21 protein-coding genes are annotated in these 42869 nt (G+C 40.0%); 20 read left to right on the forward strand and 1 reads right to left on the reverse strand.

The genetic code is table 11. The features are described 5' to 3' along the window. Positions 1–361 precede the first annotated feature (361 nt). The 4 genes from PHV30_03515 (at position 362) to PHV30_03530 (ending at position 3668) form a co-directional block, all read left to right on the forward strand. Complete coding sequence (locus PHV30_03515) at positions 362–562, forward strand: hypothetical protein (protein MDD5456080.1); 201 nt, start codon at positions 362–364, stop codon at positions 560–562. Between the two features lie 49 nt (positions 563–611). Next, positions 612–2315, forward strand: coding sequence for a DNA polymerase III subunit gamma/tau (gene dnaX / locus PHV30_03520; GenBank protein MDD5456081.1), 1704 nt, complete (start codon positions 612–614; stop codon positions 2313–2315). Continuing rightward, positions 2312–2779 carry a phosphohistidine phosphatase SixA gene (gene sixA, locus PHV30_03525; GenBank protein MDD5456082.1) on the forward strand — a complete coding sequence of 156 codons (468 nt, stop codon included), beginning with the start codon at positions 2312–2314 and terminating at the stop codon, positions 2777–2779. Before dnaX ends, sixA begins: the two co-directional genes overlap by 4 nt. Before the next feature lie 139 nt (positions 2780–2918). After that, entirely contained in the window at positions 2919–3668 is a 750-nt protein-coding gene (locus tag PHV30_03530) for a metal ABC transporter substrate-binding protein (GenBank protein ID MDD5456083.1), read from the forward strand. Positions 3669–3766: 98 nt separating this feature from the next. On the opposite strand, the gene PHV30_03535 is transcribed toward PHV30_03530, so the two are convergent. Beyond that, complete coding sequence (locus PHV30_03535) at positions 3767–4657, reverse strand: ARMT1-like domain-containing protein (GenBank protein MDD5456084.1); 891 nt, start codon at positions 4655–4657, stop codon at positions 3767–3769. A 144-nt stretch (positions 4658–4801) separates the two neighbouring features. Here PHV30_03535 and PHV30_03540 point away from each other — a divergent pair, with 144 nt between their 5' ends. From PHV30_03540 to PHV30_03615, 16 genes are all read left to right on the forward strand, one after another. Further along, on the forward strand, positions 4802–6640 hold the full coding sequence (locus PHV30_03540; protein MDD5456085.1) for a hypothetical protein: 1839 nt from the start codon (positions 4802–4804) through the stop codon (positions 6638–6640). 95 nt (positions 6641–6735) lie between these two features. Then, complete coding sequence (locus PHV30_03545; protein MDD5456086.1) at positions 6736–8142, forward strand: hypothetical protein; 1407 nt, start codon at positions 6736–6738, stop codon at positions 8140–8142. A gap of 192 nt (positions 8143–8334) precedes the next feature. Further along, positions 8335–10971, forward strand: a complete 2637-nt coding sequence (locus PHV30_03550; GenBank protein MDD5456087.1) for a hypothetical protein — start codon at positions 8335–8337, stop codon at positions 10969–10971. A 38-nt stretch (positions 10972–11009) separates the two neighbouring features. After that, positions 11010–17345, forward strand: a complete 6336-nt coding sequence (locus PHV30_03555; GenBank protein ID MDD5456088.1) for a hypothetical protein — start codon at positions 11010–11012, stop codon at positions 17343–17345. 86 nt (positions 17346–17431) lie between these two features. Next, entirely contained in the window at positions 17432–21607 is a 4176-nt protein-coding gene (locus PHV30_03560) for a peptidase G2 autoproteolytic cleavage domain-containing protein (GenBank protein ID MDD5456089.1), read from the forward strand. A 277-nt stretch (positions 21608–21884) separates the two neighbouring features. Then, a complete protein-coding gene (ppdK, locus tag PHV30_03565; GenBank protein MDD5456090.1) occupies positions 21885–24671 on the forward strand; it encodes a pyruvate, phosphate dikinase in 2787 nt (928 codons plus the stop codon). 101 nt (positions 24672–24772) lie between these two features. Next, complete coding sequence (gene dnaG, locus PHV30_03570; GenBank protein ID MDD5456091.1) at positions 24773–26506, forward strand: DNA primase; 1734 nt, start codon at positions 24773–24775, stop codon at positions 26504–26506. Beyond that, positions 26503–27528: a sigma-70 family RNA polymerase sigma factor gene (locus PHV30_03575; protein MDD5456092.1), complete on the forward strand. Its 1026-nt coding sequence runs from the start codon at positions 26503–26505 to the stop codon at positions 27526–27528. Before dnaG ends, PHV30_03575 begins: the two co-directional genes overlap by 4 nt. Before the next feature lie 372 nt (positions 27529–27900). Continuing rightward, a complete protein-coding gene (locus tag PHV30_03580) occupies positions 27901–29682 on the forward strand; it encodes a hypothetical protein (protein MDD5456093.1) in 1782 nt (593 codons plus the stop codon). 129 nt (positions 29683–29811) lie between these two features. Beyond that, a complete protein-coding gene (locus PHV30_03585; protein ID MDD5456094.1) occupies positions 29812–31200 on the forward strand; it encodes a sugar ABC transporter substrate-binding protein in 1389 nt (462 codons plus the stop codon). Between the two features lie 22 nt (positions 31201–31222). Then, positions 31223–32464 (forward strand): sugar ABC transporter permease, encoded by a 1242-nt coding sequence (locus tag PHV30_03590; GenBank protein MDD5456095.1) that lies wholly within the window; start codon positions 31223–31225, stop codon positions 32462–32464. Beyond that, positions 32464–34275, forward strand: a complete 1812-nt coding sequence (locus PHV30_03595; protein ID MDD5456096.1) for an ABC transporter permease subunit — start codon at positions 32464–32466, stop codon at positions 34273–34275. Before PHV30_03590 ends, PHV30_03595 begins: the two co-directional genes overlap by 1 nt. Positions 34276–34298: 23 nt before the next feature. Further along, on the forward strand, positions 34299–40406 hold the full coding sequence (locus tag PHV30_03600; protein ID MDD5456097.1) for a glycosyl hydrolase family 8: 6108 nt from the start codon (positions 34299–34301) through the stop codon (positions 40404–40406). Between the two features lie 15 nt (positions 40407–40421). Next, positions 40422–41204, forward strand: coding sequence for a hypothetical protein (locus tag PHV30_03605; GenBank protein ID MDD5456098.1), 783 nt, complete (start codon positions 40422–40424; stop codon positions 41202–41204). Between the two features lie 12 nt (positions 41205–41216). Next, the gene (locus PHV30_03610) at positions 41217–42014 is read left to right on the forward strand and encodes an MBL fold metallo-hydrolase (GenBank protein ID MDD5456099.1); all 798 of its coding nucleotides are present in this window, start codon (positions 41217–41219) and stop codon (positions 42012–42014) included. 68 nt (positions 42015–42082) lie between these two features. Further along, positions 42083–42869 (forward strand): replicative DNA helicase (locus PHV30_03615; protein ID MDD5456100.1); only part of this gene is annotated, 787 nt, incomplete at its 3' end.

Consider the following 42869-nt stretch of genomic DNA (forward strand, 5'->3'; position numbering starts at 1 on the left):
AAATTTTTTTGTTGCCAAAAGACATGTTCTACAACAGTACGAAAAAATTCAGCAGGATGTCCCTGTAAGAGACCTTTATAATGCGCAATAAGTTCTTTGTTATCCTTAACCGCTATTATTTTATTTAACATGTCATTTCCTTTCCTTAATTATTGGATTCAATAGTTGTATTCAAATTCATTAATATCTCGAAATAAAACTGGAAGGGATTCAATTATTTTTTGCATAGCAACAAAACCCTGAGAATTGTAAGGCTAGCTAACGGGTTAATAACAGTTTTGACCTGACAGCTTCCTGGGATGGGAGTCAGGCTTTAGAAGATTTGTATCCGGGTATAGCCCCGAACAAGGTTTTGATTTCAATGCTTCCGGATTTTGTAATTATCTATGATGTAGATAAAGGTATTGCAAACAGAAAGACAATGTTTTCTTATGAAAGAAACATACCAAAAGATGAACTTATCGGTATACTGGAAAGATCCGCGGCATATTATGGTGAAAATGGATTTAAAGCTGAAGAAAGTCAATTGCAAAAATTAATTTCAAAAATCGGCAAATATTAGCACCGTTTCATCTTCTCCCATACTCTTAAACTATGATATAATTTCCCCCATGTCCTACCTGTCTCTTTACCGTAAATACCGTTCACAGACATTTTCAGAAATTATTGAACAGCAGGCTGTAGTGCAGGTTTTACAAAACGCTATTAAATTCAACCGTATTGCCCATGCTTATATTTTTTCCGGGCCCAGAGGTACAGGGAAGACTTCGCTAGCCCGTATTTACGCCAAGACCATCAATTGTAAAAATTTAAAACCGGAGATGCCCGAGCCTTGTAATACCTGTGAAAATTGTCTGGCTATAACCCGGGGGGAGCATATGGACGTCATAGAGATTGACGCTGCCAGCAATACCGGCGTAGAAAATGTGCGTGAGCTTATAGAAAAAGTCAATTTTTTGCCGGCACTGGCACCTTTCAAAATATATATTATCGATGAAACTCACATGCTCAGTAATGCGGCTTTTAACGCTCTTTTAAAAACTCTGGAAGAGCCGCCGGCACATGTTATTTTCATTCTGGCTACTACCGACCCTCAAAAAATTCCGGTAACCATTCAGTCACGTTGCCAGAGACTTGATTTTTTAAAAATATCACAAAAATCTGTAGAAGAACATCTGCGAACTATTTTAAAAAAAGAAAAGATCAACATTTCCGAAGACGCAATTCGCACAATAGCCAAATACAGCGGCGGACATTTACGCGATGCGCTTTCCATCAGTGACCAGGTTATTGCTTTTAATACCGGAAATGTGGAAATGCAAAATGTCCTGGATGTTCTGGGCGCACCAAATAGTGAAGAATATTTGCAATTAATACAGCTTATTATCAATAAGAACCTGGCTGAGTTTTTTCAAAATCTGGAAAATTTGTTTTATCGAGGACTGGATTCTGTAAGGTTTGTGCAGGATATTATAGAAATTTTTCGTATGCTTTTACTGTTGAAACTGAATTTGAAAGACCTGATTATTGCAAACGAAGAATTTGTCAAAAAATTAAAGGATATGGATAAATATTATAACCAGCAGAATATCATTGAGATTATAAAACGGCTGTCACAGGCCGTACAGGAAATTCGCTATATGGAAGACAGCAGGGTGTATATAGAGGCATTACTCTATGAGGTTCTTGAACCGCAAGTTATCGGCTCAACTTCTCAAACTGAAAAAACAGCAAAAAGCGAGGAACCGAAGTCAGAAAAATTTCACAGACCTTTATCTCCGGCAAGAGAGACAGCAAAGGTCGAGGCGAATGCTGAGCCTGATCTTCCCAAGAAAACACTGCAAATAAAAGTAGAAGAAAAAATAAACGAAACCGAAGAAACAAGTGCTGCCCCTGAGGAAAAAAGTTTGGAAAATATCGATATTATTTCTATCAAGCATAATTGGCCGGATATTATCGCCTTGCTCAAGAAAAACAAAATGATCCGTCTGGCAGCTTATTTGATGGAAGCAATTCCTTTGCGTTTGGAAGACAATGTGATTGTTGTCGGTTTCAAAGCAGAACATAAATTCCATTTTGAGAATATTCGGGAAGAAAAAAATCTCAGAAATATCTGTGAGTTTGCCTCTAAAGTAATAAAAAAACCCGTAACCATGAAATGTATTGTTATGGATAATGAAGAATTACCGATTAATATGCAAACCGATGTAATGGTGGCCAGCAAATTGTTCGCGGACGAGAGTATTCCTGGTCATATTAAAAGTATCGCCCAGTCTTTTGAAGGAGAAATAATCAAACCCGGAGGTGGTGCATGAAAGCTTTTTTATTACGTCACGGTATTGCGGAGGATGGAGCTGATGATTTTAACCGGAATTTAAGTCTGGAAGGCAGACAGGAAATAAAAAAATTAGCCAGATTTGTAAATCATCATTTTAAACTGACTGTAGTGGAAATAATACACAGCGGGCTGATCAGGGCCAAACAGACCGCTGATATTTTTGCGGAAGAAATAAAGCCTGTTAAAGGGGTATATGAAGGCAGAGCTCTGGACCCTATGGCCGACCCGAATGTCTGGGCAAAGAAATTATCCGGCAGCGGCCATGATATTATGCTCGTGGGACATAATCCCCATCTCACCAGGCTGGCAGCAATTTTGACAAGTAAAAACGACGAGCAGGAAATAATCAAAATAAAAAAAGGTTCATTAATCTGTCTGCAGCCGAATAATGATGACGGTTGGTCAATATTATGGACATTATATCCCGGATTGATAAAGTAAGATGCGACGTATACTCATAATTTTTTTAATTTTAGTTCTATTGGGCGTTATTTGTGCTGTATTGATTCAATCCTTCAATCATAATTTTATTTACAGGACACAACCAAAAGTTCGAGAGGGTCGCGGTAAGCTGCAAATAATGGCCACGATTTATCCCTATTATCTGATGGCGAAAGAAATTACCGCAGGCCATGCCCAGGTTGACTTGCTATATCCTTCTCAGGTTTCCCCGCATTTTTACAAGCTAAAACCGGCGGATATTTCTCGTCTGGACAAGGGGCAGCTGATAATTGCCAACGGGCTTGGTCTTGATAACAAGGTGCTGAAAAATTTACATTACAACTCATCCAGGTTAATTATAGCTGCGGATTTTGTTGACATAAAAAGTGGTAATCCTCATATCTGGCTGGATCCAGTATTTTTGAAGGATATTGTCAAAGGTCTGGCTGAAAAACTCGGCAGTCTTGATACCGAGAATGAAAAGATTTACTTTGATAATGCCCAAAAAATAATTACGGAATTAGTTGAGCTTGATAAACAAATAACCAAGGAAAGAGCACAATATAACTACGTTACTGCCATTACTTTGCATGACGCTTTTTATTATTTTGCCAGACGTTATAACTTGCATATTATTCCTATGGAAGCTTTCCCGGGTAAGAATTTATCACCAGGAGAACTGGCTAATTTATTAAATATAATCAAAGAACAACACATCAAAGCCTTATATATAGAACCACAAATTAATCCGGCGCAGGCAGTGGTATTGGCAAACGAAAATCATTTGGATCTATTTATTTTGAATTCCCTGGACACGTTTACGGATAATGCGCATATCAGCGATTTATTGCGTGATAACTGGATAACCCTAAAAAAAGGTTTTAAATAATCAGGTTAATAGAATTATATTTATTCACAACAAATCTCATTGATATTAACTTAAAAAATAACAAATTTTCTGTTTATAATTTTGATTGTGAATACGATTTAGCAATTAGTTTTTAAATATTTTTCATAATTCCAGTTGGCCATCAGTATCAGATCGAATTTTTTTATACCCAGGTTTTTAGAAATATGCGGACATTTGGATAATAGCAGATAAAAGAGAGGTTTAGCGGTTTTCTCTTCGCTTAGGGTTTCAAAATTTCCCTGACCTTTGGAGATAATCATGTCGGCCCAGTCCAAAGCTTCCCGCAGCTCAGGTGTCGCTTCACTGAAAACAGTACCTGCTGTAGTGGAACCGCTGGGGATAACCTTAACCAGTTTGGTCATGGATACTTCCAGTGCATCATCCAGCAGAGCGTCGTTAAGTATAGGTTGGCTTTTTACTGTAGCGATTACTTCTTTATCCAAGTTTAACAGCTCAGTTACAAGAATTTTATCAAAGACAATTTCTCCTGCGTTATCCAGCACATAGAGGATTTTATTTGATTTTTCCAGGATCGCGGCAAAATCAGGATAATCATTTATAGAGAAATCACGATGGGTATAGTCATCAACCACATGCTGTATGTCAAATTCGCTTAAAGCTCCGTAATCTATCAGATTGCCCGCAATAGCTATTTTTATAGCGGTTTCCAACCGGTTTGCTGATTTTTCGTAAATATTTAAAGCATCTTTGAACAGCAATAAAGCTTTTTCATTGCATTCTTTTTTTTCTTTAACATAAAGGTCTTGTCTGCCAATTTCTTTTTTCATAATTTCATGAGCTTCCCTGGTTAGAGAAGGAGGAGTGTGTTTGGAAAAATCCTGTTTGGAGAAATCCGCCAGGATCGATCTGAAAATTTTTTCTCGTTTTTTGATATCCGGCTCAAAATTACATAATATTCTGGCAATCTGGCTGAATATGCAGGGTACACATTGAAGAAAAGCTTTCATAAGTAAGAAATTGTATCAGGATCAGATGAGATTGTCACCAAATCCCAAATTTAAAGGCGTTTCAGCAAAAAAAATGTTTATTTTAGGTTAAAAATGGGCATAAGCAGTTTGATACGAAAGAAGATGGTGGGGGAAATTCTGAACGTGAATTTAAAAGCTCTAATAAGAATAATAGTTGTCGGGCTTCTGATGTCAACTATTTTTGCCCAGTCTTTGGTCGAAACCGGATATTTGCGTAACAAATACGGAAGGCCGATCACGGCAGTTGTCCCCATGCAATACAAGATTTATACAACAGGTAACGGTGGAACACCGGTTTGGGATTCCGGAGTTATGACTGTAACAGTGAATGAGGGTTTGTATACTGCAATTTTGGGAAATACCAACAACCCAATTAATGAAACTGTGTTAACTTCTTCGGGTAACTACTACATGGAACACTGGGTAAACGGTGGAGCATTAAATAAAAGAGAAATGCTGGCTGACAATGTAAGAGCTATTTTGGCAAACAAAGCTATGCTGGCTGATAAAGCTGTGACAGCTGATGAAGCACTTGCAATTGATTGGAAAAATATTCGGAACAAACCTATTGATTTTGGAGAAGGAGGATTGGTTATTAATACCACAAATTACGCGGCCAGTTCCAGTACATCAAATACATCACTCACATCCGATTATTCCATAACCGCAAGTTATGCATTTTTTGCAGGCACAGCGAATGTGGCGCTTTGGGCTCAAGGCTCGGGGCTAAGCGCTTTGGCGAATACGGCAAATTATGCCATTACAACGAATTTTTCATTTAGCACTTATCATTCCGTCACTGCGGATATTTCTTTAACTGCAAACTACATAGAATGGGATAAAATCGGCAACAAACCGCAATTTACTACAGCCGGCACATTGATGGATTTTTCCAGACAAGCACAAACAGCTAACATTGCAGTATGGGCTCAAAGTTCTGGGCTAAGCGTTTTGGCCAGTACGGCAAATATTGCTTTGACAGCGAATTATATCGACTGGAACAGGATCGGTAATAAACCTCAGGTTGCAACACAGGGTACGACTATAGATTATGCCAAATTATCCCAGACAGCGAATGTGGCGCTATGGGCACAGAGCTCGGGACTGAGCGCTTTGGCAAGTACGGCGAGTTTTGCTTATAAAGCAACCACATCAGATGTGCTGAGCAATATGAATATCAGTCAGTTCGTGAATAACACGGGCTATCTGACAACATACAACGAAACAGATCCGCTGGTAAAGGGCTATGCCAAGAATAAAGATGAAAACCAACTGATTGTCGGAACATCTAACTATGCAGCCCTGGCAAATACGGCTTTAACAGCAAATTACACAATAACAGCAAGTTTAGCATTTAACACTTATCATGCAAGTACAGCTGATATTTCTTTGACAACAAATTACATAGAATGGGATAAAATCGGCAATAAACCGCAACTGGTTACACAAGGCACTAATATGGATTATGTAAAAATGGCAGATACTGCGAATTCTGCTCAGGCTTTATCCAGTTCTTCAGACGCAATCATAATAGGTGATTCCGACTCAAATGGTAGCGGGGATATTGTAATTAAAACAGGCAATAATGAAAGAATAAAAATTCTTAATAGCGGGAACGTAGGTGTGGGGGTTGCGAATCCGAGTAGTAAATTGCAGGTTAATGGCGCTATTGCCACACCTGTTTCCAATATTAATAATGATTATCCTTTAACCGCTCAAGACAGTGTTGTGCTGATCGATTCCAGCGTAATTCAAAGGACAGTTACTCTTCCGGTACCAACGGGAATAACAGGACGTTCTTATACCATTAAAAAAATTGATCCATCTCTCAATGCTGTGGAAATAAAGAGCCAGAGCAATGAGCTTATTGACGGCAATAACAGATATTATCTTACCGCGCAATATGAATACGTTATTTTAGTGAGCAACGGAGCTAATTGGACCATAGCGGGGAACAATTAAAATGAAATTCATAAATAAAAGGGAGGTGTAAGTAAATGTTCGTTTTTGAAAATAAAAAAATGGGGATGAATAATACAAGGGAAGCGAGGGGAGTCATGAAAAAATCAATATATCTGGTTTTTATATTTATAGTAGTTGCAATACCAGTGAACTTTGCTATAACCAAGAAAAATCCTGACGCGTCTATTCAAATATATTCCAGAGTTGTAACAGATGGTATTACAATATCATCAAACGGCTCAATAGGTGTCGGCACTGCCGCACCGGTGTATAAACTGGATGTTGCCGGTACTGTGAACGCTACAGGTTTTATCGGTAACGGTTCACAATTAACACAAATTCAATGGAGCAGTATCACGGGGGCGCCGCTGGTGGTTTCATCGGGACAAACTATCAGTGAATCAGCCCATACTTTAACTGCTAACTATGCAGTTACGGCCGGAATAGCTCTGGATGTGGTATCCATATCCGGCGCCAGGATTAACAATGGTTCCATAACCAATGAAAAGATTGTAACAATTGACGGTTCCAAAATAATTGGTACTACATCTCCTGGTAATCACGCCATTACTCACCAAAAGGGTGGTGCCGATGAAATTACTATTTCAATGAGTCAGGTACAAAACCTTACTATATCAATTGATTCCAAATCAGATTTGGGACATACACACGGCGCCTCAACAATTACTGCTGTTAGCGGCTCCGTTGTTATTGGGGCTGTAAATACCGCCAGCGTAGCCCTAACTGCTAATTACATAGATTGGGCCAATATAGGCAACAAGAGTAGTGTAGTGACCAGTGGGATGACAGTAAATACGGCGAATTATGCTTCTAACACAGGATTATTGGGGGGCCAAACAGCAGCGCAATTAACAGTTGGTACGGCTAATATTGCTATTACCGCCAATTACATCGATTGGGCTAATATAGGTAATAAAAGCAGCGTAGTAACAAGCGGTACAACGGTGAGTACAGCGAACTATGCAACGACAGCGAATTACGCTGTTACAGCCGGAGTTGCTCTTGGTGTTATTAACGGGTCCATATCTGATGCCAAAGTATCTGATGTAAGCGCCACCAAACTTACAGGAGCAGTATCTGTGAACTCAGCGGTAATTAATAATTCTCTGGTTATGACTGTGGTGAATTCTTCCAGCAACATAGGGGTAGGAACCACGGCCCCAAACAGCAAATTTACTGTAAACGGTTCATTCGCCACCGCTTTAAATACATATTCAGCGGCAGCAACATTAGGTAATCTTGATAGTGTAGCGGTAGTTAATGCTTCAGCAGGCAGTGTCACTATTACACTCCCTTCACCGGCATCAATAAACGGCAGACAATATACAGTAAAGAAAACCGATAATACACTTAATACCGTAACCATTGGTACACTTGCCGGTAATATTGAAGGTAATTCAACCTATGTGCTCACAGCTCCGTCAGAATTTGTAAATCTGGCCAGCGACGGTACAAATTGGGTAGTTGTCGGTTGTAACTAAAACAACAAAGCGACAATTAAAGTTTTTTAGTCTAAAGGGGTGATTTTTTCACCCCTTTTTTTTGTCAAAAATTTTACACGGTTCCACACCCCAGAAACCCCGGTAATATCTAAGAAAAATGTTTATTTGCTCTTGAAAATGGGCATAAGCATATTGATACGCGAACAGATATGGGGGAAGAGTTTGTTTAAAGTGTGTAAATTTAGGATAATTATCTATATATTATTGCTTTCAGTTGTGTTTGCCGTGACGGTAAAGAAACCTGACGGCTCCATTCAGATATTTCCGGATGTACCTACAGAAGGAATAATTATTTCTTCCAACGGCAATATTGGTATTGGTATTCTTAATCCCAAAGATAGGCTGGAAGTTGCAGGCGGGGTAAGTGCCAGTGGGACAGTAACTGCCGCAGCATTTGTAGGTGACGGATCACGGCTCGGTGGCCTGGTCACAGCCGGACAAGTTGTATCCACAGCCAATTATGCCGGTACATCAAACATAGCACTTAACACATATCACTCTAACACTGCCGATATAACAGTGAGCATGAACGCACAAGGCCTTTTTGGGGCAATCAGTGTAGCAACTAATAACAATATCATGAGCATAACACCAGCCGGGAATGTTGGAATCGGTACAAATAACCCCGGAAGTCAATTAAATCTTCAAAGAAATCAATATTCAGCCAACCCTCAATTGATATTAAATAATCAGGATATGACCAATGATGTCGGTTATGAACCGGAGTTTCAAATTCAGAGAGGCGGGAATCCGGCCTTTACATTTTCAACATACTATCATAATGATTCCATCTATTATTCGGATATTACAATAAGCACAGGGAATTGGTTAAGACTATATGGTAACAGCAACAGAGGAACCACCGGCAGAATAGATCTTACGGCGTCCGGGATATACCTGAATGGGAGTGTTTATCCGCAAGGAGCACTGATGTTGTCTAGAACCGGGGATGCTGCTTCCATAGCTACACAAAAAAAATCAAATGCCCAGGTTTTTCAGAGTTCATTATGGAATGGAAGTTCTGCTGTTGGCGTTTATAGTGCAATTGTCAATCTAGCGTCCACGACTATCGGGGGTTCTTCAAGATTAGCACTTATTGCCGGCACCAGCAGTACAGGTGTTGGTGGTATAGAGGCAATATCAATAGACAATATTTCTGGTAACGTAGGGATAGGCATCAGCGCGCCCAGTGCTATGCTGCATGTTAGTGGTAATATTACAGGACAACCGATTTTTATAGCCGAGAATAGCAGCGCGCCTAACTCATTATTTGTCAGCAGTAATGGATATGTCGGTGTTGGCACATCAAACCCCAGAGAATTATTTGATGTCTGGGGGCATGCCAGAATCAGACAAAATCTATATTTGGGAGATGCCGAATCCATGTTGTTACTTGGTTCTAATTATGATATCCAGGTTAAGGGTTGGAATGCAGGGGATGCTACTTATGTCCCGATAGCAACTTTTTTAAAAACATCTGTTGCCGGCAACACCGGTAAACTTGGTGTAGGTACAACTATGCCGAACGCAACATTGCACGTAAGCGGTAATATTGCAGGACAACCAATCTTTGTAGCCGAGAATAGCAGCGCGCCTAATGCATTCGTAGTAACGGGAAGCGGCAATGTGGGCATTGGCACAACTAATCCGCAAAACGGTACTTTAGAAATTTCCGGTACCGCAAATGTCATTCCTCTTTATGTTTTCGGTTCAGGACCATTGACCCAGGGAGTAAGAAATACTGTATTTTTTACCGGTGCCAATTCTACAGGCGGGACGGGTCTGGCAATTGAAAATTCAGGTGTCGCTGCTATCGGGACAAAAACCAATATAAACAGTTATATGAAAAGGACAACCGGTGGCCAAACATTGGTGGGACAGCTTGAGTTTATGATGCAGGATGTAGGTAATACTTCTTATTCTTCTGCTTTTTCTATCAGAACAGCGGCAAACGGAAGCTACGCTACAAGATTATATATAAGTCCTTCCGGTAATATAGGTATTTCAGTTGTTACACCTTCAGCTACACTTGATATAGGTGGTACAGTAAGTGCTGCATCTTTAGTTGTGAATGGGACATTAACAGCTAACAATTTTGTAGGTAGCGGCGCGGGATTAACTGATGTGCAGTCGAATACCGCAACAACATCCAATATGGCAGTAAGTATGAACGCGCAGGGACTTTTGGGGGCTATAAATGTAGCAACTGATAATAATGTATTTAACATAACTTCCGCGGGTAATGTGGGCATTGGGACAACCACCCCGGCATACTCACTTGATACTGTCGGGATTATTCGCGCAAAAGGTGGAGCCATATATTCAACACAGGCAAGTCCGACAAATACACTTGTGATTAACGGAACATCTTCAACTTTACATAAAATATATTCAAATAGTACTGTTGATTTATCTTTAGGGACTAATAATTCTACTAATCAATTATATTTACAAAATGGAGGGAATGTCGGCATCGGTAACATAACTCCGGACAGCAAATTAAAAGTCGAAGGCGCCATTGCCACAACCATTAATATAAAATCTTCAGATTATACGTTGAGCGCTTCCGATAGTGTAATTCTGGTAAGTGCCAATGCGGATGTAACCCTTACTTTGCCATTAGCTTCAGGTTGTTCAGGAAGAAAATATAATATGAAAAAAGTTGATAATTCTCTGGCCAAAGTCTACATATCCGGAAGCGGCTCTGATACAATTGATAGTAATAGCAATTATACTCTTTTTGCTCGCTGGCAGTTCGCTTCTGTGGTGAGCGACGGCAACAACTGGTACGTTATTGAGGGAAATTAGCACAACAGGTTTTATAGCTGAATATAACGGAGGAGTTTTTGAAATCAATTAGCAAAATTTCTCTTTATATGCTGCTGATTTTTATGGCAGTATTATTCCCAATTATGCGTCAACAGACTGATGGGTCGATATATATATATACTTCTTCTCCCAACCAAAGCCTGGTTGTTTCCCCAAACGGAAATGTGGGCATAGGTTCATTGAATCCGCTCAAACTTCTTCATCTGAAAAATGATAATGCCGCAATCAGATTTGAAAACGACAACGCTTTTTGGGATTATTATATGTTAGCCGGAGGGCAGGGGCTTTATTGGTCATATAATGGTTCAGCGGCTGAAACCATGGCACTGTCTACCTCTGCACTTTATTTAAAAAACAGCGGTATTATTTATTCAAAAATAACAGCGACAAACGGTTATACCTATTTTAATGGAGGGAATGTTGGTATCGGAACGGCTGTTCCCAACGCTACCTTGCATGTCAGTGGTAATGTCAGCGGACAACCTGTTTTTATTGCCGAGAACAGTAGCGCGCCCAGTGCTATTTTTGTAAGCAGTAATGGCTGGATCGGCATTGGTACACCGACCCCATCCAGACCGATTGATTTTATAAATAATAATGCTGCGTTGAGGATTTATAATACAGGAACCGGCACAGGTTATCATGCGATGGTTATGTTGGACGCAGCCGGCGCAGCTGCCAATTTTTCTCAAATACGTTATTCCAATCAAGGTACAGCATACTGGGCAAACGGCCTGGACCCGTCAGATTTTTATAAATATAAAATAGGTAACGGAATTAATGTAAATATAAATACCAGGTTTACATTGGATACTACTGGTAATGTTGGGATAGGGATCACAACTCCGTCAGCTTTATTGCATGTCAGCGGCAATACTTATGGACAACCCATTTTGATTGCTGAAAGCGGTGCTGCACGTAACGCATTATATGTAAGTAGTAACGGCCAGGTCGGAATCGGTACAGCTTCCCCGCGTCCCGGATACTCACTGACAACAGCGCAGGGTATATCGATTATCTCTCCGGGCGCTTTGGACTGGTCAGGCGGGAACATGCGCATTCAGGAAAGCGCGAACTATAATATGTCATTTCTTACCTGGACAGGTTCAGCTCTTACCGAAAAGATGCGTATACAGGGTGACGGAAATGTGGGTATAGGAACTTCAAATCCTACAGCAAAATTGCATATAAATGCCGGTGCCAACGATGGCCTCAGACTGGAAACCAATGACCAGAATTCCTGGGGCTTAAGGATTCAAAACAGGACTGTTTCTTCAGATTTCAGTAAATCATTTTCAATAATTCAGGACAATAACGGTCTGACCAAATTTTACAACGGTCTAACCAACATTATGAATATGGACCAGAATGGGAATATCGGTATTGGTACTACAGCTCCTGATTGGAAACTGCATATTTATGACAGTGTTAATCATGCTTATATAAAGATTATGGGTCTGGACACTCTGGATAAGGGTTTACAGATAGGCTCCGCAACTCACGGATCTATATGGTATTTTACTTATAGAAATACTACTAACAATCCGGGTAGAAATCTTGGCCTTTGGTGGTATGACCCCAATACTTCGGAAAATGCTGAGAAATTTACCTTCACACCGTCCGGGAATTTTTATGCTGCGGGTTTAGTCGGTATTGGAACTACTGCACAAAATAAAAAACTGGAAATTAGTCCTGCGGCTCGAACAACTGCTTATTCTGCTGATAATTCCACATCATGGAGCGACCTGCAGATTATAAATCCTACTAACACTCAATATGCTGCGACAGGCATATCTTTCATTATTAATACTGCGCAACATATTAATGCCGGAACAGGGATTGCGGCGGTTAAAGCGGTCAATAATACCGACTTTGCAGCAGATATGGTGTTTATTACCAGACCGAATGCAGTTGTAGCTACGGAAAGGATGCGAATAACTTCCTCAGGTAATGTGGGTATCGGCACTACAGCACCTTTAAATAAATTGCATGTGGAAGGTACAAATGGTGGAAATGCTGGAATATATCTGAATAATGCCACTCCGAATAATACGTCTTATACCTTATATAATGATTCCGGAACTTTGAAATGGAATGGTACTGCTCTGGCGACGGGAGCCAGCGTGAGTGGTACGACTGGTAAAATACCGAAGTTTACAGGCCCCAGTTCACTGGGTGATTCGATAGTGGCTGAAAGCGGTGGGAATATAGGAATTGCCACTTCAAATCCTTTGTATAAATTGGATGTAAATGCCAATTCCATGCATTTAGGCGCCGGAGATAACGGTTTATTTCTTGTATCAACTACAGGCCAGGATGCTGAGATAGCGCAGAGCAGTGTATGGAATGGGGGCTGGTATGCGAAGGCTAACAATGCAGCAGGTATCGGTCTTTATAACGGAGATATCTGGTTCAAGACCGATAGTGGATTGACCACTGGAAATGTTTATACACCTTCAACCAGAATGTTTATATCAAAAGCAGGGAATGTAGGCATCGGTACTACAAACCCTCAGGAAAAACTGCATGTCAGCCAGGGCGCAATCAGATGGGATAATGCTTTTTCAGGTCAGGTAGGCCTTCTTAGTTATAGCGGTGGCCATGGGGCAGCTTTGTTATATGATATAAATGGGACAGCCGGTATTGACCTTCGAGCTTCCGGGAATACATATTTTAATGGAGGCAATGTTGGTATAGGGACCACAAACCCTCAGGCAATATTGCATATCGTACAACCGGTAAATACAAATTGGGTTTATCCGTTTACACCGGCAATGATCATTGACTCCGCGGCCGGCAGCAGCCAAATACCTTTAATTTTCAGATCAAATAATACCAGTTATGGGATATTAAAAAGTGACACAGGCGGTAATTTTGTCATTGGTTCCATGTACAACGGTTTTATTTCGTTTTATAACCAGAATAATGAACTGGTAAGGATTACCGCGACCGGTAATTTTGGTATCGGTACTACATCGCCGGCCGCCAATCTGCATGTGAGCGGCAACTCAGCCGGCCTACCTATTTTGCAGGTTGGTAATGCCGGAGCCCCTAACTCCTTGGTAGTGAGTAATAACGGATATGTAGGTATAGGAACAGCCAATGCCCAGTTAAAATTACACGTTTATAATACACCCTATACCGCACTGTTTGCCAATTCCTATAATGGAACTTCTTATCCTGACGGAGGAGTGATAATAGCAAACAACAATAATACCATTAATAATTTCGGATCATTGATTTTTGCTGATTCGGACATCTATGGTACACCCGGTTCGGTTGCTATCGGAGCTCAGTTTACAGACAGGACCAATCATTATGGGGATTTTGTGATCGCCCTTAGAAATTCTTCCGGTTATGGAGAGAAGTTCAGGTTAACTTCTTCGGGGAATGTGGGAATTGGTACCGCAAGCCCAACGGATAAATTAACTGTTATTGGCACTGTTAATGCCACGACGTTTGTGGGGAATGGTTCTCAACTAACCAATATAACCGTGCAAACAGCTTCTACCGCGAACAAGGCTGTGTCCATGGATGCGAAGGGCTTGCTCGGAGCAATAACAGTAGCGACTGGAAATAGTGTTATGAGCATTTCAAGTGTAGGCAACGTAGGCATCGGAATTACCAATCCGGTTGTCAAATTGCATGTTTTGGGAAGTCAGATGTTTTTTCAGGGCCCGGATGCTTCCTATCCGGATTTCGGTCTGACGTCATACAGTGATACCTATTGGATGGGTGGAAGCTTGAAATTTATCAGAAGCCGCGGAACTTATGCCAGCCCAACAGCTCTGGTCAATGATGACTTTCTTGGAGGCATATCTACTTGGGGATATGATGGCGCTACAAGCCAGCGCGGAGCTGATGTTTACTTCAGGGTAGACGGCACTGTTTCTTCCGGGAAGTTGCCAAGCAGGATTGAGTTTATTACGTCCGACACAAACGGGCAGGCAACCAGAATGGTGATTAGAAGCAGCGGCAATGTGGGAATAGGTACCACTAATCCGATTGCGGCCTTGGACGTAAATGGTAATATACATGTCCCTTATAATGCTTATATTTCCAATGAAACTACATTCGGTGACAGCACTATAACCGGATTCAAACTTGCGGCCGGCAATGTTCAGATCAGAGCATCCGGTGTAGAAAATATAGATGCCAATTACCAGCATCTTAAATTGGGAGCGTCCGGATATGGAAGCGGTACAGGTTATGGAGATATTCGTTTTTATACAACAAATGCATCGGGCCAGGCGATTGATGATAACTATGAGCGGATGCGTATAGATAATGCCGGGAACGTTGGGATCGGTACAAAGAACCCGACAAGCATTTTGCATATCAATGGAACAGTCGGATCAATAGCCGGAGGTATTACTTTTGGTGATGGAGACAGCGGGATATATGAATATGCAGATGATACCATAGGATTTTGGAACCTGGGGGCTGCAAGGTGGGTGGAGGATTCCGGGAAAATCGGTTCGGCTGCGGGTGGGTCCAGATGGCTTAATGAAGCAGCATCTTCAACCAACCCGGTTTTTTCCCCCGGGAATAATGATGAAACTACAGGTATAGGTGCGGCCGGCGCGGGTGTCATTTCATTTATAGCAAATGGTACAAATGTGATGAATGTGAATTCAAATAGTGTTGGTATAGGGACTACTAACCCGAGCGCAGAATTAGAAATTGTATATAATGGTTCGACTGACCTTTTTAAAATAACTAATAGTTTGGGTAATTCTACTTTTCAAATGCCCAATTCCACCTTACAAGCTCTTTATAATAACGGATATAACGTAACAGCTCCCCGGATCAGTTTTATCGGGGACACTGATACCGGATTCACCAGGGCCGCTGCTGATCAACTGGAACTTATTACTAATGGAACTTCCAGAATGCATATTGATGATGTCGGCAGGGTTGGCATCGGTATTATTGTTCCAAATGCTACTCTGCACGTGAGCGGCAATTTATCCGGTACACCTATTTTTAGAGCAGAAAACGCCTCAGCCCAGAATGCTTTTATGGTGAGCAATAACGGATATATCGGCATCGGTACAGCAAGCCCGGAAAGTAAACTTGAGATATCCAACGGGGGGATAAGATTTTCAGGCACGGGTGGTTTTGGCACTGGAACTGACTCAGGTCTCTATGGAGATGGCGGGACAACAGGGAAATTAACATTGATCACTGCAGGCAGCCCCAGAGTAACAATTTCCGGTAATGGATTTGTCGGGATAGGAACTTCAACACCAAGTGTGAAACTGCATGTTATAGGTGGAGCAGGGTACGCGACGATACTGGAAGGTGGTACAGGCGGTAGTTTGAGGTTCGGTAACGGTGCGCAGGGTGCGTTGACCTATGATACAAACAAGGCCATTCTTTATGCGCTTGCCGGAAATGATTTATCCCTGGGCGCGAATAATTCTTTTGATCAGTTCTATATAAAAACTGGAGGCAATATTGGTATCGGAACCACTGCTCCTTCTACGAAACTGGAAGTGGCAGGTATAATCAGCGCATCAGCTGCAATAGTAAATGGAACTATTACCGCAAACTATTTTGCGGGAAATGGTTCATTCTTGACTAATATAGCCGCGCAAACAGCCTCAACTGCCAACAAAGCAGTGTCCATGGATGCGCAGGGCTTGCTTGGGGCAATATCAGTGACCACGGGAAATAATATCCTGAATATAACCATAACAGGTAATGTGGGGATTGGGACAACCAATCCGAACCTGGGAGGTTATTCCGGAACAATCACTACTATATACAATGGAAACGCGGGAAGTCAGGGTGTTCTGGAATTAGTCGGCAATAGAAACGCGATCAATGCGCTGACTGGCGCCATATCTTTCCATAATACTCAGGCATCACAGACCGATAAAAGGATTGCTTTAATCAGCGGAGTTGTGGGCAGTTCCGGAGATTTGGATTCCGGCGCATTGCTTTTTAAGACTGCTGATACCAACGGCAGTATGCAAACCAGAGCATTAATTGATGAGAGTGGCAATGTCGGTATTGGGACAACAGTTCCCAGTAGTACATTAGCCATAAGCGGGTCAATCGCTGTCAAAGTCACGACCCCCAATGCTGATTTAACCCTGGATGCCGGCCATTATCTGGTGGCCATGGATGCTTCCGGTGCTGCAAAAACAGTCACCTTACCTTCAGCTTCCGGGTGCGTCGGACGAATCTATATCATAGCTAAGATAGATAGCAGTGTGAATACTGTCACTGTTACCAGAGCAGGCAGCGACACAGTTAATGGCGAGACTTCTTATGTTTTGCGTAATATTTATGAAACTGTGCAGATTGTAAGTCTGGGGAATCAATGGTTGGTGATAAGTAAGTGATGATATGAGAGGATCGAGGGAGAGGTCAAATTGAAAATATCATTGAAAATCTTACGAAAATTGAAGGTTCAGGTTATCATAAAAATATGAAAAAAATATTATATCTTCTTTTAATTATAGTTTGTATACCGGTTATGGCCATGATAGAAAACAAACCGTCCGGCTTGATGCTTCTCTATGTGGCAACTCCGAATGTCGGTGTAGTTATTTCCTTAAACGGTAACGTCGGTATCGGGACAACAAATCCTCTTACAAAATTGCACTTGAAATATGACGGGTCGGTTATAGACGGATTGATGTTTGATGATACCAATATAGCAAACCCCCGAATATGGAAAATTGGCGCAGGTGTGGGATTGGCCGGGGGATTTGGCCTTTATGACGCAACAGCTGCTTCTATTAGAGTGATGGTGAGCAGCAATGGCAATGTGGGAATAGGGACAACGAGTCCGGCTTATAAATTAGATATTAACGGCTCTGTACGTTATGGTTCCAGTCAAACAAATCCTGCGAACTATGATCAGCTTTATTCAAGTGCCGGCGTTTATTATAATGCTGATGGCACTTATTATCATGATCTTGTTCAAACAACAGCTCGCCCATATGTATCAACGGGGGTAACAGCGGGCGGTTATCATCGCGGAATGATGACTGATCTGACATATTATGATTCCGGCGGAACATATACAGGAACTCTGGGTACAATGACCGGTTATCAAACCAATGTGGGTATAGAAAATGCCGGTAGCGGAACAGCAATCACCAGTGTGACAGGGTTTCAATCAAATGTTTTTAGCTACACCGGAACAACAATAGCCAATGCTTATGGTCTTTATCTTGCTTTTGCCGGCGCTGGTACGGTTAACAATAATTATGGTATTTATCAGGCTTCAGCTTCGCAGAAGAATTATTTCGGTGGTGCTGTCGGTATCGGAACAGTCAGTCCTGATTATAATTTGCAAGTAAATAGCGATACGTATGCTGCTAACATAGCTATCAGTACTAAGGCTAATTATAACTCGACGTTGCTTTTCGGTTCGGATATTGATGGCGGGACCAATACGCGCTGGGGTATTCTGGGCATGGACTATCCGAATAATGTTTTCAAGATAGTTAATGGCGGCTCAAATGGCGCATTCGCCAGCAACACTAAAGGCTTAATGATAAATCCTTCAGGTAACATCGGTATAGGTAATATCAATCCGGATGCGAAATTGGATATAATCAGCACAACCGATAATAATCCCGGTAGCAATCAGGCGATACAATTTAACGGTCTCTTTGGTTTCAGAATGGATGCAGGTACTTATACAAATTTGAATCTGGACAGATACAGTGGAGGTTGGGCTTCCACACCAATAATGACTTGGGACAGAAATGCCGGGTACGTGGGGATAAGTGCTGCAACCCCTAATTATTATCTTACAATTGGAGAAAATACAGCTGGTAATAATACTAATTATTCTCTGGCTGTATTGCGTCACGGATCAATGGCTAATCCAGGCACATATAGCAGTGCAGCTCCTGCGCTCTATATAGGTGATATTTCAGGAGATGGCCCTTCTGCTGGAATAGATACGACAGGAGTGGTGAATTTTTCATTAGCCAGAGTTGGTGACAGCGATACATATGCGGATAATGCTACACTTTTAATGCTGCGTAATGATACTGGCGAAGGTATTAGGGTTTCTGGCAAGCGTAATGTTTTTATCGGTTATGGAACAGCCAGCGCAACATCCAATCAAACAGGAGGATTATTAGTTAATGGCAATGTAGGTATAGGGACTACTAGCCCGAATGAAAAATTGTCGATAGCTAATGGAAACCTGGATATTTTGAATACAAGCCCATATATTAATTTTTTAAGAGCCGGGACTAATACTGATTATCAGGTGATAAATGATGCAGGTTATTTTAGAATTAAAAAAGCAATTGATGGAGCCACTTGGTCTGATCTGATAACAGTAAAAAATGATGGCAACGTTGGAATCGGGACCGCAAGTCCGGGAGGATTTATAAATACAGGAGAGTATTTTAAACCAGATTCTTCCGGTACAAATACTGATATTTATTCCGCTAATAATGAAGCGGTTTTGAACTTGGTTTCAAACCAAAACGCGGTTGGCGCGCACATCGGCGGGCTATATTTTACCAGAGCCGCTGGCAATACTGATGCTCACAGGCAAATTGCCGCTATTCAAGCCAGGCAGACACAAGCCAGCGGTATTTCGGGTGGAGATTTGTATTTTTTTACCAAAATAAATGGCAGTGGTAACGGAATAGACAGTCCTAATATGGCCATAACAAATCAAGGTAACGTTGGTATAGGGACAAACAGTCCTGCGGGGAGACTGCATGTTGTCGGGGGTGGCCTATATGTTGACGCAGATGGTAGTGGCCAATTAAATCTTCGTGGCAGCAGTAATACCGCAAATCGATTATATATGGGATACAATACAGGCAGTGATTATACATATATTCAGGGTGTAACTGATTTTATTTCCTATAGAACATTGGCTTTAAATCCAAGCGGTGGCAACGTTGGTATCGGAACCACAGCACCTAATTATAAATTACATGTTAATGGAGAAGCTCAAATTAATAACACGGGAAACTCTACTTTTTTATATATAGGCAATGTTGATGGTACACGTACCTTTGGTGCGTTGGGCACCTCGGCTGATAATAATGGCTATTTCAGAATTCAAGCAATTAAAACATCCAGTACTTACGGTGACATTGTCATGAATAACTCCGGTGGCAACGTTGGTATCGGAACAACGAGTCCTGGTGCAAAATTAGAGGTATCGGGAGACTTTAAATTAAACTATAGTTACCGCCATTTGAAATTGTTCGATATCAGGGGTGTTTCCACAGCCGGAGATTATTTTACAGTTGAGCATTATAGTGACGGTAGTGGTGAAAATGCCACATATGCAACAAGGTACTATGATTCTTCAACAGCTACAATAAGCGGTCCTTTATTTAGTTTGAGCAGTACTGGTTCGGCATATTTAGTTAAAGCCGGAATAGGTTATTCAGACTCTGGTACAGCTACCTTGGCGGTAAATGGTAATGTAGGTATAGGGACTACTTCTCCGGCAGTGAAACTGCATGTTTCCGGTGGATCCGGTATGATTGAGAATACATCACCTTATCTGATTCTAAAAGACAGCAATAATACGGATCCTGCCGGTTTAGTCGGTTATATTAGCATTCAAGGCTCAGACAGTTTGGAAAAAGCCTGGATTGGTGATGGTGGGTTAAACGCACTACTTAGTTTTTATGGTGGGACCGGCTATAGTTCAAATTTTTATACAAATGGTGCAGAGCGCGTGAGAATTGATATATCTGGCAATGTAGGTATTATGACTACAACGCCGGGAGCACCTTTGGAAATCTATGCATTTGATGGAAAGCATATACGATTGAGTGAGGGTGTTACCAATTACGGAGAAATCGGTTATGGTTATGCAGGCGCGGGCGGGGCCATGACCTGGATAGGGACAAACTTAAACTCTACCAGCTTAGCAAGAACACAATCCAATGTATCCTGGCCGAGCTGGTTTTCACTTTATGATACATATAATGATTATTACTATGTAGGGAGAATAGCAGCAGGTGGTGGGTCCACGGTAACAGTTCCTTTTTTTATTAAAAATGATGGCAACGTCGGTATCGGAACTACAAATCCGCAAAGGATATTACATGTTCATGCCACGACAGACGGCAACTTATGGGTCAGAGCGGGTTCCGAGTTTGGTGCTGGTTACAGCGGAACAGCCATTCAGTCTGTTAATGATGCTAATAATACTACTACAACGTTGAACCTTGCCGGGGCACCTATCGTCATGTTGGGTAACGTTGGTATGGGTATAGCTAACCCAGCCTATAAACTGGATGTGGCTTCCGGCTGGGTAAACTCGGTCAGCGGCTACAAGACCAACGGCGCGGACTATGCTGAGTACTTTGAAAATGAAGAACAAATCTCTACAGGTTCGGTGGTCGGAATAAATACAGCAACCGGTAAAGTAAGAAAATATCAGCCGAGTGATGAACTTCTGGGGATTTGCACCGAAGGTCACGGTTTTATTGGGAACAATATGGATGAATCAAATGTTAATTATTCTCTGATAGGACTGCTTGGCCAGCTGGAATTTAATAAAAATGAAACGATTATTGTCGGCCGTCTGGTGAAAACAACCGATGGTAAAAAGATCGGGATACTTCTCAGCAATGGGAAAGTGTTTATTGGAAAGTGAAAAGTTAAACCGCACAAGTCATTACGAGGAGTGAAACGACGAGGCCAGCCGTCGCTTTACCGCTATAGCTGGCAGGCAAGTCCGGAATGACAACGCAAACAAACATTGTAAAGTTTTTTCAATATTCAATTGCCCTCGAAATTCACTTAAAACCATAGTGCATATTTAAAATCGTCGTAGTATAATACTCTCCGGTTTTTTGTTTTTTTCGTGGTAATTGCCCGACACATAACACTTACCACCTAACACATATCACTTTTTAAAGGAGGCATAATAGATGGGGACAAAGAATGTGTATTTTTTTGGAAAAGGAAAGGCCGACGGTAACGGCAAAATGAAAGATCTGCTTGGCGGCAAAGGTGCCGGCCTGGCTGAAATGACAAATTCCGGTGTAGCCGTGCCTGCCGGTTTTACAATCACTACTGAGGTTTGTGATCACTATTATAAAAATGGTAAAAATCTTCCTGCCGGACTGGAAGAAGAAGTTGAAGAGAATATAACAAAACTGGAAGCAACCATGGGTATGAAACTGGGTGAGGAATTAAATCCTCTTTTGGTTTCTGTCAGATCAGGTGCCAAGGAATCCATGCCCGGTATGATGGATACCATTTTAAACCTTGGTATTAATGATAAGGTTGTGGAAAGTCTGATTAAGAAAACAAATAATCCGCGTTTCGCCTGGGATTCCTACAGACGTTTCATTCAGATGTTTTCCGACGTGGCCATGGATGTGCCCAAACACAATTTTGAAGAAGCGCTTACTGAGGCCAAACATAAGAAAGCCAAAGATACAGGCCGTGATCCTAAAGAAGTAAAGGATACGGACTTGTCTGCTGATGATTTGAAACAACTGGTTGTAGTTTTTAAAGGAATTTATAAAAAAGAAAAGGGCGAAGATTTTCCTCAGGAACCCCGCAAACAAATGTGGGCTGCTATAAAAGCTGTTTTCAATTCCTGGAACAATGAACGCGCGATCGTCTATCGTCAGAAATATAATATTAAAGGTCTGCTCGGTACTGCCGTAAACGTACAGTCCATGGTTTTCGGTAATATGGGCGATACCTCAGCAACCGGAGTATGTTTCTCCAGAAACCCGGCCAACGGTGAGAACAAGTTTTACGGAGAATTTCTGATCAACGCCCAGGGTGAAGACGTAGTAGCAGGTATTCGTACGCCGCAGAAAATTTCTGTGGAATCTTCCAAAGAATGGTCCCAGGTACATGGTATTTCCGAAGAGGACAGAAAAAACAAATATCCTTCTCTGGAAGAACTGATGCCGGTCGCCTACAAGCAGCTTATAGAATATAAAAATAAACTGGAAAAGCATTACCGTGATATGCAAGATATGGAATTTACCATTCAGGAAGGCAATCTCTACATGTTGCAGACCAGGAACGGTAAAAGGACCGGGTTCGCCGCAATAAAATGCGCTGTGGACATGGTAAAAGAGGGTCTTATCGATGAAAAAGAAGCAGTACTCAGGGTTAATGCCGACCAGCTGAACGAGGTTCTTAGACCGGTTTTTAATAAATCGGACAAAGAAAAGGCAAGAGGTGAAGGCCGGATCGTGGCCAGAGGCCTTAATGCCGGTCCGGGAGCAGCATGCGGCCAGGTTTATTACACAGCGCCAGAAGCAGTAGAAGCTGCTGAAAAACGTGGTGAAAAAGTAATTCTGGTTCGTTATGAAACAACTCCTGAAGATATTAAAGGTATGATTGTGGCCCAAGGTATTCTGACAGCAATGGGCGGAGCCACTTCACACGCTGCCGTTGTGGCCAGGCAGCTCGGTACGGTCTGCGTAGCCGGCTGTAACAAACTGCATATTGATTATGTGAAGAAGCAGATGACTGTAGATAATCAGGTTGTAAAACAGGGTGATTTTTTATCAATAGACGGTTTTACAGGAGAAGTTATCCTGGGTAAGATTACAACTATTCCTTCAGAAATTTTACAAGTTTTAATTGAAGGAACTTTGCCGGTTGGCGAGTCGGAACTTTTTCAGGAATATCAACTGCTAATGAGCTGGGCAGACAAGTATAGAACCCTCGGTATCAGGACTAATGCCGATCAACCTGATCAGAGTATAGTTGCCAGAAAATTCGGAGCAGAGGGTATAGGGCTTTGTCGTACAGAGCATATGTTTTTCGGCGGAGACCGTATCAAAGCCGTGCGTGAAATGATTTTAGCCAGCGACACAGCAGGACGTGAAAAAGCTCTGGATAAATTACTGCCCATGCAGGTAGACGATTTTGTAGGTATTTTTGAAGCTATGTCAGGTTTGCCGGTAACTATTCGTTTACTTGATCCTCCTCTACATGAATTTCTACCTAACAAAGATGAAGAAATCAAAGAACTCGCAGCAGAAATGAAAGTAAGTTTTGACGTATTGAAAAACAAAGTCAAATCTCTGCATGAATTTAATCCTATGCTTGGACATCGCGGTTGTCGTTTGGGTATTACCTATCCTGAAATTTATGACATGCAGTTCAGAGCTATAATTCTCGCGGCCATAACCATCAAACAAAAAGGTGAAGATATTGTTCCGGAAATTATGATTCCTCTTGTGGGTGATGTAATGGAGTTCACGATACTAAGAGATAATTGCGTGAAGATCATTGAAGATGAAACCAAAAAAGCCGGTATCAATCTGGATTACAAGATCGGAACGATGATCGAAGTTCCCAGAGCGGCTATTACAGCAGACACTATTGGTAAGGAAGCGGAATTTTTCTCCTTCGGTACCAATGATCTTACTCAAATGACTTGCGGATTCAGTCGTGACGATTCCGGATCATTTTTAGGTGAGTACGTAGAAAAGGGTATTTATGAATTTGAGCCTTTTCAGGTATTGGACCAGGAAGGTGTCGGCGAACTCATGAAGATCGCCGTACAAAAAGGCAGAAGCGTTAAGTCCGATCTGAAAATGGGGATTTGCGGTGAACATGGCGGCGAGCCAATGACTATCGCTTTTTGCCATAAAATCGGTTTAAATTACGTAAGTTGTTCACCGTATCGTATACCTATTGCGCGTCTGGCTGCGGCACATGCTGCGTTAAAAGCGTAATAGTTTATAGTTAAGTTTTTTTTACAGAAGGGTTGAGGGGATATTTTCTTCAACCCTTCTGGTTTATGGAATGATAAAGATAAATGAAATATGAATAATCAATGACTTTATCTAACAATACTATCGATTCCATCCGTGACAAGACTGACATTGTAGAACTGATAGGTCAGTATGTAAGGCTCAAGAAAAAGGGCCAGAATTTTCTCGGTCTCTGCCCATTCCATCAAGAAAAAACCCCCTCATTTACCGTAAATCCGGTTAAAAATATCTGGCATTGTTTCGGGTGCGGTTCTGGTGGAAATGTTTTTGGTTTTCTTACCCGCATAGAAAATATCAATTTCATCGAAGCAGCCAGAATGTTGGCAGAAAAAGCCGGAATTACTCTGGAAGAGGATAAGAATTATTCTCCGGCCATAAATGATAAAAAAAATATTAACTATGAAATAATGAAGCAGGCGCTTGTTTATTTTGAAGCAAACCTTTCGGAAGAAAGAGTCTCAAAATACTTAGCTCAGCGCAAGATCAACACAGGGATTTCTGCTGATATGCATTTGGGTTATGCTAAGGCCCAACCTAACTCCTTATATTTATCCTTAAAGAAACATTACAGCGACAACGATTTGCTGGATACCGGTCTTTTTGTGGACTCGCATTCCGGCATACTGGACCGTTTTATTGACCGGCTTATATTCCCAATTTTTGATCTGCAGAACAGGGTAGTTGCTTTTGGTGGTCGCACTCTGGGTAATGATACTGCCAAATATATAAACTCTCCGGAAACCATGATTTATCACAAAAGCGATCATTTGTTTGCTTTAAATACAGCCCGTCCCTTTATAAAAGAAAACGACAATAGTCTGATACTGGTGGAAGGATATATGGATGCATTGGCCCTGTACCAGAGCGGTGTGCGAAATGTTTCGGCTGTTCTGGGTACATCGCTTACCCCACAACAGGTTAAACTCGCGGAAAGATACGCTGAAAATATTTATTTGTGTTTTGACGCAGATGATGCCGGACAAAAAGCTGTTATCAGGGCGGTAGAACTATTGCGTAATACTCAGTCCAAGGTTAAGGTTATTAATTTACTGGACTGTAAAGACCCGGATGATTTTGTTAAAAAATACGGTGGAGAAAAATTCGCAGAACAGATAAATACTGCCTTGCCTTTATTAAAATTTGCTCTTTATCACATAATAAATCAGTATTCACCTTTAGGTAAAGCTGCACAACTGGGCATTGAAGATAAATCCCGTATCATCAAGGATGTTAAAGAAGTTTATGCTGAACAGGATGAAATGATAAAAAATGAATATATCGGAGAACTGGCCCAAATTTTGAAACTTGATAACGAATTTATTAAAGCGAAGTTTTATTCATACAAAATTTTTAATATGCGCAATAAAGCTGTTTATTATAATACCAAGCAAATCGGCAAACAGGAAAAACAGGAAAAAGAAATTTTATCAGTACTTATCAATGATACCGATCTTCGCAAGGAATTTGTACAGAAATTTTCTGAGTACGATTTCGAGGACAAGGATCATCAGGAGATCTTCAAGTTGCTCAGAGAAAACATTGATAAGAAAGTAGATGAATTGCTCAGCGATTTGCCAGCTGAAATTTCCAAGCGCATAACTGAGTTTTCTATGCTAGAATCTATCATTAACAAACGTTTGCATATCGAGGACCATTTTAAGTCATTGCAGCAGCGAAACAAAAATAAAAGGATAGCATTTTTAAAATCAGAAATAAATAGACTTGAAAAACTGGCTGATTTTGATAAACTAACATTGCATCAAAAAGAGTTATCAGATTTAATAAAGCAATCATGAAAAAAGAAGCAACCTTCAAAGAAGAAACTTTCGAAAAAGATGGTCATATCCTGGATATCCTTGATAAGAACGAAGTAGAGCTGGAAGAAATAGACATTATTGTCGACGAAGCAGTCGAAGAAGTGGCCGAAGAAATAGAAGAAGAACTGGAAGAGCTGGAGATTGAGGAACTGGCCGCTGACAGGGCAGACCGTTTTGATTCCATCAAAGCTTACCTCAAAGAAATAGGTCGTATCAAATTATTAAAACCTGATGAAGAACTGGAAATAGCCAGAAAAATTCAGGATGAGCATGATGAGGAAGCACGCAAGGTTCTGATCCGGACTAACTTGCGCCTGGTAGTAAGCATTGCCAAGCGTTACAACGGCAGAGGGTTGTCTTTTCTGGACCTGATTCAGGAAGGCAATATCGGGTTGATGAAAGCTGTAGAAAAATATGACTACAAAAAGGGTTATAAGTTTTCTACCTATGCTACCTGGTGGATACGTCAAGCTATCACCCGTGCGATAGCGGACCAGTCGCGGTCTATTCGACTGCCGGTGCATGTGGTGGAAACAATAAACAAACTGAAAAAAATATCCAAAATGTTCATGCAGGAAAATAAGCGTAAGCCCAGCGAAGAAGAGCTGGCTACTTTAAGCGAATTTCCCATTAACAAAATTCGTGAGCTGGTAAAAATTTCTCAGCTTCCTATATCACTGGAAACTCCAATAGGAGATGACGACAGTAACAATTTATCCGATATAGTGGAAGGAGATTCCGCTAAAAACCCCGAAGAAAAAGTGCTCGCCGACCTGCTGCGTGAAGATTTGGAAAGAGTGCTTTCCAGTTTTCTTACCGAACGTGAACAGATGGTACTGCGTCTGCGTTTTGGTTTGCATGACGGCATGCCCAGGACTTTGGAAGAAGTAGGTCATGTGTATAATGTAACTCGGGAACGTATTCGTCAGATAGAGTCAAAAGCTCTGGAAAAACTTCGTCAGCAGACTAAAAATAGTCATATCGCCTCATATTTAGCGTAATTTTTTGAGTGTCATCGCGAGGAGCATTTACGACGTGACCAGCTGTCCCAGTACTATGGCTGGTAAACAATCCTCTAAAGTAATAGTGGATTGCTTACCTGCCGAAGCCCTTGGGCGAAGGAGGGCCGCGCTTCGCTCGCAATGTCTCCGTCGCCATGCGAAAAGTCCTATAGAATGGTTGTTGAACAGATATAGTTTTTTGTTTTTTTTCAAAAGGAACTACTCATGTTTTGCTTAAAAGCGCTTAATATATTAAAATAATTGAATAAATCAACTATGAAAAAAATGAAATTTATTCATTCAGCTTACGAAATAATTTATAGGCGATGCCAAAAATTGGCACCGCAAAGTAATGCTGGAGGTATGGAAGATATGAATAATAAAGTAGTAAATGTAAAAGAAAAAGTAAGAGAATTCAGTGCCGATAAAATAAAATTGAATATCAATGGTTCATTATTATCAGTAGCCGATATCATGAAGATGGCAAATGGTAAAACAATATTGATAGACGCGATCGATAATGTAATAACAGAGCTAAACGGAGGGTATCAGTTTTCTAAAGAAATAGCTGAGGATTGGGTAAACAGATTACTTCTTTTAACCAAAGTAGGTCAAGAAGTTATGGCTGATCCTTATGCTATGTTAAAAGATACCGCCAGATATGCCCCTCCTCAATTTTTTACTCAAGATAAATTAGAAGAATACAAAAATAATTCTGATGTAATAGTTCTGGATACTATGCCTAATGTCGCATTAAAAGATCCGTCTCCTGCTGAAAATAAAATTATGAAACATACACTCAGAATAATACCTGCCGGTGGTGTGGACTCTACCTTTTATAAAGGATTAAATAAAGAAGAAAAAGCACAATTGATGGAAATGTTATACGATAAAGAACTTGTGGATGTTTTTGGTAAGTATGATGCCAAAGATTATATTATAAGATCTTTTGCTTCAATTAATGACAAAACTGAGAAAAAAAATGTATCAATAATTGAATCATTAATTGTTAATTCATATAAAAACGGCATTCGCAATATTGCTTTATATGGTAATGGCATGAGCTATCAACCTATTAAAGAATATTTAGATAAAAAATTCGGTCATATTAAAGATTTAAATATTGTTGTAATACCGCAACCGTTATTACCGAAAATGAAAAAAGTTGATAATGAAGTTATCATCTCCGCTGCAAATGGTGGTTATCCCGGTGGCCATGGTCATGGTTTGAAATCATGTCTGGCACACGAGGAGATTCAGAGCCTTATTAAAGAAAATGATTTAACAAATTTTTATTTTAGTAATGCCGATAATATACCGGCTGACAGTTGGGGTGCAGGGCATATAGCAAAGGTTATCAACAATTTGGATGATAAGGATATGGCATTTTTCTTTGTATGGGAACTATTGCGTAAAGGTGGTTTCGGAGGCGAAATTCAGGATAAACTTTTAAATGTTTTATACAACCAGGTTATAGAAGTAGAGCTTGCCGGTAAATGCGGAGTAGATTTAAGCAAATTTGCCGATTCCAAAGGTGGATATAATACAAACGTCGCTGCTGGAAATTTAGAAAAAACCGGTGAAACTTTTAAAGATATGCCCATGGCTTTGAAACAAAAAGGAAATGAATATATGTTCGAGGCGTCGCTCGGAACAGCAGCTACAACTAAACAGGATCATAAAACCGGAGAACCCAGTTTGCAAAAAAATACAAAATCTGTGTTAGGCCCTAAAGAAGCGGCCTTTCAACATTGGATGCATATTGCTATCAGAGCTAGAGGTGACCTGTTGTTCGCTCTTATGTCCAACCTGGTTAAAGTAGTAAAAATCGATACAGAATATGGGCCATTATATACCTTAACAATGAATAGAAAAGGTGATATGCCATTCCCTATTCTTAAAGGAGAAATTGCTGATAAAGCAAATACTTTTGAATTTGTCAGAGCATTTATTAATGCTCATGTTGATGTTTCTGAATTTACTGGGACAATTGAAATTAATGGTAATCCTAAAGATGTTACATTTACAGGGAACATTAAATTTATAGGTGGAATTGACTCAAAAATAACTTTTAATTTTAACAGAACTGGTGGTGTCAACGGTGGTATTTTTGACATGACTGAAAAGAAGAATGCGGAATATACATTTAATTAGAAAAATATATAGTTCATTTTAGTAACAAAAGCAGGGTTAAATCCCTGCTTTTTTGTTATCTTTTTCGTTAACGGATTGCACGCAAAAAATCCATGTATACTCAAATTGACAGGAGCATTTCGCAATGCTATGATGACGAAAATTTCAAGCAGAGGTGGTCAAATGAAAACAAGTTCCAAAAAATGGCTGGCAGTATCAATAATTTTATCCTTATTTTTAATAGCAGGTTGCGGTACCGCAAAAAAAGTTGCGGACGGAAATAAACCTGTTGAAGTTACAATCTGGATCATGCCGAATTCCTTAGAACCAGCCAATGATTTGGAAAAAGTTTTGGAAGGTTTCAACAAAAGAAACAAAAATATCAAAGTAAAAATTACTTCACTGGACTGGGGAGCTGCCTGGGTTCGTATCACCACAGCAGCTGTTTCCGGCGATGCTCCGGATATCGTCCAGCTTGGGACAACCTGGGTTGCGGCCATCAGCAGCATGGGTGCTTTGTATGATCTGAGCAACTGGATCGGCGAGATCGGCGGACCAAACAAATTCCTGGCTTCTTCCTGGAAAACTTCAGGTATTGAAGGTTCCAATCAGGTTACAGCTATTCCCTGGTTTGTGGATGCCAGAGCAATGTATTACAGAACTGATGTTTTCAATAAACTTGGTCTAACAAAAAAAGATGTCGAGACCTGGGACAGTTTTGACAAAACTTTACAAAAAATTCAAAAAGCAAATTTGATGATCGACGGTAAAAAAATAGCACCTCTCGGAATACCGGGTAAAAATGACTGGAACGTAGTACATAATTTATCTCCATGGATCTGGAATGCCGGCGGTTCTTTTTTAACTGATGATTACAAAAAGAGTAATCTCGCTTCCAAAGAAGCAGTACAGGGAGTGGGTTTTTATATCAGTCTGGTTACCAAGGGTTATGTAAGCAGAGCCTGCCTGGAAAAGAATACTTCACAAGTTGAAAATGATTTTAACAATGGTAATTTTGCTATTATTTTTGACGGCTCTAACGAACTGCGCGGATTAACAACATCTCCGGAACAGGGTGGCGCATCAGATACATATGTGGCTAAACGTTTTGATATTGCTCCGTACCCGGAAGGCCCAAAAGGCAAATTTACATTTGTAGGCGGTAGCAATCTGGCAATTTTTAAAGGTTCCAAACATAAAAAAGAAGCTTGGGAAGTTATTAAGTATCTGGTTTCCAAAGAAGCTCAGGTTGAATACGCAAAACGCAGCGGTTTTATGCCTGCTAACATCGAAGCGTTTGATGACCCTTATTTTACTGAAGACAGTCGCAGAGCAGTTTATAAAGAAGCAGTAAAATTCGGTCGTGCTTATCCCAGTGTTCCTTCCTGGGGCTTGATAGAACCTATCTTGGCACGCAGGTTTGGCATCATGTGGGATTATGTGCTAGAATCTAAAACAGCATTAAAATTCGATGATTTCGAGAAAATTCTTAAATTGGCTGATAAAGAAGTAGCTTCAATCCTCGAAAGAAACGAATAATACGATTGAATTAAATTTTTAAATGAAAAAACAATCGGACAAGACGTTTAAATATTATTTTAGAAAATATAGAATAGCATATTTATTTATTGCTCCTACTCTGCTGGGAATGATACTTATGCACCTGGTGCCTATTGTCCAGGGTATTTATATGTCTTTCCTGAAACTGGACAACTTTACTTTAAGCCAGTACCTTGGTGCTCCATTTGTCATGTTCAAAAATTATTACGAAGTAATTCTGAATGCGGACAGTCCAATGCGTATAGGTATCATTGAATCGATACGCAACACCATAATTTATACCGTCTTTGTAACAGTGGGCCAAATCGGTTTGGGTATGATTGTGGCATTAATGCTGCATCAGGATTTTAAGGGAAGATCTTTCGCCAGAACATTATTCATGTTTTCGTGGATTGTTCCAACGTATGTTACCGGTATTCTCTGGGGATTTATGTGGCAGCAAAGTATCGGCATCATTAATATTATTTTTTATGATTTTTTTAAAATACACATTATCTGTCAAAAAATAAATATAATCATACACCTGCTCAAGTTTGACGCGATTATAGGACTTTTTAATGATTTTGTTGTTTGGGATAATCAGATAATGTTTACGATAATAAATAGTAAGAGCATGATTTTAAAATTAATTTCTCTTCTGATTGTTTCTTTTATTGTTGTAAAACTTTTTGAATATCTCAATAAAAGAATATCCAAACGTTTATCCTATTTATTCTTGGTTGTATTTTTGTTCGTGGAATTCATGGCTCTGATCAACGTGCAGATACCTACGTTAATACCAACAACCTATAAGCCATTCTGGTTGGTGGGCCCCAATACAATCTGGGCAATTATCATACCCACCATCTGGCGTTTTTGGCCTTTATCCATGCTTATGCTTCTGGCAGGTTTACAAAGTATTTCCACTGAGCTTTACGATGCGGTAAAAATTGACGGGGCTAATCGCTGGCAGGCTTTTTGGAGTGTTACCTGGCCTATGCTTAGACCGGTGTGGATGATCCTGATATTATTCGGACTTATTTATAATGTTTATTCTTTCAATATAGTTATCATGATGTTCGGTAACGGAGCAGGGTTCCCTGGAGAATGGGGAGACCTGATGATGACCAACATTTTTAGAAATTCTTTTATGCGCTGGGACTTCGGTACAGGCGCGGCAACCTCCGTATTATTGCTTATGGTTATGATTGTCGCGGTTAATATCTGGTTCCGTTTCTATAAAAAATCAGAGGAAGTTTTCTAATGGCCAGGCTTATAACTTATTATCAGCGTGAAAGAATAATCAGATTTTTCAGTATAACCCTGATGATAATTTTTTTAATTGTGAACCTGTTTCCCATCATCTGGATGGTATTTTGTTCATTTAAAAACAATAATGACATATTAAGCGGAAATGTAGGTTTCAGCAGGGTGAACACAAGTGTTTATTCATTTTTGAAAAAAAATAATAATCTCTATATATTTTCCGTAGACGGCTCTGTGGCCAATTACAACATGCAGACTCATAAAATTGTTAAACAGCTGACAATCAAAGGCCAAAGTGTTAATTATTCCGCAGATGACAAATTTTTTTATCTGACCAATGTAAACAATGGTATCTTTAAAGTAACTCAAGATTTGCATAAAATTGTTAAAAAAGCAGGTATGCCGATAAAAGGTGTCGATACAAATAAGTTTGGTAATACATCTATTATTAATGATGACAAATATCTTTATTTTACAGCTGAACTCAAAGGAATAAAAAAAATATTTGTATACGACAAAAAGAACCTTAAATTACAAAAAACAATTCAACTTGATTTGGCTGATTCCGATTTTATTCGTTCTTTAAATTTAATAGACGGTTACATCTACATCGGGACCAATCTGGGTTTGCTTAAGATGGATAAAAATACACAAAAGGTTGTAGCAAATGTTTCTTTCGGTGAAGATTATTATCCATCCGGTGTACAGAAAATACTTGCTATAAAAGGTAATAATCTGATTATTCTTTTACAAAACAATGTTCTATTTCTGGATATGCAAAAACAGGAAATTATCAAAAAAAGAAATTATACTTTGATGCGTTTTGAAGACGGTTTGATCCTGGATAACAAGCTATATCTTGCAAGCGCAGCTGGTTTGGCAGTAGTTAATTTGGACAATGACGCTATTGTCAAGCAATACAAAGGACTTTTTAAAGAGCTTAAAGATGGTGTTTTGATAGATCCAAAAAGTAATTATACAGCTAATGAATTGAATACTATTTATAAAAATAATGACGAATTTGTTTTGGGGTCTTCTTACGGAAGACTTTCCTTTATGAAAGAAAACGCTGACGATCCTTATCTGGATTTACAATTACCTCCCGGCTATCGACTTGTTAAATGGCAGAATTATTCCGACCTCTGGAAAAATATAGATTTCGGATTATATTTGAAAAACAGTGTCATAATTTCCGGATTTACCATGTTTTTTGCTATGATCCTGGCCACTTTGGCATCATATGCTCTGGTAAGATATAATTTTAAAGGTAATAATGAATTTGGCATAGCCATTCTTTCCACGCAAATGATCCCGCAAATTATGTATTTGATCCCCCTGTTTATTATGTTTAAATGGGTTACAGATGTAACCGGTATCCCGATTAAAGGAACTTACGCCGGTTTAATTTTTATTTATACAGCTTTTTTTGTGCCTTTTTCAATATGGATACTACGAAGTTTTTTTGCTTCCATTCCGGTTGAATTGGAAGAAGCCGCGCGTATAGATGGTTGTAACGGTTTCCAGGTTTTTTATAAAATAGCGTTACCCTTAGCAATTCCCGGTATTATTGCCACAGGGATTTACGTATTTCTTACCGCGTGGGATGAGTTGATGTTCGCCTGGGTGCTTACCAACGCGGATACGTTAACCATTCCTATAGGCATTCGTTTATTTGTAGGAAATTTTCAGAATCGTTACGACTTGATGATGGCTGCAGCTACCGTTGCCACGCTACCCGTACTCTTTCTTTTCTTCATGCTCCAAAAACACATCGTCAAAGGTCTCACCGCAGGAGCTGTTAAAGGTTAAATTTTTGTTTTAAGGAATGAATTTTGGAAAAGAAAAAAAATAAAAATCTCAAACAAAAGATAGCAATAGCTATTGCGGTTGTCGTTATAATTATCATTTTGCTTTTACTTCACTCTTGTCAGACTGACAAAAATGACAGGGACAAACTGGCCAAATACAGAAAAGATGCCTATAACCTATTATATATTACCTGGAAACATTACATTACTCATGAGAACTTTGAGGGCGACTGGTGGTCGGAAAAATTCAAACATCCGAAAATGATAATGGATGACGGCAGGCCAAATGCTTTTATGGACGGAGTAGACCAGGATGCTGACGGGCTAAAAGATATTGACTGGTCAAATCCCAAAAAACCTTTTGAACTGGTAGCAGTCAGCGAATCTTCTTCTTATGCGTTGCTTCGTGCTGTAATAATTAAAGATAAAAAAACATTCGACAAGGTTTGGAACTGGACAAAAAATAACCTTCAACACAGCCAGATTAACTGGGTCTATTACTGGAAGGACCTGAATAGCCCCAAGAACGGCTGGAAAACACCAGATGAACTGGGTATTGAGCGTGATAATCTTTTCGCCTGGAGATGGACTCCCACTATCAGCCCCCGTAATAATAAAAATAAAAGCGAAGACGGGATAGTTTATTATCGCTGGCAGCAGCCCACTGAAGAACATAACCCGAATGACCCGTGGCGTGATGGTTGGGATGCTGCTTCTGATGCTGATCAGGACATCGCACTGGCCCTTATTTTTGCGGATGCTTTATGGGGTAGTAAAAAGGGTGACAGGGTTTATGATTACGCTGAAAACGCCAGGCTTGTTTTAAAAGATATCTGGAATAAAGAAACTTATATTAATAAAGAGCATCGTTATATGGCCGGTGGAAACAATATAAAATCAGTAGAACCCGGATATTTATCACCGTTCAGTTATCGTATATTTGATGATTTTGATCCTGAACATAACTGGATGGACCTGGTTGATTCTTCTTACAGGATATTCGATAAATCTTCTACCGCTGTGCTTTCAGACTGGATAGACAAAACCGGTGAGGTGCATAATCAGAACCCTTATAAAAAGAAAACTCCTTACAGAGCTAATCTTTTACCTGACTGGGTTAGCCTCAGCAAGACCGGTGATGTAACAAACGGAGTGGAAAGAGAAGAACCGGAATTCGGGACCGACGCTTTTCGTGGTTTGTGGCGCGCGGCTGTAGATTATGACTGGAATAAAGACAGAAGGGCTGCAGAATACCTGAGACAGCATAGTCCTAATGGCCCTTATGATTTTTTGAATTTCAGAATGCACGATAAACATGGTGACTGGGCGAAAACAAAAAATTACGATGAAAGCCGTCACCTGGCTTCGGTTTACTGGCATGATGGCGACTATTGTTTATATGAATCTAATTATGAACCACCAGCCAATGCTCTCAACAGATTGGAAGATGCAAATGATTACAGGGCTAATTGTGCGCAGTATGCCGTATATTTATCTTATTTCTGGGCTTCTTATGAACATAAACCTGGTCATAAAACCTTTGATATGATAGAAAAACTGGTTACTCCCATAATTATCCCGGATCAGGACGGTTTCAGTCACCGGGCTTATGTAATCCCAGATGACCAGTTGGCCAGAGAAACAGCTGCTAATATAGCCAAGCAAACACCGGTTGAAAAACGTAATCCTAAAGCCGAAATAGGAATTCCTTACCATGATGGTGACGGTTGGCTTTGTACTGATTCTGACGGCAAATACTGGACTATTTTTGACCATTCCGAGTGGAATTGCCAGATGGATTATTTCAGTAATACCTGGACCTGGTTGGGGTTGGCTTTCTTTGCCGGGGCTTTCAAGAACCAGTACAAATATCAGAATGTTGTACCGGATATTAAGAATTTTTATGTGTATCTGGACAAGGATTATCAGTTCAGAGCTACCGATTATATTAATACCGAGGCTTTTTATATAAGGGCCACAGGTAAGGATAAAAATCCCTTTCACCGGGATTATTTTTATATGAAAGTCCAGACAACTCAAAAGGATGCTAAACCCATTACCATAAAAATGGTTGAAACAGGAAAGCATACTGGAGTTTATCAGGGTATGGGCTATATCGGGCTTGATAGCAGTGATGCCGCGGACAGGGTTGCGGGAAGTGTTGGAAAATATGTTGATTTTATAGTAATGCCCAAGCCGAACCTGAAAAAACGCTATAGAATAGGCGCCATAATTTTGACCAATATTATCGAAGATTTTGAAGACGGTAATCCGTTTGATGCAAATCCTATGGCCTGGTGGACAGATTCTCTTAAACCTGAGTCGGGCAAACCCAAATTTACAATAGGAAAAGATAAAGGTATATATATCTGGAAAGATACCGAATGGCATATCCGGTTCCTGGGTAACGGGGATAATGAGGTTTTTTCCGGCATGATACTTACTGATGGTCTGATGAATGCCGCTAAAACCTCAGATTTAAAAAATAATTCTACAATACAGCAATTAAGAAAATCTTTGAATTTTACAATTATTGAGAAAAACGGAGCTACAGGAATTGATTTTACCGCATCCGGCCGCTTTATAATTTTTGATATCAAGTATAACGGTTATTATCAATCCGGCGCTTTTGCTATAGGAGTTAACGGAGACACCGCTTTTGGTGCGCCTTTAATACTACGTAACGAAGGTGAAACAGGTACTTATAAACTAAAAATAAATAAGGAAATGGCTGTAAATTCCAAATATTCATTACAGATAGACAAAAAATATATAGGCAAACCATATCCTTATCTGGGCGGAGTGTTATTTAACCCAGAACATATGGATTGGACCCGTTATGATGAATTTACTTTTGATGTTTACTTGCCTTATGACGTAGGTACTATCAGATGTGATATCCAGGATATAGACGGAACAGTTGTCATTCTTAACGAATATAATCCCTGGAACGAGAAAAAAGGTCCTGGCTGGTATAAATGGCGTTCCAATACATCGCAAGGACTTGCAGTAAACGCAGATTTGGCACAGCCTTTTTCCATTCGTTACCGTGACTGGTGGAAAGGCTGGTCATTTGACGATAATAGAAATGTGGATCGCACCAAAGAAATAGATCTGACCAAGATCAGAAATGTCATGTTCTGTATAAATGGCGGGAACGAAGATATGTCGCAGATACTTATTGATAATCTTTCACTGGAAAGGATTAATTATAATTACGGTTATCATCCTCCCAGATATATAAGAAAAATTAATCTTTTCTCCGACCCGGGATATAAAAAACCTATAAATCTGGCGCAGGCATTAATGCAGGAAGATGTTTATGTAGAAGTTACCGGCAAGGACTCATCACCTGATACTTTTGATAAATTTTCTCTGAGAGCTGAAACCTCAGATAAATATCCCGGTTGTCATGATATTGATGTAGAACTTCTGGAAACCGCAGAAAATTCCGGCATCTACAGAGGTAGTTTCAAAATAGGAGTTCAGAGCGATCCGTCACACGGGATAATTGGAGCAGCAGAAGGACACCAGGTTAAATTATATTCAGATGTCAACAAGGGATTGATCAAGAGACTTCAGGTAGGCAGGTTTAAAATAACTACTGTCGTTGATGATTTTGACGATCTGGCCGCAGGTCAGAAACCGGATTCCTGGTGGATAGATACAATTGACCCGGCTTCCGGAAGACCGATTTATCCGGCAGGTCAGAAGCTCGGTTATTTTGTCTGGAAAGAAGGTAATATCTGGAGAATGCGCTGGTCTGCAGATCAGAAACTGCATCACTTTACCGGAGACCTTTTTACCGACAAAACATTGAAGATTATTCAAAAATATTATTTGCAGGGTAATGACCGGATAGACCAGATTACTCCCAAGCATATTCATTTTGATACAAATGAACAATATGCCGAAGACGGTTTTGATTTTATTACTGATGGCAAGTTCGTAGAATTTCATCCGTTTATCGATAATGAAAAATTTCCTGACAGGACCTGGGTAGGCCCCTATGATTGGAACAAGGCTTATACTATACCTTTTACTGTAAACAACGTTGGTAAAACAAGGTCTTATGATTTGCTTATTTCCAATAAACTGGCAGTAAGCAAGCCTAACTCCATGCAGGTACATAAAACATATTTCAGCAAGGATTATCCTTATATAGGTAAATGGGGTTTAAGCGCTGATTTATCCAAGTGGAATGATAAAGATGAATTTTCCATGTGGATATATTTAAGGGATGACATCGGTAATATCCGAGTTGATTTGGAAGACAATAATCGTCAGACAGCTTGTCTGCACGAATATGACCCATATGATGCGCGAAAGGGACCGGGATGGTATAAATGGACATCAAGTTATCAGTCTGGTGTAGCACTGGCTGAAAGAAAAATTGACGGACGTCCGATAAAGGACAGACAATTCTGGACATCATACGATACACATTTGGAGAAGAATATAGATGTTACCAAAAAATTTAATCTGGGTAATATTTTAAATATAGAATTGTGTTTCGGCGGTGGTGAAAAACGGGACGCTCTGGTTAATATCGACAATCTCCATGTTACTCATTTTAACAGGCATATCGGATATACAAATCCTTTACGTATAAAAGAAATAAAATTATACAGCGATCCTCAATATAAAAATGAGATAAAAAAGCTGATTAAAAATCAAACGGTATACCTTGAACTAATTGGTGAAGACGGTGACAAAAATACACAAGACAAGACTTTCGCTGAAATCATGACCAATGATAAATTCCCGATTAACAAAAAGATTTCAGTCGCTGTTGATGAGACCGGTAGCCATACGGGTATATACAGAGGTAAGTTTAAAATCGGACTGGAAACCGATGATAAAGAAGATATAATCGGCGCTTCCTGGCATAGTGTACTTTCGATCTGGTCTGTGGTTAATCTTAAATATATCAAGAAATATCCGGTCGGGTTGATAGAGCTTGTTTATGTTATCGACGATTTTGATGACAGCAGTATAGATGACAAATATCCTGTAACCTGGTGGATAGGCGGAGCCAAGCCGGAGAACAGGTCTTATCTTTTGCAGGCGACAAATTTTGAAAATCACAAGGTTATGTACGTAAAGAAAAAATATGCCGGAGATGATTACCCATATTTCGGTGCTTGGGGTCTTAAATCAGATGTGGAAAAATGGTCGGACAAAGAAGACTTTGTAATGGAACTTTACTTAAAGAAAGACCCAGGAGAAATCCGGGTAGATATTCAGGACAGAAGCGGGAATCTTGCAGTACTTAACGGTTATAATCCCTGGGACGATAAAAAAGGCCCGGGCTGGTATGAATGGAGAGCAAGCACCGGAATAGGCCGGGATGCGAAAAATGAACTTGTCGATGTGAACAAACTTAATGTACGCAAGTTCTGGAAAGGTTGGGATCCCAATCAGCAGCAATATGTCGATATGACCCAGACCATTGACCTCGATCATATTCAAAATGTGCAGTTTTTGATTGATAGCGAGGGGCAGGAGGGTAAAGAAATATGGATCGACAAAATTTATTTAGTAAATCACAATTACTACCTTGGTTTTACAGCACCCAAGATTATCAGTCGTTATAATTTTTATTATGACCCCGGTTATATGGTGGAAATTTCCAAAAAAGGTGAAATAATATTCAGAGACAATCATGCTGAAATCGTCGGTATTGATGAAGATCCCAATAGACTGGATGTGTTTAACGCTAACGTTCTGATATGGGACAAAAAAGAATCTTATCCTGCACCCGTAATGTTCAGAGAAACAGATGTACATAGCGGTGTATATCATGCCGATTTTGATTTGTTGAAATTTAAACATCCGACCAGCGACAGAGTCCCTACAATAGATAACTATGTATCAATATATTTGAGTTCAAAAGACAAGTCTCAGAAATTAAGAATAAAATCTTTACTTGCTTTTGACTGGTCTTTATTGGAAAAATATCTCAAATCAATAGGAGGCAAGGGCAAAGGCTTTGGCTGGCCATGGTGGTGGTTATTATTAATAATAGTGATTATCATTCTTACTGTTGTTTATTATTATTACCAAAAAACCAAAAAACAAAAAATAATACATCCTGATAAAGTAAGAAAATCCAAGTTGCGCTTTAAGTAACCGAGCATAACTATTTTGCTCAAACTCAGCAATGGTTTCCTGGAAGTAAAAGTAGATCCTGAACATGGAGGAAGAATATCAACCTTAAACCTCGCGGGTATGAGGAATGTTTTTTATACTCCGGCAATTCCTCAAAAAGACGGATGGATAAATAATGGCGGAGACTTTCTCTGGATTGCCCCGCAGGAGCGTTGGGGTTGGCCTCCTATAGCCGAGTTCGATAAGTGCAGGTGGGATATTTATAATGACGAGAAAATTTGTCTTATCTCGCCTGTTTGGCAGGGGATACAATTGCAACGGGAGTTGGATTTCGCAGATACGGATACTCTGCAAGTTACTAACACCTTAATCAATCAGGAAAATTCTCAGTCCTGGGGTTTGTGGAATATATCTCAGATACCTTTAACCGGTCTTGAAATAACCGCAGATTACAGGCATGATATAAAAGTATTTTCTTTTCCGAAGAACGTAGATATGGATGAGTTGATTAAAGAGAATTACCTTAAACTGTACAGACAAAAAAAGAAAATGGAGCTTTTCGGTAAAAAAGGAAAGGACTATAAGCTGGGATGTGTTTCCACAATCCCCAAAATGACTATTTTGACCGAAGAGTATATATTGGAAAAACGTTTTGAGCTGGATACTTCTTCTGATATCAGATATCCGCATGACTGTAATCTGGAATTTTATAAAAATGACGATTACATGGAAGCAGAAGTGCTCTGGCCAATGGTGAGCCTGGAACCAGGTCAGCAATACAGGGCAGTACAATATTTTTCGTTGCAGAGGAGACAGTAAATTTTTTCTTACATACCTTTAGCCAGCAGTAGTTCAGGAAACTGTACGATTGTGGAGACCAGGGAAACCAGGATAATAATCGATATCGGGATATCTTTTAAACAATTCCTCGCTCACCTGCAAAATTTTGAACTTCAGCTTGAACAATTTTCCAGACTATACATCACTCATGCGCATTCTGATCATGTTTCCGGATTAGCTACTTTTTTAAAACGCTCACACATTCCTGTCTATACCAGAGCAAAAACACAACAGGTTTTATTCAGGAAATATCCTGAGTTGCGAGCATTAAACGAAAGATTCAAGTTAATCGATAAACCGGTTTGCCAGGAAAAGGACTTAAAAATTCGTTACTTCAGACTGCCGCATATAGGATGGGTCAACAAGCCGGAAGAAGATACAGGTGAGCATATAGGGTTCCTTTTTGAGTGTCAGGACCAGCGGTTTTCTTTTATGACCGATTGCGGACATCTGAGCGATGGTGTGAAGGAAATTATCAAAGACAGTCAGGTGTTTTTCATCGAATCTAATTATGATCCTGATATGCAGATCAAATCCAGCCGGCCCTGGCCCTTAAAAAAAAGGATAATGGGAGACGAAGGCCATTTATCCAATTTTCAGACAGCCGATTATTTACTGGAATTGACAGACGAACATAAAACCAAACATGTTTTTCTGGCACATATGAGCAAACAATGTAATACCAAGGATTTGGCTGTAAGTACCATTCTGAATAAATTTAGGGAACATAACCGGCAGCCGGCCCTAAAGATACATACAGAACTACCGAAGCGTTATTTTATTAGTTAAAGGGTTAAAAGTGTAAGGTTAAAACAAATACACTGACAACTGCCTGCTACTGTTGGTATAATTAAGCTATGTCTGAACTGGATAAAAAAATACCCCCGCAAAATATAGATGCTGAACAATCGGTACTGGGCGCTGTACTGATTGACGCTGAAGCTATGCAAAGAATAGCCGATGTTGTTAAGCCGGATTCATTTTATAAGGATTCTCATAAATTAATTTTCATAGCTATGCTGGATCTTATGAATAAAAGTGAACCGATAGATTTGGTCACTCTCACGGAAAAGTTACGCAATAAAGGACAGCTGGAAAATGTTGGTGGGGCCAGTTATCTGGCCGAACTGGCAGATACTGTTTCGACATCAGCTAATGTTGAATACTATGCCAGGATTGTTGATGAAAAATCTATGCTGCGCAAGCTTATTACTACCGGTTCCGATATAGTGGAAAGTGCTTTTTCAGAGACATCGGAAACCACAGCTATTCTTGATCACGCCGAGCAGAAAATTTTTGAAATAGCTAATGATCGCCATAAAAAGGGATTTATTCATATAAAAGACATTTTACATCCGGTAATGGATGAAATAGAAAATATGTACAACACCGACACTTCATTATTAGGATTAACATCCGGTTATGTGGATCTGGACAGAATTACTTCAGGTTTCCAGAATTCTGACCTGATAATAATCGCGGCCAGACCCAGTATGGGAAAAACTGCTTTTTGTCTAAACATTGCTACCAATGTTGCAATCAGAGAAAAGAAAACAGTAGGCCTATTCAGCCTGGAAATGTCTAAAGAGTCTCTGGTGCAGCGTGTTATCTGTTCTGAAGCTGAAATAGATGCGAACAAGCTTA

It is taken from the genome of Candidatus Margulisiibacteriota bacterium (assembly GCA_028715625.1).
Lineage (GTDB): Bacteria > Margulisbacteria > Riflemargulisbacteria > GWF2-35-9 > GWF2-35-9 > JAQURL01.

Coding starts and splice junctions, on each gene's coding strand:
- PHV30_03585 (MDD5456094.1), top strand. CDS start 29,812: ATGATGACGAAAATTTCAAGCAGAGGTGGTCAAATGAAAACAAGTTCC.
- PHV30_03580 (MDD5456093.1), top strand. CDS start 27,901: ATGAATAATAAAGTAGTAAATGTAAAAGAAAAAGTAAGAGAATTCAGT.
- PHV30_03560 (MDD5456089.1), top strand. CDS start 17,432: ATGAAAAAAATATTATATCTTCTTTTAATTATAGTTTGTATACCGGTT.
- dnaX (MDD5456081.1), top strand. CDS start 612: ATGTCCTACCTGTCTCTTTACCGTAAATACCGTTCACAGACATTTTCA.
- ppdK (MDD5456090.1), top strand. CDS start 21,885: ATGGGGACAAAGAATGTGTATTTTTTTGGAAAAGGAAAGGCCGACGGT.
- sixA (MDD5456082.1), top strand. CDS start 2,312: ATGAAAGCTTTTTTATTACGTCACGGTATTGCGGAGGATGGAGCTGAT.
- PHV30_03590 (MDD5456095.1), top strand. CDS start 31,223: ATGAAAAAACAATCGGACAAGACGTTTAAATATTATTTTAGAAAATAT.
- PHV30_03575 (MDD5456092.1), top strand. CDS start 26,503: ATGAAAAAAGAAGCAACCTTCAAAGAAGAAACTTTCGAAAAAGATGGT.
- PHV30_03545 (MDD5456086.1), top strand. CDS start 6,736: ATGAAAAAATCAATATATCTGGTTTTTATATTTATAGTAGTTGCAATA.
- PHV30_03515 (MDD5456080.1), top strand. CDS start 362: ATGCTTCCGGATTTTGTAATTATCTATGATGTAGATAAAGGTATTGCA.
- dnaG (MDD5456091.1), top strand. CDS start 24,773: ATGACTTTATCTAACAATACTATCGATTCCATCCGTGACAAGACTGAC.
- PHV30_03595 (MDD5456096.1), top strand. CDS start 32,464: ATGGCCAGGCTTATAACTTATTATCAGCGTGAAAGAATAATCAGATTT.
- PHV30_03535 (MDD5456084.1), bottom strand. CDS start 4,657: ATGAAAGCTTTTCTTCAATGTGTACCCTGCATATTCAGCCAGATTGCC.
- PHV30_03530 (MDD5456083.1), top strand. CDS start 2,919: ATGGCCACGATTTATCCCTATTATCTGATGGCGAAAGAAATTACCGCA.